This is a genomic window from Gluconacetobacter johannae, assembly GCF_014174305.1.
GTDB lineage: Bacteria > Pseudomonadota > Alphaproteobacteria > Acetobacterales > Acetobacteraceae > Gluconacetobacter > Gluconacetobacter johannae.
The window spans coordinates 1-50,512 of the sequence record NZ_JABEQH010000024.1; the positions used below are offsets into that span (position 1 = coordinate 1).

36 protein-coding genes, 1 tRNA gene and 3 pseudogenes are annotated in these 50,512 nt (G+C 62.5%); 11 read left to right on the plus strand and 29 right to left on the minus strand.

From position 1 onward, the window contains the following. Both HLH21_RS14975 and HLH21_RS14980 read right to left on the minus strand, forming a co-directional pair. A pseudogene (locus HLH21_RS14975) lies at positions 1-188 on the minus strand (Zn-dependent hydrolase); the annotation flags it as partial. A 165-nt stretch (positions 189-353) separates the two neighbouring features. Next, positions 354-1,052: a GntR family transcriptional regulator gene (locus HLH21_RS14980; protein ID WP_182944564.1), complete on the minus strand. Its 699-nt coding sequence runs from the start codon at positions 1,050-1,052 to the stop codon at positions 354-356. Between the two features lie 479 nt (positions 1,053-1,531). Here HLH21_RS14980 and HLH21_RS14985 point away from each other — a divergent pair, with 479 nt between their 5' ends. Genes HLH21_RS14985 through HLH21_RS14995 form a run of 3 tightly spaced genes read left to right on the plus strand, consistent with a single transcriptional unit; the run spans position 1,532 to position 6,196 of the window. Then, complete coding sequence (locus HLH21_RS14985; protein ID WP_182944565.1) at positions 1,532-3,817, plus strand: TonB-dependent receptor; 2,286 nt, start codon at positions 1,532-1,534, stop codon at positions 3,815-3,817. Positions 3,818-3,875: 58 nt separating this feature from the next. Then, positions 3,876-5,168, plus strand: a complete 1,293-nt coding sequence (locus tag HLH21_RS14990; RefSeq protein WP_246379836.1) for a cation:dicarboxylate symporter family transporter — start codon at positions 3,876-3,878, stop codon at positions 5,166-5,168. After that, on the plus strand, positions 5,165-6,196 hold the full coding sequence (locus tag HLH21_RS14995) for an Ldh family oxidoreductase (protein WP_182944566.1): 1,032 nt from the start codon (positions 5,165-5,167) through the stop codon (positions 6,194-6,196). Before HLH21_RS14990 ends, HLH21_RS14995 begins: the two co-directional genes overlap by 4 nt. Positions 6,197-6,363: 167 nt before the next feature. On the opposite strand, the gene HLH21_RS17250 is transcribed toward HLH21_RS14995, so the two are convergent. Continuing rightward, the gene (locus HLH21_RS17250; RefSeq protein ID WP_182944567.1) at positions 6,364-9,300 is read right to left on the minus strand and encodes a two-component regulator propeller domain-containing protein; all 2,937 of its coding nucleotides are present in this window, start codon (positions 9,298-9,300) and stop codon (positions 6,364-6,366) included. A 402-nt stretch (positions 9,301-9,702) separates the two neighbouring features. On the opposite strand from HLH21_RS17250, the gene HLH21_RS15005 reads away from it, so the two are divergent. Further along, positions 9,703-10,137 carry a c-type cytochrome gene (locus HLH21_RS15005; RefSeq protein WP_182944568.1) on the plus strand — a complete coding sequence of 145 codons (435 nt, stop codon included), beginning with the start codon at positions 9,703-9,705 and terminating at the stop codon, positions 10,135-10,137. 21 nt (positions 10,138-10,158) lie between these two features. Here the strand turns inward: HLH21_RS15005 and HLH21_RS15010 are convergent, their stop codons facing one another. From HLH21_RS15010 to HLH21_RS15060, 11 genes are all read right to left on the minus strand, one after another. Beyond that, the gene (locus HLH21_RS15010) at positions 10,159-10,722 is read right to left on the minus strand and encodes a cytochrome b (protein WP_182944569.1); all 564 of its coding nucleotides are present in this window, start codon (positions 10,720-10,722) and stop codon (positions 10,159-10,161) included. Continuing rightward, positions 10,723-11,934 (minus strand): cytochrome-c peroxidase, encoded by a 1,212-nt coding sequence (locus HLH21_RS15015; protein ID WP_182944570.1) that lies wholly within the window; start codon positions 11,932-11,934, stop codon positions 10,723-10,725. 22 nt (positions 11,935-11,956) lie between these two features. Further along, entirely contained in the window at positions 11,957-13,240 is a 1,284-nt protein-coding gene (locus HLH21_RS15020) for an alkaline phosphatase family protein (RefSeq protein WP_182944571.1), read from the minus strand. 147 nt (positions 13,241-13,387) lie between these two features. Beyond that, positions 13,388-16,135 (minus strand): TonB-dependent receptor, encoded by a 2,748-nt coding sequence (locus tag HLH21_RS15025; protein WP_182944572.1) that lies wholly within the window; start codon positions 16,133-16,135, stop codon positions 13,388-13,390. A 113-nt stretch (positions 16,136-16,248) separates the two neighbouring features. After that, positions 16,249-17,268 carry a YncE family protein gene (locus HLH21_RS15030; protein ID WP_182944573.1) on the minus strand — a complete coding sequence of 340 codons (1,020 nt, stop codon included), beginning with the start codon at positions 17,266-17,268 and terminating at the stop codon, positions 16,249-16,251. Between the two features lie 294 nt (positions 17,269-17,562). Continuing rightward, positions 17,563-19,830 (minus strand): TonB-dependent receptor, encoded by a 2,268-nt coding sequence (locus HLH21_RS15035; RefSeq protein ID WP_182944574.1) that lies wholly within the window; start codon positions 19,828-19,830, stop codon positions 17,563-17,565. Positions 19,831-20,099: 269 nt separating this feature from the next. After that, positions 20,100-20,894 (minus strand): ABC transporter permease, encoded by a 795-nt coding sequence (locus HLH21_RS15040; RefSeq protein WP_182944575.1) that lies wholly within the window; start codon positions 20,892-20,894, stop codon positions 20,100-20,102. Beyond that, positions 20,891-21,526, minus strand: a complete 636-nt coding sequence (locus HLH21_RS15045; RefSeq protein ID WP_264811647.1) for an ABC transporter ATP-binding protein — start codon at positions 21,524-21,526, stop codon at positions 20,891-20,893. The genes HLH21_RS15040 and HLH21_RS15045 overlap by 4 nt, the downstream gene beginning before the upstream one ends. 49 nt (positions 21,527-21,575) lie before the next feature. Then, on the minus strand, positions 21,576-22,670 hold the full coding sequence (locus HLH21_RS15050; RefSeq protein WP_182944577.1) for an ABC transporter ATP-binding protein: 1,095 nt from the start codon (positions 22,668-22,670) through the stop codon (positions 21,576-21,578). Beyond that, positions 22,667-24,355, minus strand: coding sequence for an ABC transporter permease (locus HLH21_RS15055; RefSeq protein WP_182944578.1), 1,689 nt, complete (start codon positions 24,353-24,355; stop codon positions 22,667-22,669). The genes HLH21_RS15050 and HLH21_RS15055 overlap by 4 nt, the downstream gene beginning before the upstream one ends. Next, positions 24,352-25,350: an ABC transporter substrate-binding protein gene (locus tag HLH21_RS15060; protein WP_182944579.1), complete on the minus strand. Its 999-nt coding sequence runs from the start codon at positions 25,348-25,350 to the stop codon at positions 24,352-24,354. Before HLH21_RS15060 ends, HLH21_RS15055 begins: the two co-directional genes overlap by 4 nt. A 219-nt stretch (positions 25,351-25,569) precedes the next feature. Between HLH21_RS15060 and HLH21_RS15065 the strand changes: the two genes are divergently transcribed. Then, the gene (locus HLH21_RS15065) at positions 25,570-26,421 is read left to right on the plus strand and encodes a MurR/RpiR family transcriptional regulator (protein ID WP_182944580.1); all 852 of its coding nucleotides are present in this window, start codon (positions 25,570-25,572) and stop codon (positions 26,419-26,421) included. A gap of 142 nt (positions 26,422-26,563) precedes the next feature. Here the strand turns inward: HLH21_RS15065 and HLH21_RS15070 are convergent, their stop codons facing one another. The 5 genes and pseudogenes from HLH21_RS15070 to HLH21_RS15085 all read right to left on the minus strand — a co-directional run bounded on the left by HLH21_RS15070 (position 26,564) and on the right by HLH21_RS15085 (position 31,706). Beyond that, positions 26,564-27,511, minus strand: a complete 948-nt coding sequence (locus HLH21_RS15070; protein WP_182944581.1) for a metallophosphoesterase family protein — start codon at positions 27,509-27,511, stop codon at positions 26,564-26,566. A 38-nt stretch (positions 27,512-27,549) separates the two neighbouring features. Continuing rightward, positions 27,550-30,090 (minus strand): TonB-dependent receptor domain-containing protein, encoded by a 2,541-nt coding sequence (locus tag HLH21_RS15075; protein WP_264811648.1) that lies wholly within the window; start codon positions 30,088-30,090, stop codon positions 27,550-27,552. 115 nt (positions 30,091-30,205) lie between these two features. Then, complete coding sequence (locus HLH21_RS17080) at positions 30,206-30,652, minus strand: hypothetical protein (protein ID WP_246379838.1); 447 nt, start codon at positions 30,650-30,652, stop codon at positions 30,206-30,208. A gap of 351 nt (positions 30,653-31,003) precedes the next feature. Then, positions 31,004-31,189 (minus strand): annotated as a pseudogene (locus HLH21_RS17275) (FecR/PupR family sigma factor regulator); the annotation flags it as partial. Then, the gene (locus HLH21_RS15085; protein ID WP_182944583.1) at positions 31,125-31,706 is read right to left on the minus strand and encodes an RNA polymerase sigma factor; all 582 of its coding nucleotides are present in this window, start codon (positions 31,704-31,706) and stop codon (positions 31,125-31,127) included. The gene HLH21_RS15085 and the pseudogene HLH21_RS17275, both read right to left, overlap by 65 nt. 496 nt (positions 31,707-32,202) lie before the next feature. Here HLH21_RS15085 and HLH21_RS16925 point away from each other — a divergent pair. Then, positions 32,203-32,325, plus strand: a pseudogene (locus tag HLH21_RS16925) (ATP-binding protein); the annotation flags it as partial. 18 nt (positions 32,326-32,343) lie between these two features. Here HLH21_RS16925 and HLH21_RS15090 read toward each other — a convergent pair. From HLH21_RS15090 to HLH21_RS15110, 5 genes are all read right to left on the minus strand, one after another. After that, the gene (locus HLH21_RS15090) at positions 32,344-33,156 is read right to left on the minus strand and encodes an ABC transporter permease (protein ID WP_182944584.1); all 813 of its coding nucleotides are present in this window, start codon (positions 33,154-33,156) and stop codon (positions 32,344-32,346) included. After that, positions 33,150-33,878 (minus strand): ABC transporter ATP-binding protein, encoded by a 729-nt coding sequence (locus tag HLH21_RS15095; RefSeq protein WP_220789848.1) that lies wholly within the window; start codon positions 33,876-33,878, stop codon positions 33,150-33,152. The genes HLH21_RS15090 and HLH21_RS15095 overlap by 7 nt, the downstream gene beginning before the upstream one ends. A gap of 80 nt (positions 33,879-33,958) precedes the next feature. Beyond that, entirely contained in the window at positions 33,959-34,999 is a 1,041-nt protein-coding gene (locus tag HLH21_RS15100; protein ID WP_220789849.1) for an ABC transporter substrate-binding protein, read from the minus strand. 34 nt (positions 35,000-35,033) lie between these two features. Then, entirely contained in the window at positions 35,034-35,972 is a 939-nt protein-coding gene (locus HLH21_RS15105; protein ID WP_182944586.1) for a TauD/TfdA dioxygenase family protein, read from the minus strand. A 259-nt stretch (positions 35,973-36,231) separates the two neighbouring features. Continuing rightward, positions 36,232-36,579, minus strand: a complete 348-nt coding sequence (locus tag HLH21_RS15110) for a hypothetical protein (protein WP_182944587.1) — start codon at positions 36,577-36,579, stop codon at positions 36,232-36,234. 26 nt (positions 36,580-36,605) lie between these two features. Between HLH21_RS15110 and HLH21_RS15115 the strand changes: the two genes are divergently transcribed. From HLH21_RS15115 to HLH21_RS15120, 3 genes are all read left to right on the plus strand, one after another. Beyond that, positions 36,606-36,845, plus strand: a complete 240-nt coding sequence (locus HLH21_RS15115) for a hypothetical protein (protein WP_182944588.1) — start codon at positions 36,606-36,608, stop codon at positions 36,843-36,845. A 136-nt stretch (positions 36,846-36,981) separates the two neighbouring features. Continuing rightward, positions 36,982-37,113 carry a hypothetical protein gene (locus HLH21_RS17195; protein ID WP_264811649.1) on the plus strand — a complete coding sequence of 44 codons (132 nt, stop codon included), beginning with the start codon at positions 36,982-36,984 and terminating at the stop codon, positions 37,111-37,113. Positions 37,114-37,246: 133 nt separating this feature from the next. Further along, a protein-coding gene (locus HLH21_RS15120) for an IS3 family transposase (RefSeq protein WP_182944589.1) occupies positions 37,247-38,364 on the plus strand; the annotation gives its coding sequence in 2 pieces (ribosomal slippage) (positions 37,247-37,499 and positions 37,499-38,364; 1,119 coding nt in all). A gap of 550 nt (positions 38,365-38,914) precedes the next feature. Here the strand turns inward: HLH21_RS15120 and HLH21_RS15125 are convergent. The 4 genes from HLH21_RS15125 to HLH21_RS15140 all read right to left on the minus strand — a co-directional run bounded on the left by HLH21_RS15125 (position 38,915) and on the right by HLH21_RS15140 (position 45,220). Continuing rightward, positions 38,915-39,427 carry a hypothetical protein gene (locus HLH21_RS15125; protein WP_220789850.1) on the minus strand — a complete coding sequence of 171 codons (513 nt, stop codon included), beginning with the start codon at positions 39,425-39,427 and terminating at the stop codon, positions 38,915-38,917. Positions 39,428-39,430: 3 nt separating this feature from the next. Continuing rightward, positions 39,431-40,759: a hypothetical protein gene (locus HLH21_RS15130; RefSeq protein WP_182944590.1), complete on the minus strand. Its 1,329-nt coding sequence runs from the start codon at positions 40,757-40,759 to the stop codon at positions 39,431-39,433. A gap of 527 nt (positions 40,760-41,286) precedes the next feature. Next, on the minus strand, positions 41,287-42,000 hold the full coding sequence (locus tag HLH21_RS15135; protein WP_182944591.1) for a hypothetical protein: 714 nt from the start codon (positions 41,998-42,000) through the stop codon (positions 41,287-41,289). 1 nt (position 42,001) lies between these two features. Beyond that, positions 42,002-45,220, minus strand: a complete 3,219-nt coding sequence (locus HLH21_RS15140) for a hypothetical protein (protein WP_456305465.1) — start codon at positions 45,218-45,220, stop codon at positions 42,002-42,004. A 596-nt stretch (positions 45,221-45,816) separates the two neighbouring features. Between HLH21_RS15140 and HLH21_RS15145 the strand changes: the two genes are divergently transcribed. After that, positions 45,817-45,975 (plus strand): hypothetical protein, encoded by a 159-nt coding sequence (locus tag HLH21_RS15145; RefSeq protein WP_182944593.1) that lies wholly within the window; start codon positions 45,817-45,819, stop codon positions 45,973-45,975. Positions 45,976-45,985: 10 nt separating this feature from the next. Continuing rightward, positions 45,986-49,783 (plus strand): SIR2 family protein, encoded by a 3,798-nt coding sequence (locus HLH21_RS15150; RefSeq protein WP_182944594.1) that lies wholly within the window; start codon positions 45,986-45,988, stop codon positions 49,781-49,783. A gap of 618 nt (positions 49,784-50,401) precedes the next feature. On the opposite strand, the gene HLH21_RS15155 is transcribed toward HLH21_RS15150, so the two are convergent. Further along, positions 50,402-50,478 (minus strand) — tRNA-Met (locus tag HLH21_RS15155). Between the last annotated feature and the right edge of the window lie 34 nt (positions 50,479-50,512).

The window sequence follows — 50,512 nt, forward strand, 5'->3', positions numbered from 1 at the left end:
TTGCCCGCCGCGTCGATCCGCGCCGACATCCCGGCCTCGCGCATCCATGCCGCCAGCCGGTCCAGCGTCGCGCCATGGCCCGCGCCCAGATAGGGCCGGAACAGCAGCCCCAGCTCGTCCGAATAGGGCGCCGCGCCCAGTTCGTCGCACCGCGCCACCGCGCGCGCCCCCGATGGCGACGTCACCATGCCGCCACCGCCTCATGTTCAGGACGATCCGAAGAACATCTCACGACGACATCGACTCCTCAGACGGCGATGCGGGATTCTTGTATACAAGATAATTTTTGTATACAAGATGACACGGAAAACAACCGCAATCCGCGCGCCAGGCCGCGCGCCAAGGGCGGCGGGTCAATCGGCCGATCCCTGGAGGGCCGCCTTCAGATGGTTCAGCCGGCTGGACACGCTGCGATAGTTCAAGGCCTTCTCGACATGCCGCAGGTGGACGTCCATCAGGCGCGCGGCCTCGGTCGTATCCCCTGTCTCCAGCGCGTCGATGATCCCGCCATGCTCGCCACAGGATTCGTGCGCGTCGTGCGAGGACTGATACAGGGCCGCGATCAGCACCGTCCGCGTCGTGAGGTCCTGCAACAGGGACGCCAGAACCGGGTTGCCCAGCGTTTCCGCAAGGCAGACGTGGAAATGGCCCAGGAGATAGCTGCGCTCCGCCCGGTCGCCACCGGCGATGGCCTTCTGCTCGGCACGCACATGCTCGCGCAATGCCCGGATCATTCCGGCGTCCGCCCTGCCGATGGTGACCAGCATGCCGACTTCCAGCGCGCGCCGGGCGTCGATCGTGTGGCGCGCCTCCTCGACCGACGGCTCCACCACGAACCAGCCGCGACGCGCGGACACTTCCACGATCCCGCGCGCCTGAAGACGCATCATCGCCTCCCGCACCAGGGTACGAGACACCCCGAATATCTCGGCCAGTTCCTTTTCGCCCAGGCGTTCCCCCGGCGCGATACGCCCCGAGAGCGCCGCATGGATGATGCGGTCCTCGATCAGGTGAGGATTCTTGTGTGCATCGTTGGCATCGGGGTCTCGCATACAAGGAATATGAGCAAGCGCGCCGCGTTCCGCAATGACCATCACATCCGGCGGCAAACGTCTCTTTGGCCGATGGTGGGCTATTTTTTGTTCGTTTGCACAACATGGTGCCCACAACTTAGGCCACCCTGTCAGGAATCCGGTCCGGATGGGGTGCTGCGACCTCCATTTAGTCCATATTTATCAATATATTATGATGTCGTTATAAATTTTTTGTAATTTTATCGGAAGACTGCACTTTTCAAGAGCGATTCGATCTATCTTGTCTTATATCTTGTATGCAACAAGACGACGAATATCGCGGCCGATTTGTAGACCATTCTGAACCATCACTCACCGGGACCGTGCCGGCCTGCCAGCATCGCCCGACAGGATACGGCGCTGCAAAGTCGTTCTTTGTGATATTACGCAATAGACAAGGTGAAACAGACATGTTCCGTCCACGGCGCCCCGGGCCTTCATTCCGGCAACAGGCTGTCATGACCAGTATTCTGGCAAGCGTTCTTTTGCCATTACCTGCCCTGGCGGACGCCGGAGGGACGTCGTTACAGTCCGCACAGGCCGGCGCGCCGTCACGCCCCGCGCACGCGGCACCCCACCCTGCCCGCTCGTCGGAAGGCGAAGCCGTCATGGTCTCGGCGCGGCGCGGCGCGACCGGCGCGGGCCAGCACAACGCCCATTCGGAAACGGTGATTACCCGCCAGGACCTGGTCAACCGCAACATTCGCACCATGACCGACATCCAGCGCGTCGCACCGAACCTCAGCATCCAGCCCTCCTTCGGCTCGGGCGCCCTGAACTTCACCCTGCGCGGCGTGGGCCTGATGGACTTCACGCAGAACAACACCCCCTCGACCATGCCCTATCTCGACGGCGTGGCCCTGCCCGTCTCGATCATGACGACCGGCATGATGTTCGACCTGGACGATATCTCCATCGCCCCCGGACCGTCCGGCTATACGCATGGCCAGGCGACGACGGGCGGCGAAATCGACTTCCACACCGCCGACCCGACGCCCCAGTTCCATGCCGGCCTGACCGAGGACATCGCCAGCTACGGCCGCAACCGCGTCGAAGGCTATGTCTCGGGGCCGCTGTCGAAATCCGTCTCGTTCCGTATTGCCGGCCAGTCCATGACCGGCGGCGGGTACCAGCATAATGCGGCCGGCCAGGGCTTCGGCAACGCCGACCTGGGCGCCTTGCGCGCCAAGCTGAAATGGGACATCGACAACACGTCCAACCTCGTCATCGGCGGCCACTGGACAACCGACCAGTCCGAATATGCCTCGGGCCACAATCTCTACAATTCGTATCATGTACCGGTGACGCAGGACCTCTACCAGACCGAATGGGGCCTCGACCCGCGGTTTGCGAAAATTCTCGGCATTGATGGCAGCAACACCAAGCCGCGCGAGGACAATCTGTTCTGGGGCGCCAACGTACGGTACACGAAGAATTTCGACTGGGGGCGGCTGTCGACGATCAGCGCCTACGAAATGGCCGACGAGCACGAACTGACGAACCAGACGGACTCGGTCGCGGCCTATGGCAACATGTTCCGCAACAACCAGACGAACGTGTTCTCGCAGGAAGTGAAGCTGGAATCCATCGACCCCAACGCACGCTTCCATTGGGAAGCCGGCATGTATTACAGCCGTTCGCGCATGGCGCAGAATTTCTGGTACGATTCCTCCGATCGTCCCGGCACGACCCCGCTGAACGAGACGCGCTACCGCCAGAACCAGCAGGATTTCAACCAGTACGTGCAGCTTTCCTACCGGATCCTGCCCAAGCTACGCATCATCGGCGCGATCGAACATGAATCCGACGACCGCCAGATGCTGAACGTCACCAGCGCGAACTACAATCTGAACACCGGCGCCGTCATCGGCACGCCGACGAATTTCGGCAACAGCGGCGCGCTGACCAACCAGTTCGGCGGCCGTGTCGGCGCGCAGTACCAGTTCACGCACAACATCATGGGCTATGTGATGTTCAGCCGCGGCTTCAAGCCGGGCGGGTTCTCGGCCAACATCACCCAGCAGGCCGTGCAGCTTCGTCCGTTCAAGCCGGAACAGATCCTCACCTACGAGGGCGGCTTCAAGACCATGCTGTTCGACCGCCGTCTGCGCTTCAATGCCGCGGGGTTCTACTACGATTATCGCGACCAGCAGATTCTGGGCACGATCCTGGTCCCCCCCTTCGGCGTTCTGGGCGGTTATGTGAACGCCCCGCGCTCCTATATCTACGGTGCGGAATTCGACGCCGAGGCCCATCCGTTCCGCGGCATGGTCCTGACGCAGAATTTCGGCTACCAGAACGGCGTCTACTCGCAGTTCCAGAGCCTCAACCGCTCGGCGACGACGGCGAATTTCGCGGCGACCGGCAACTGGCAGGCGATCAACACGAATTATAACGGCGTGAACATGGGCCTTGCCAACCTGACGCTGTCGGGGGCGGCGGCCTACACGTGGAACGTCTTCCGCGACTACCGGATGACCTTCGACGTGGATTACTCCTATCGCGGCCGCCAGACCCAGCCCCAATATATCGGCCAGACGGGCATCTATCGTTCGCCGGCCTATTTCCTGGTCAACTCCTTCCTGACCTTCGCGGCGCCCCGGCAGCACTGGTCCGTCACCGTCTATGGCCAGAACCTGGCCGACCGCCGCTACTGGCTTTCGTCCGGGACGCAGGCCACATTCTACGGCGTGATCCCCGGCCTGCCGCGCTTCGTCGGCGCGCGCATGAACTTCACCTATTGATCGCGGACGGGTCGGGGGCGGAAGCCCTCGACCATGACACCCCTGCAAGGAGCCCCGGATGAGTGAGTCGACCGTTTCCATGGTGCATGTCGGCAGGCCGAACCGCCCCGGCATGTTCCTGCAAGTCGTCATCGCCAGTCTCCTGGGCGTCGCGCTGGGGCTTTTCGCGCCGGATCTGGCCGTGGAAACGCGCTGGACCACCGACCTCTTTCTGCGCCTGATCGTCATGGCGGTCGGGCCGCTGCTGTTCTGCATCGTCGTGATGGGGATCGTCGGCGCCGGGTCGCTGCGTACCGTCGGCCGGCTCGGCGCCAAGGCGCTGCTTTATTTCGAGGCGATGACCACGCTGGTGCTCGTCCTCTCGGTGGTCATCGCGCTGGTCGTCAGGCCGGGCAGCGGCATCGTGTTCGTGGCGGCGCCCGACGATGCGCGCATGATCTCGTCATACGCCCACGACGCCCATCTGCTGCATCAGGGGGGGGTCATGTCCTTCCTTCTGTCGCTCATTCCCCGCTCGCCGGCTGACGCCTTTGCCCAGGGCAATGTGTTGCAGATCCTGTTCTTCGCGATCCTGTTCGGCTGCTGCATGAGCCAGATCGGCGAGGCCGGCGCGCCGATCGTCCGGCTGGTCGACGCCTTGTCCACGCTGTTCTCGCGCATGATGCGATTCATCATCGCGCTGGCGCCGCTCGGCGTCTTCGGCGCCATGGCCACGACCACGGCGCGCTACGGCCTGAACGCGATCGGGCATCTGGCTGCCTTCGTCGCCCTGTATTTCCTGGTGATCGCCCTGTTCATGATCGGCGGCCTGGGGGCGTGCCTGCGTCTGTCCGGCGTCAGCCCCCTGGGGTTCCTGCGCTACTTCCGCGAGGAACTGGCGATCACGTTCGCGACCACCGCCTCCGACTCCGTGCTGCCCAGCGTCATGGCCAAGCTGGAGCATATGGGGGTGGACCGCCAGGTGGTGGGGCTGGTGGTGCCGGCGGGCTATTCCTTCAACCTGGACGCCCTGTCGATCTATCTCGGCCTGGCCGTCATCTTCCTTGCCCAGGCCACAGGCACGCATCTGAGCGTCTGGCAGATCTTCATCATGCTGGCGACCGCCCTGGTGACCTCGAAGGGCGCGCATGGCGTGCCGGGCATCGCCATCGTCGTGCTCGCGGCCACGCTCGCCGCCATTCCCTCGATCCCGGCGGCCAGCCTCGTGATGCTGCTGGCGGTGGACTGGTTCGTCGGCATCGCGCGCGCGGTCGGCAACCTGGCGGGGAATTGCGTGGCGCCGGTGGTGATCGGCGCATGGGAAGGGCGGCTGGACCGGAAGCGGGCGGCGGACGTGCTGGGTGGGTCATGACAGGGATGTTTTTGGTCGATGCCGACACCCTGGCGGCGCGCGTGACGGCGGCGTTGCGGGCGGCTGGCGCCTCGGCCGAGTCCACCGCCGCCACGACCGAGGCGCTGATGCATGCCTCGCGGACCGGGATCGACAGCCATGGGGTCAGGCTGGCCGCGCATTACGCCACGATGCTGCGGCATGGCCGGCTGAACCCTGATCCCGCCCTGACCGTCCGGCGCACGGCGGCGGCCACCGCCGTCCTGGATGCCGATGACGGGCTGGGCCATTACGCGTGCGACCGGGCCATGGACCTGGCCATCGACATGGCGTCGGAGGCGGGACTGGGCGCGGTCGGCATCCTCCGCTCGTCGCATTGCGGGGCGGCGGGCGCCTATGCCCTGAAGGCCGCCGAGGCCGGGATGATCGGCATCGTGACAAGCAATTCCGACGCCAACGTGGCGCCCTTCGCGGGGGCCGTTCCGTTCCACGGCACCAACCCCATCGCCATGGCGGCCCCCGTCGTCGGGCAGCAGCCCTGGCTGCTGGACCTCGCGACCTCGTCGATTCCCTTCAACCGCGTCCGGCTCTACCGGTCATTGGACCGCCCGCTGCCCGCCGGGGTGGCGGCGGACGCGCAGGGCCGCGCGACGACGGACGCGCACGCCGCGGAGATGCTGCTGCCGCTGGGCGGCCTGGACTACGGATTCAAGGGGGCGGGCCTTGCCGGGTTGGTGACCATCCTCTCGGCCGTCCTGACCGGGGCGACGACCGACCCGCACATGATCCCCATGACCGAAACGGACGACCGCGGCACGGCGCGCAATGTGGGGCAGTTCTGCCTGGCCATCGACCCGGCGCGCTTCGTGGGCAAGCCCGCCTACGATGCGGCGATGGCCGGTTATCTGGGCCGGCTCCGCCAGGTCCCGCCCACGCCCGGCGGCGGCCCCGTCATGGCCCCAGGCGACCGCGAATGGGAGACAGCCCGGCGCCGGGCCGGGGACGGGATTCCGATCGACCCCGACACGCGCCGTTTCCTCGGACTTTAATGCCAACTTTCCGCAAGACTGACGCATGAGATGTCCCCGCCAAGGGCGTTGCCCTTTGGAAACCCATTCGTTATCAAATGATTGGGGTGCAGGGCCCCAGGCCCTGTCGGGTCCAGGGCAGAGCCCTGGTTAGACGTCAATCTCAAGACAGGTTGGTATAACCCGCGTCAATCCTCCGCACACACCTTGTCCCGCCCGGTGTTCTTGGCCTGATAAAGCGCGGCGTCCGCCCGTTGCAGGAGCACCGCCGCCGTCGTCTCGCCGGGGCGCGGGGTGACGAGCCCGGCGCTGAATGTCACCGGCAGGGCAAGCGCCCCACCCCAATCCGCTTTCGCATGGAAGGCGGCGCGCAGGCGCCGGCAGGTCTCCTCGCCTTCCGGCAGCGACGTTGCGGGCATCAGGATCGCGAATTCCTCGCCCCCGATGCGCGCCACGGTGTCGGACGCGCGCACGCCCTCGCGCAGGACCGCCCCGACCTCGCGCAGCACCTGGTCGCCCGCGGCGTGGGAATGACGATCGTTGATCGCCTTGAAATGATCGACGTCGATCAGCGCCAGACAGAAGCCCGGGCCCCCGGCCGCCGTCGCGTCCACGGCAAGGGCAAGGGCAAGCGCGAGCCGTTCATCGAAGGCCCGGCGATTGAGCAGACTGGTCAGGGAATCTTCCCTGGCCTGCCGTGTCGCGACATCCGCCTGCTGGCGCAGGCGTTCGAGCAGAAGGGTCTTGTCATGATCGGCGGCCTGCAGTTGCTCGGCCGTCCGCCTGAGCTCGCGCGTGCGCTCCCCGATAATGCGCGAGAGGCGCCGGGACTGGCGGCGATAATAATGGGCGATGCCGAGGTAGATCGCGACCAGCATCAGGCCGGCCACCGCGGCCGCGCCGATCCAGACGTCCCGGCGCTGCCACCAGCGGGGATCCACGACCAGCGGCAAGGCGACATCGCGCGTGGACCACGCGCCCCCCGGATGCGCGGCGGATACGCGCAATGTGTATCGGCCGGGCGGCAGGCCCACGAGATGGATGTTGCGCGTGTTTCCCTGGAGGCTCCATCCGGCGCTCAGCCCGTCGAGTTTCGTCCGGTAGACGATCCGGTCGGGAAACAGGTAGCTCAGGGCGACATATCGGACCGACAGGCCATGGCCCGCCGGGACGTGGATGGCCGAGCCGTCGAAAGGCTGGCGGATCTCGGCCCCGTCGCGTTCGATCGAACTGACCGCGACGGGCGGCGGCGGCGGCCGCGTGACGAAGGCATCGAACTGCGCGGGATCGACATGCGCGACCCCGATTGCGGTGGCGATCCAGATGGTGCCGTCACGGCGCATGATCGCCGAAGGCGACGCGCTTCCGTTCGCCTGGCTGCTGAGGAGGCCGTCGGCTTCGTCGAAATGCAGCACGGACAGGCGTTGCGACCGCCCGTCCGCCACGGCCTCAAGCTCGGACAGCGCCACGCGCAGCACGCCGCGATTGCTCGTCAGCCAGACATGGTCCTGCCGGTCGGGGATCATGGCGAAGATCGAATCGACGGGCAGGCCCTGCTCGCGCGCGACCTGCGTGATCGTCCCGTCGCGATCCCGGTAGATGCCCCGGTCGCTGGCCATCCAGATATCCCGGCCGATGGGCGTGAAGCCGAAGATGGTGTGCGCCCCTTGCGCGGAGCCGAAGCGGATGGCCTGGATGTGCGATCCGTGCCGCCGGCGCACGCCGTCGAGCGTGCCGATCCACAGGTCGTCGCCACGCGCCATCAGCGTGGTGATGAGGCCGTGCGGTGCATCGGGGCCGTCGAGCGGATGCAGAACGCCATCCTCGACGCGGAAGACGCCGTGCTGCGTGCCGATCCAGACCTGGCCGTCCTCCCCGGCGCTGAGCGCCCGGATATTGCCGGCCGGCAACCCGTTCGCCGTGCCGAAGTGGCGGAAGGACCCGTCGGGCAGGCGTTCGTATAGCCCGTCCGAGTAGGTGCCGATCCAGAGCGTGCCGCCCGTGTCCTCCACAAGGCTGAGAACAGCGGGCTGGCGATCGTGCTCGGTGGAGAGGGGAACGGGAACGACGGCGCCATCGCGCTCCACCCGCGACAGGCCGGCATCCGTTCCCACCCACAGCCGGCTGTCGCGGTCTTCCAGTGTGACCCGCGTGAAATCGTCGGGGAGGCCGTCCCGGCGGCTCAGCGTGGTGAACAGGGCCTCGCGCAGGCGGTACAGCCCCCCGTTGGAACCGATCCAGATGCTGCCCTCGGTATCCTCCATGAGGCAGAGAATGCGGCCGGAGGCGGGCGCCATGTAGTCGGGCAGGCGCTCGATGCCCGAGGCGGTGAGCCGGATCAGCCCATGGTCCTCGGTGCCGGCCCACAGCGCGCCATGGCGGTCCTGCACCAGCGCGGTGATCCGGCCGATGCCGTGCAGGTCGTACTGCAGGGCCGCGCCTGCCTCTCCGATACGGTAGATACGGCTGCCCGCGACGATCCAGAACGTCCCGTCCGGTCCCCGGTAGGGCCACGCCAGCCCGTGCGGCAATTGCCAGGCGGCCGGGGCGGTGTGGACCTGGCCATGGGCGTCCTGGACGACGATACCGTCATATGTCCCGAGCCAGAGCGCGCCGGTGCTGTCGAGCACCATCTGGCGATACAGGTTCAGAAGCGGCGATTTCGGGGGCGGCGCCACGTAATGGAAGGCGCCATCGGCGGTCATGGTGCCCAGGCCGTTGCCCTCGTAGAGCAGCCACAGTCGCCCGGTCGGGTCGATCCGCAGCGACTGGACGATGATGGAGGGGGCGTTCGCGGGGTGCGGCCACAGGCGCCAGCTTCCGTCGGCGGCGCGTCGGCCGATGTTGCCGCGTGAATCGCTGAACCACAGGGTGCCCGCCTGGTCCGCGACGATCGTGCCGATCCCGTTATCAAGCAGGGCCGGGCGGCTGCCACGGTCATGGACGGTGAATTCCATCCCGTCGTAGGACACGAGCCCTTCCCAGGTGGCGAACCAGAGCCGGCCATCCGGTGTCTGGGCAATGTCGCGGATCGAATTCTGCGGCAGGCCGTCACGGGTGGACCAATGGTCGATGACGTAATTGGCCAGCGGCGGCGGCGGCGAACCTGCCTGCGCGCCCGGCACGCAGGCGACCAGGCCGCAGAGGGTGACGACCGCCAGGCGAAGGAGCAGGGCCGGGCGACAGCCTCGGACCTTCCCGGCGCAGGCGGGTCGATCGCTTGCTTCGACGACGGACCGGGTCAGATGCTCTTTCCTTCGAACATTCCCATTTCCCGTGATAATGTTGAACAAGTTCACCCTCGACCACCCCGGGATTGCCGGAGACCCGTTGCTCCAATTACGCGGCCCTGGGGAGTTGGTCCAGCATGGCAGTCGTTCTGCCTGGCTTCGAGCCGGGCGTCGGGGGCGGCCTCAACCGGTCATCGCAACCCTGCGAATGACGAATCCAGTTCATTTCCGGGTAGGATCTGCATGTACACAAGGCGGTCAGGGGCGTTATCCACAGGGATGAGGGCCTGTATAGCCATGGTGGCGGCCCTTGCCGCAACCGGGGCCGCGCGTTCCTCCGCCGTGACGCCGGCGGCCTTCACCAATCTTGTACTGCATGGGGACGTGCCGCGGGGACAGGCCCTGGCGGATGCCATGTGTTCCGATTGCCACGTCTTCGAGCGGGATGGCGTGGCGACGATCGGCCCGAGCCTCTATGGCCTGATGGGCACCCATGTCGCCATGGTGCCCGACTACAATTTCTCGCCTGCCCTGCTTGCCCGAAAGCGGGACGTCTGGTCGATCGAAACCCTTTCGGCGTGGCTGAAAAACCCGGCCGCCTTCGCCCCCGGCACCCGCATGGGGTTCGACGGCGTGGACTCCGATCGCGATCGGGCGGATATCATCGCCTATCTCCGCAGCCTGTCCCCCGGCCCAGAAAGTGCTCCCGCCTCCGCTACGCCCGCGCGGTAGCGCGCCCGCTCGCCCGCCGGGTCAGGAAACGAATGGCGCCATGCGGCGCAACGTACCGTCCCGGCGGACGTAATGGCGCCACAACGCAACGACGGCATGCCCGAACGCCAGCACCATGATCGTCCAGGCGCCGTAGGAATGGAGCGTGGCCACGATATGGTGGCCGGCTTTGTCCAGGCGGCACACCGCACAGGACAGATAGGCCCCCAGCACATAAAGCGGCCTGTTGCCGCTCCACCGCCATTCGAAACCCAGGGCGGCTTCCATCAGCAGAAGCCCATACAGCACCGCATGCATCCCGCCCGCCAGAGTGGCGCGCGCCCTCGTCCCCTGCGGCGCCCCGCGCATGCGCCAGCGCCAGCGCCAGAACAGCCGGAACAGCAGCAACGCCGTAAAGATGACCCCGATGGTAGTATGGATGTTTCGTGCGGCGGCCTTGGCGGGCGCGTCGTAATACGCCCACGTGATCCCCATCGAAAACTGCACCAGGACAATCCCCGCCGTCGCCCAATGGAGCAACCGCGTTACGGAATCATGGCACGTATCGCCGGCCCGCAGGCCGAAATCGTCAGGGTCGGTCATCATTTATTTCGCTTTCGAGGCAGCAGGGTCGTAGCCGTCCGTCAGGGTCTCCAGAAACGCCACGAGGTCGGTCACCTCCTGCTCGTTCAGGATGGGCCTGGCATTCGGGCCCTGTCCGGCGAAGGGCATGTCTTCGCGGTCCACCTGCGTACGCAGGTCCGGCGGAAGGCCGTCATAGGGCAACGGGGCGGCATCACGGTGGTACCAGCGTTCCGGCGTGATGTCCCGGGTCACGTAGAACTCCACGACATCGCGCAGCGATCGCAGCGATCCGTTATGAAAAAACACTTTCCGCGTCGCCACATTACGTAATGTCGGCGCCATGAACAGGCCGCAATAGTGTCGGTTCGTCAGGTCCGTACGGGCGGGGCCGCACAGTCCCATGTCATATGACCCCGCAGCCGGGTAGGTCACTGACCGATTCGCCGGAACGCCGATATCCTTGAAGAAAAAATCGGTAAATTGGGCGACGGACGTCGATCCATCCTTCCCCGGCCCCTCTCCGGCGGTGTGGCACGACGCGCAATTGGCCCGGTCCGCGTCGTTGAACAGCGCCATGCCGCGTGCCTCCTGCGGCGTCAGGGCCGCCAGGCCACGCGTATAATAATCATATTTGCTGCTATAGGGATGGAAGGCCGGATCTTCATGCTGATAGGCGGCCAGCGCCGTGCCCATGGCGCGAAACGCCCTGTCGACGGACGACAGGACATCGTCGCCAAAAATGGCGCGGAAGGCGCGGACGTATTCGCCCCGTCGCATGATCCGCGCCACGGCCGCCCCCTTGTCGGGATTTGCCATCTCGAACGATGTAATCAGCGGCGCAACCGATTGGGCCGCGATGCTCGGCATCCGTCCGTCCCAGTCGTGGCCGCCGCCGGGGCCGCTGTTCGATCCGTCCGGATTTTCCAGTTGGGTTGAAAATTCCGGCGCCTCGTCCTTGTAGGTCAGGGTGGGCACCGCCCGGATGCCGGGTCGATCCAGCCGCGCGCCGCCGCGTTGTACGGCCTTGTCGTTCGCCGGCGCGAAATGGTTGGACGGGTCGTGGCAGCTGGCGCAGGACTGCCGCCCCGACGCGGACAGGCCGGGATCGTAGAACAGCGCCTTGCCCAGCCGGGCGGCCGGCGACAGCGCCGGAACCGCCCGCCCGGCGGCGGGCGCGGCCAGGGCGGCCGCCAGCATCAGGCCCCCGGCCATGGCCTGCATGAAACGGCCCATGCCGGCTGCCCCGCCCCGGACCTCAGTTGACGACCGAGGCATCCTTGATGGCGAACATCCGGACCATCGGCACGACCGGGGTCTGGACGAAGGAACCGTCGGCCGGTTGCACGGCCTTGCCGTCGGCGGCATGGCCGATATGCGTCTTGATGCCGTACGCATCTTCCAGCGTGCGGAGCAACGAATAATGGTTGTAGGGGGTATCGTCCTGCACGCCGGTGACGCCATGGTTGGTCATCACCAGCGTGGGAATACGGCCGCCGCCCTGGTTGGCCACGCCCTTGTGCGGCGCCCCCGGGGCCACCGGATGATATCCGCAGCATCCCTGCACGCCCGCGCCGCCGCTGTCGTCCTCGTCATACGTCACGACGATGGCGACATTTTTCCGCGACTTCCACAGGCCCGATGCCTGAACGTGATCCACCAATGTCTGGACGTAATCGTCACCGGTCGTCAGCAACGGCGACGGGCCATAGCCATGGCTCCTGCATTGCGGATGCGCCTTCATCGGGCCGGACGGCCCATGGTCGTCATGGCACTGGTCCGGCACGACATAGGCGAAGCGCGGCAGGGTTCCGTCGGCCAGTTCGTCGAAGAACGCCTGTTCGGTCCGGTTATGGGCATGGAAATCCGGCGCCGCGCGGATATCGTCGAAATTGACCGACGGGTTGTGCTTCGACGCATAGAGGCCGCGCACATCCGCGCTTTCATCGGTCGGCAACGGATAGACAGGCGTTTCCGGCATGCTTTCCCCGGTTGTGGGATCGACAGGCATGCTCTGGTTGAACATCGACCAGGAAATACCAGCCTTGTTCAGTTGCGCGAAGAAATTCGGAACCGTGAAATGATGCGCGACATAGGCCTTGGTCTTCTTGATGCCGTTGCAGGGGCGGCCCATGTCACCGGCATTGGCCTTGCCCGCCACGATCGCCTGGTCGCGGGGCCACATGCCGCCGTCGGCCTGGCAGTACCACGCATCGTCGTCCAGAACGCCTTCCTGGTCGCCGGCCATCATGGCGATATAGTTCGGCTCGCTGGGGTGGGTGATGCCGTAGTAATTGGTGGCGGAATTGTATTTGGCGGCCAGCGCCGTCATGTGGGGCGAAGTTGCGGGGTTCGCGCCGATGATTTCGCCGTACTGACGGTTTTCCATCTCGATGACGATGATGTTGTCATAATGCGGCACGCCTTCCAGGCCGGCCGCCGCATGGGCGGTGCGATGGGCCGCATGGGCGCAGCCCAGCCCCAGGGTGGATGCCGAAAGCAGAAGCGCCCCAGCCCGGGCAAATGTCGATCGGATTGTCATGACCAGTCTGTTTCCTGTATGCGACGGACCGCGATGAACCCCGCCCGGGCGCGGTCCTGCGCCGCATGATAGACGCCCCCGGCGGCCCCTGATAAGGGATGGAATTTGTCGGTTCCGTGAAGATTTCAAGAAATTATTGCCCGTCTTTCAGAATTTCGCATCCACGCCGAACATGTAGGCCGATCCGAAATCCTGAAGTTCCACCATGCGCGTGGCGCTGCTGCCCTGGGTTGCGTTCTGCATCGTGTGCGTGAAGTTTCGTGCCTGGAAATAGGCGGTGACGTTCCTGGTCACGGCGTATCGCGCCCCGATGTCGAAATTCAGATAGGGCTGGACCCAACTGTCCAGCGTCGGGTCGGTTCCCAGACCGGTCATCGTCAGCCCGGTATAATTGCCGTCAAACTGGATGCTGACCGGCCCGCGATTGTAGAACGCCTCGAAATTGTAGATGTGCGAGGCCGTATTGGGCAGTGTCTCGACGGCCCCCATGCGTCCGCGCCCGCGCGTCTGGACGAACGTCATGTTGCCGCCGATGCCGAACCCTTTCCAGAAGCCGGGCAGGAACGTGAACTGCTGGCGATAATTCAGTTCGAACCCGCGCGCGAAGGCGTAGGGGATGTTGGTGAAGGTGGTAATCGTCGTGACCCCGGCGGGCATGCCGGGATAGTTTGCCACGTAGTCGGTGAAGTTCACGACATAGTTCTTGAATTCCTTGTCGAAGGCCCCGGCCGAGATGATGCCCCCCTTCGGCAGGTAATATTCCATGTCCACATCGAAATTCGTCCCGGTGGTGGGCTTCAGGCCGGGATTGCCGACCGTGATCGTATTGCTGGTGTAGTTCAGGGTTCGGGTGGCCGTCACGGCATTGAGGCCGGGGCGGCCGATGGCGGTGGAATAATTGGCCCGCGCGATCAGGTTATCGGTAATGTTGTAGCGCAGTTGAACGGTCGGAAAGAAATTGGCGTATTCCTGTCCCACTGCGCGGGGGGTCAGGATCTGCTGTCCGCCGATCGTCGCGGTCTGCGTCCCGCGATAAGTCGCATCCGTTTTCTCGTACCGAAAGCCGATCATGGCGCCCAGGCGACGCCAGGTGGCGTTATATTGCAGATACAGATTGTAGACGTTTTCATCGTCGACGATGTGCGACTGCTGGGTGGTGATCGCGTCCTTGGCGGTATTCTGCGTGATCGGATAGGTCCGGTTGTCGATCAACTGCCGGATATGCTGTGTGCCCACCGGGTTACCGATGTCATACATGCCGTCGAAGAAGCGGTAGCTATTGTTCCCCGCCCAGTCGCCGGCATTTGCCGCCGGCAGGTTTCCATACGTCATCTGCGGGTCGTCATGCACGATATGCGCCATGCGCGCGCCGCCACCGAAGCTCAGGAAACCCTTGACCTCGGGGATGAAGTTCAGCGGCGTCTTCGCGCCGATGTGGCCCGTCCATTCGCTGTCCATGTCGTTCTGCCGTCCGTTCGACAAGGATGACAGCGTATAGGGCTTGTAGTTGGTGAGATTGACGCCGTTTGTGGTCACGGCCGTCGGCCGCAACGGATTCGTGACGTTGTCGTAGCGCACGGACTGCAGGGTCGGATTGGTGAAGGTGGCGTTGTAGGCATAGGGCGCATAGACGAAATTGCTGGCCCAGGCGCCGTAATAATCCAGCGTCAACGGGCCGGCGTCGCTCAGCCCTCCGAATTTGTACAGACGCTCCTCATTGCGGGTCCAGCCATCCAGCACGGCCTGCTGGACCGACGTCGCCGTGTTCGTGAACACGCCGGGGTGCGCGGGGTCCATGACATACCCCTTGGATCCGAAATTATAGGTCAACTGGTTGCGTACCGACGGCGCATCCAGGACCGTATCGAACACCTTCAGATAGACCTTGTTGTGACGGTCGATATCCCAGCCCAACGTCCCGCCGTAACCGTAGCGCACCTTGTGCCCTGCATACATAAGCTGCGATGCCGTGGTCACCGTATTCGCGGGCAGGCCCGCCTTGTTCGCGAATTTCTGCTGCAGGTCGCCCATGTTCAGCCAGTCGGTCAACGCGCTGGCGAAGAAGGTGACGCTGAACGGCTTTTCGGCCGAGGAATGTCTGGAAAACGGATTGCTGTCCAGGCCGAAGCGCATGCCGCCCGTCAGCGTGCCCTGGAAGATCTGCGTCATGCTCGGGTCACGGTACCCACCGGCGGCGATGACCTCCAGGAAGGGCTTTTCGTCCACGCCGATGTCACGCGACACCACATTCAACTGTCCGCCCAGCGCCGTTGCGTCCTGTTGCGGCTGGTTGGTCTTGATGAGTTCCAGCCCGCCCGCCAACGTGGCCGGCATGGCGTCCAGCGGCACCGCGCGTCCCGATCCGTTGATCGAGCCGGCCGGCAGCAGGACGCCTTCGTACGTGACGCCATTCAGGTTGGGGTCCAGCCCGCGGATCTGGATCGAGCGCGCCTCGCCGCTCTTATTGATGACGGACGCACCGGGCATGCGTCGCGCGGCGTCGCCCAGGACGAAATCGGGAATTTTCTTGATTTCCTCCTGAGACACCACCGTCATGATGTTCGGCGCGTTTTTCTGCACCAGGCGCGTCTGTTCGATCGTCCCGATCGGGCTTTCACGTTTCATGCCGAAAACCTCGACATTTTCCGGCGCCGTGGAATGATGCGGCTGCATGCCATGCGCCTTCGGAGCCGGCGCGGCCGCGACCTCCGCATTGCCTGCGTGTTCGACCTTTTGCAGGGGCCGCTTCTTCTGGTCGTGGCGTGATTTGTGATGGGCGTGCCGAGGCTGGGGATCCTGCGCGTATGCGTCGATCGCCATGGAAACGGGAAACAGGGCGGTCGCCAGGCAGAGCATCGCTCGGGCGTGCGTCGTCGTCCGCAAGCGCGTACGCATCGGAAGATATCTCCAGAAAGGTCGATGGTCGGGATGGGGGATGATGATCGTTCCGGCGCGCGGGCGCCGGGGGCATGCCGGGCGTGTGTCGCACGCCCGGCATGCGGGCGCGGTCAGGGCGCCTTCGCCGGAGCAGGCTCCTGCGCCACGGTATAGATATCGAGCGCGGCGGGCGCGCCCGGCGTCCTGGCGCGTGCGATATACAGCTGCTTCAGGCCGCCGACATAGGCCGACACCTTGCCGGTCCTGGTGTCGATACGCTGGATTTCGGAAAAATGGTCCGCATCGTCGCGGTGAAAGACACTCAGCCCTTCCGCCCCGCTGACATACAGGCGCTTGTTCTTGTCGTCATAGATCGCGCCGTCGGCGGTATCCACGCTGTCGGCGGTCGACAGCAGGGCGCCGTTGGTCGCATCCACCACGAACAGCTTGCCCGGCTTGCGGCCGACGGAGAACAGGCGCTGGGTCTTCGAATCATAGGCCAGCGGCGTATTCATGTTCAGGCCGGGAATGTTCCACACTGTCTTCAGGCGACCGGCCCGCAGATCCACGACGGCGATCTGCCGGGTGTCGCGCAGATTGGCGAACAGCAGCTTGCGGTCATGATCGACGACCATGCTTTCGACATTGTTCGACGGAATGGCGATCCGCGCGATTTCCTTGTGCGCCGCCACGTCGATGACACTGATGGACGAATTGTCCGAATTGTCGTGCTTGCCGCCGTTGCCCACGTAGAACAGGCCGGCCTTCTTGTCGAACACCGCCTCGTCCGGGCCTTTACGCAACGGGATCCTGCCGACGATTTTCAGCGACGGGACGTCCACCACCAGAACGGCGCCCAGCTTGTCATCGGCCACGAAAAGCTGATGCTGGGCCGCGACATAGGCCGGCGTATGCGGAAAGCCGAACCCGCCGGCCGACGCCAGGTGCGTTCCGTCGCTGAGGCGGAACATTTCCACCGAGGCATGTTTCTCGGCCATAATCAGCAGCAGATTGTCTTTCTTGTCGACCGCGAAATGGTCGAATCCGCCTTCGGTGATGTCGGGAAGCGGCGTGCTGTGCAGGAATTGCACGGGACCGGTGGCGGTATTCAACTCCACCGCCTTCAGCGGGGTAACACTCAGGGCACTCATGGCCACGGTGGTACACAGAAGAAACGAAGCAAATTTTCCAGACATGACGATCCTGCCTTCAGCATGTTTCTGTTGCGCGAACATCTCGGAGACCGCAGTCCGGGGCGGTGCCCGATGACGTCGGCCTACGAAATGAATGAAAGTATAGTAATCAAACTTTACGGTTTTTAGCGTGAATGTTGGGGTGATAAATTGAGATTGATTTGTGAAAACATTGGGAGTTTTTTATATTGGAAGGGCGTCGATTCTTCCCGGACGCTCTTTCCGTGTCGTCGTGACCGGATCCGGGCGAGGTTACAGCCCCACCGGAACGGACACCGAAAGGAAGAACCCGCGTCCCGCCTGGGTGTTGAACAGCGGCGTCTTGTCCGTCGCATAGCCGAAGAACAGATTGACCTTCTTGCTGTCGAGCAGGTTGGTGACGTTGGCCCGCACCTTGACCGGCGGCATCCAGCGGTTGACCTGATGGAGGGTATAGGCGAACGACAGATCCAGTTGGCTGAACGGGTCCAATCCCTGCTGCTGATTCGTGTCGCCGAACCGGCTGCCCACCCATTTTTCGACCAGCGAGGCATAGACCCCGTCACGTTCGTAGATGATGCCGCCGGCGGCGGTGGCGTCAGGCGCGTTGGCGACGCGCATCCCGGTCGATTTCACTTTCGCCTGGTTCAGGCTGCCATTGGCGAACAAGGTGAAACCCTGGCCCAGATAGACCGAGCCCTCGGCCTCGGCGCCGTAATAGTTCACGCCGCCCTGGTTGAAATACATCGTGTTCTGGCCGATCGCACGGCTGCCCACCATGTTGCTGAAATCGATGTAGTAGACGTCGCCCGACAGCGTGAAGCGGTGGCTCTGCCACGCGGTGCCGAGCTGGTAGTTCATGGTGTTTTCCGGGCTGACCTTGTTCAGCGACGGATCGCCGACATAGAAATAGGCCAGGTCGGGCGCCAGGAAGCCGCGGGCCACCTGCAGGTAGGCCGACCAGTTCTTCGCCGCCATATAGTGGATGTTGATCGACGGCATCGGCGCCGCGTAGCTCTGGCTGTAATTCAGCGGCGTGCCCGTCTTCTGGTTGACCGGGGCCTGGATCGCACGGTTGAGGATATTGTACTTGAAGCCGGGCGAAACGGTCAGGCGCGGCGTGACATGGAAGGCGAGCTGGACATAGGGCTGCATGCTCAGGTTCTGATCGTGCATGAAGCGGTCAAGGGCAATCGGCTGGCCATTGGCCTTCAGGCCGGGCGGGTTCAATGCACCGCCCTGCGTCCAGTCGACCTCGTATTGCTGGCGCCCGTTGCTCTGGTGCTCGATCCACAGTCCGACCTGCACCTTCGCCAGGCCGAAGTCCCGATGCACGCCGAACATGTCGCCCCAGGCGCGATAATCGTTATGCATCCGCTGGCCCGGCACATCGTTGCCCTGCGGGCTGTAATAGGTTGCGCTGTATTTCAGCGTGTTCGCCAGGTCGCCGTTCACGTCGGCGCCGTTGTCGCCATGATGCACGTAGGCGTAGGTATAGACCTTGTTGTCCAGCTCCCACCGATTGCCCAGGTCGGAATGAAGGCCGATATATTCGATATCCGTCTGAAGGTGATCGACGTTGAAATCCTGGTAGTTCTGGCTGTGCGGGTTGTTGGACAAGCCGTGATTGGGCCCGAATTCCGCAATCTGCTTCAGGGATGAACCCGGCGGCACGTTCTGCACGACACGGTTGTGCATCGCCAGGAAGGTCAGGGTCGTGGACGCGCCGACCGGCTGGACCCATTTCCCCATGAAATTGGCGCGATGCTGGTTGGAATAGGTCAGGTAGCCGTCGCTGTCCAACGCCTCGGCATCGAAGAAGAAGGCCCCGCCATTCAGCGCCTTCAGCCGGCCGCTGTCGAATTCGCCGCCATAATTGTTGGTGTTCCACGACCCCATGCTGCCGTATCCCTCGGCCGTCATGTGATCCAGCGGATTCTTCGTGGTGACGCCGATCGTGCCGCCGAAGGTCGCATAGCCGATCGTCGAGGCGTCGCCCGGCCCGCGATCCACGTTCATGTCGCCCAGATCATGGGCCATGAAGTAATTCGTCGAATGGTGCGTGAAATTGTTGGTGTCGGCGAACGGGATGCCGTCCAGCGTCACATTGTACTGCCCGTCCTGGAACCCGCGCAGCGACAGGCCCTGGCTTTCCGACAGGCCCGGCCCGTTCGAGGAAATCGACATGACACTGGGGGAGATCGCGGCGATCGTGTCGTAATTGCCGCTGGGCGGGGTGTTGTTCTGGATATAATGCTGGCTGATGACCGATGTCGGCTGGAACGCCGTCAGCGGCGCCTTGGTCGGGGCCTGGAAGATCGCGGAATTGGTCTGCTGATGACCGATCGACGTGATCTGTTCACCCAAGTCCTGGCCCGCCGCCTTCTTCGCCGCGGGTGTCGCAGGCGGGGCCGCCGCGAAGGCGGATTGCCCGGCGAACAGCAGGCCGGCGCAGACCAGCGACGTCGATGCCAGCGCGCGCGCCATGTATCCGGCCGGGCTGGGAAACGATACCCGACGATGAACACTGATGTTGGTCATGCAACCCTCGATATTTCTCGCCGTCCGCGGCGGAGCGGACCGTAGCGATCGCAACATTCGAGGGGGGTTCTATCACGAGTCCTCGGGCATATAAGTGAAGTTGACGTTCCACTTATGTTACGGAAATATGATTATATGCCCTTCGTCTTGAAGATAATCCGCGCACACGGGGGCGAATGTCCCCATTCGCCACGTCCGCGCGCCCTGCTGCGGGGATACCGGCAAAAATGTAGCATAACCGACACATGACTATCCCGGACGGGGCCAGGTCAGTCGCGCAGGCGGTCCAGCCGCAGGCGCCCGCGCGCATCCGTCAGGCGCGCCGCCGTCAGCCCGGCGGACAGGGTGGCGCCGATCATGTTGCCGCTGACGATCAGGCTCATGAGCACGATCTGGTATTTGGAGGCGTCCAGAGGGTTCATCCCGGCCAGGATCTGCCCGGTCATGATCCCGGGCAGCGTGATGACGCCGGCCGCCGCCATCTGGTTCAGGGTCGGGATCAGGGCGGTGCGGATGGCCTGGCGGATCAGGCCGTTCATGGCCTCGGCCCGGGTGGCGCCCAGGATGATCCGCGCCTCGATGGCCGTGCGTTCGCGCGCGACGGCCGACAGCAGCGTGTTCATCGACAGGCTGGTCGCGTTCATGACGTTGCCCAGCAGCAGCCCGGTCATCGGGATGGCGATGCGCGCCTGGTACCAGGGATGTGGCTGCAACGCCGTCAGCAGCCCGACCAGCACGACGATCACCGTGCCGAAAATCGTGGCGAAGCCCCCGATCCCGAAATGCCATGACGGGGCCAGGCGCACCTGCTGGCGGGACCCGACCTCGTACGAGGCCGCCGCGAACATGAAGGCCAGGACCAGCAGCGTCAGCCACACCGACGATCTGCCGAACACGAACAGCAGGACGCTGCCGGTCAGCACCAGCTGGGCGGCCATCCGCACCGCCGCGATCGCCAGCGTGCGATGGATATCCAGCGACAGCACGACGGACAGCAGCGCGCAGACGCCGATCAGGCCACCGGCCAGCAGCAGGTCGGACGTCGTCAGCAGGATCGGGTTCATGCCGCGTCCTCGGTGAAATGACCGGACATCATGTGGCGGCGGCGGTCCGCCATGCGGTCGGCCTGCGCCTGATCGTGCGAAACCAGGACGATCGCCACCCCCCTTGCCTTCAGGTGGCGCAGCAGGGCTTCGACCTTCAGGGTGGTCGCCGTGTCCAGCGCGGAACAGGGCTCGTCCAGCAACAGCACGCGCGGATCGGGCAGCAACGCGCGGACCAGCGCCAGGCGCTGCCGCTCGCCGGTCGACAGGCGATGCACCGGGGTCCGCAACACGCCCTCGCGCAGGCCGACCTGCGCCAGCAGCGCATGGGTCGCGGCGTCGTCGGGCAGATGGTCCAGCACGATGTCCGACCACCAGCCCGGTTCGGCGGGCAGGTACAGCACCTGCCGCCGCCACTGATGTGCCGGCATGTCGGCGCAGGCGACGCCATCCAGCGCGACGACACCCTGATGCGGGTCGAGGTCGGCGATCATCCGCAGCAGGACCGACTTGCCGGTGCCCGACATGCCGGTGACGACCAGGCATTCCCCCGGCGGCACGTCGACATCGAACGGCCCGGCATGCGGGTTTCGCAGCCCCCGCACCGACAGGCCGGCGGGGGACAGGGGACGGGAAAGGGCTCGATCCGACACGCGGCTGTAACCACCTGAATCCATGCTGGGGAATTGTGTCACCGGCACATCAGGAGACCGGCTGGGCGACGTCGGAAGCAGGATAGACGAAAAGATGCCGCCCATCGAATGCCAGGAACGACTGCTCCGGCGGGGATGCATCCTCGAGGCTGTAGACCGACCAGTCGAGGTGCGGAAGATGCCATAATGTCCGCCATCGCCCGGCCTCGAACGTCACGTCCATCCGGCGCGCGGCATGACCGTCGCTGGCCTGGGTGACGCCCTCGGGACGCAGATAGGCCGTCGCCGGACCTTCCCGCCCCACGCCCATGGGCGTGACGGGCTGGAAGCGCTCGCCGTGGACGATGCCCCACTGGGCGTCGCGACGCGACAGATGGACGGGAAACGCCCCCTCGGCCCCGGTCATGCGGGCGACACGGGGCGACAGGGGGCGGCTGTACAAACCATCGGGGGCGGCATCCTGGACGATGCGGCCGCCATCCAGCACCAGCACCCGGTCCGCCAGGCGCCAGACATCGACCGGATCATGCGTGACGAACAGGGCCGAACAGCCCGATCCGCGCACCAGCCGGCGGATCTGGTCGCGCATGCGGGCCCGGACCTCGACATCCAGGCCCGACAGGGGTTCGTCCAGCAGCAGCAGGTCCGGGCGCGCCGCCATCGCGCGCGCCAGCCCGATCCGTTGCTGCTGCCCGCCCGACAATTGCGCGGGATAGCGCGCTTCCAGCCCCTCCATCGCCACGTCGCGCAGCAGGGCGCGGGCACGCTCCGGCCGGTCGCGCCCCCGGCCGGGCATCGCCGCCATGATGTTTTCAAGGCAGGTCAGATGCGGCCACAGGGCATAATCCTGGAAGACCATGCCCAGGCCCCGCCGTTCCGGCGGGACGAATCGTCCCGTCGCACGGCACTCGACCCGATCGCCGCGCAGGGCGATGGTGCCGGTATCCGGCCGCTCCAGTCCGGCGATGGTGCGGACCAGGGTCGTCTTGCCCGATCCCGATCCGCCCATCAGCAACACGAACTGGCCGCGCGGCACCTCCAGCGTGATGTCATGCAGGACGCGGTTGCGGCCGTGGGACTTTCCGACCCCGGCCATGGACAGGAGGGACCCGTCGGGGGGCGTGGCTTGATCGGGATATGTCATCTCTCCGCAGTCCTCGCGATAGGGTGTTCGCAGGCCCCGTCCGGGTCCAGAAAACGCGGAACCAGCAACCGGGGCACCAGGACGGTCGCGGTCCCGACCACGGCCAGGCACGCCGCCATCGCGACCAGCGCCAGCCGGGCCTCGGCCCCGTAATGCAGGCTGTCATCCAAAGACAGCAGCCGCACGCCCAGCGGCGCGGCGCCGGCGGGGTACAGGATCTGGGACAAGGGCAGTTCGAAGAACAGCGTGACGAACACCATGCCCCATGCCCAGACCAGCGCGCGCAGCAGCAGCGGCGCATAGATCCCCTCCACCCGGCCGAGGGGCGACATGCCATGCACGCGCGCGGCCTCGCCCAGGCTGCGATGCAGGCGGGCGAACGGGGTGTCCAGAAACCGGATGGCGATCGGAAGATGGCTGGCGGCGTAGGCCATGATGAGCAGCGTCGCCGTCCCGTACAGCGGCAGCACCGCCCCGTTGAAGCCGATCACATACGCCGCCCCCAGGATCACGCCCGGCACGGCCATGTTGCCCACGGTCAGCCAGACCAGCAGCCGCGACATCAGCCGGCCCGACCCGTCCGGTCGCAGGCGCCCGCCCAGCACCACCGCCGCCAGCAGGACGGCCAGGACCGACGCCACGAAGGCATAGCGCAGCGACAGCCCGATGCTGCGCCAATCCTCGGCGTCCATGGCCGGAACCGCGTGACCGGCCCCCTCGCCTGTCATGCCCTGCGCCAGCAGCGCCAGCGCGGGCACTGCGAAACCCGCCAGCATGATCCCACCCGTCAGCAGCCACGCCATCGCCCGCATCCCCCATCCGCAGGGACGCGGCGCATAGCGGCGCTGGCGGCCGCTGACGGTCGCGACCGACCGCCGGCCGAGCACGGCCTGCACGCCCAGCGCCGACACCGCCAGCAGCACCAGGTCCCAACTGAGGGCCGCGGCATGCGTGAAATCGACCGGCACGGTCGAAAGATCCTGATAGATGGCATAGATGACCAGCGGCATGTGCGCCTGCGCGCCCAGGGTGGCGGCAATGCCGAAATCCTGCGACGCGGCGACGAGCTGGACCATGAAGATGGTTCCCGCCACCGGCATCAGCAGGCGCAGCGTCAACCACAGCCGCCGCGCGGCCGAAGGCACGTGGACATGGAAGGCGGCGTCCATGTCCGCCCCCAGCGTGCTCCAGCCGGCGCGGGCGGTCATCGCGGAAAAGGCCAGCCCCTTGACGGTCAGCAGGAAGACGATCCCGGCCTCGCCATAGAACAGGCGATCCGCGATCCCGGCACGCAGGATCGGCGCCGCCATCAGGATCTGCCAGCCCATGGTCAGCAGATAGCTGGGCATCAGGAACACGACCCACAGCGTCAGGCCCAGAAGCCGATTGCCCGCCCAGCGCCGCCGTTCCAGCAGGAAGCCCGCGGCCAGCCCCGGCGGAACCACCAGCAGCCCGGCCTCGGCGCTGAGCCGCACGGTGTTCCAGACGGCCTGCCAGGACACGCCGGGCGCGGGCTGGGACGCGCCCAGCGCCGTCAGCGGCGCCCATCCGGGGACCAGCGGCAGCAGCAGGAAGCGGACAAGCGGATAGACGAAGCACAGGACAAGCACGATAACGATCGCGCCCATCGACACCCCCACCATGGAGATGCGGGTCGCGCCGGCAGGATGGGGGGCCCTGTTCATCGGACGATCGTCCGTTCGAACCAGGTCGTGACCTCGGCCTGGCGCAGGCCCCATGTCGTGGGGTCGGGATGGATCAGGCGCAGGGTCGCGATGTCGGGAAGGTCCGGCTGGGCCGGGGCGGTCGTCACGGGCCAGAACAGATGGTCATGCGACGACTGGTGCATCCGGATCGCCTGGATGTCGGGGCGCATGACGAAACGCAGGAACCCGGTCGCCACGCGCCGCCGGTCGGCGGGACGATCCGCGGCGACGGCCGCCACCGCCGGCAGGATGATGGCCGGGCGGGGAATGCGGACGGCATAACGCGAATCCTGCCGCGACAGGGTGATGGCGGCGGAGCTCTGCACCAGCCCGACATCAATCCGGCCCGCGCGCAACGCCAGCAGGACCGACGGATTTGACGGCGCGACCAGCAGGCCCGCGGCCCCCATGCGCCGCAGCACGGCCTGCCCCGCCGGCCAGCCGCCGCCTTGTTCCATCATCCCCGCCAGCAGCGGATAGGCCGGTCCCGACAAGGCGGGGTTGGGCATGCCGACCCGTACGGCCGATAGGTCGCTCGGGCCGGGGGACGACGCCGGCCCGCGTCCGGTCCGGGACAGGAACACGCCGGCCAGGGTGAAGCTGGTGACGACATAGGCCCCATCGGCCGGCAGCAGGCCCCGCCCGACCGGCGTCCAGTCCAGGTCGGGGGTCAGGCCGCGCGCCAGCAGGCCGGACCGGTCCAGCGCCGCCGCCCCGCCATCGCCTTCGAACCAGAGCACATCCCAGCGCGGATGATGGGCCTCGGCCGACACGCGCGCCAGCAACCCGCCGGTGGACATGACGACGACCGTGGCGGGAATGCCCGTTTCGCGCGTAAAGGCCGACGCGACCGCCGGCGACGCCCCGACCGAACTGTAGATGACCAGTCCGGGCCGGCGCGCCCCCGACAGACCCGTCAGGCACCACAGGACCAGCATTCCCAGCACCGCTGCCGCCACGCGCATGCGTATCATGCGATTCCTCTGACCTGCCCCTTGGAAACGGGTCCACCGATCCGGCCCCGACCTTTCGATCGGACCACCGAACTGTAGCCAACACAACGCGGGGGTTATATGTCTGTCGCAGACACTACAGGATGAAGGTTTCATGAAGTTGCCCCACGCCGGGCGCGTGTCGCGGCGCGTCTGCTACATCGGGGCTGGCGACATGATGAATGCAAAGGTGAACACGACATGGAACGGGATCTGATCGCCGAAAGCCTGCACCCCGATTCCGGCCTGTCCCAGACGGCGCAGCGGGTGGCGCGTTTCATCCACGCCAACCGCGCCCTGGCGCTGGCCAGTTCGGCCGCAGACCTGGCGCAGAGATTGGGCACATCGGACGCCACGGTGATCCGGTCGGTTCAGGCCATGGGTTTCGACAGCCTGTCCGACCTGCGCCGTACCCTGATCGCCAGCCTCAGCCAGGTGACGACGCCCGCATCCGCCCTGTGCCGCACGATGGAGGAAGTCGGCCCCGACCTGGATGACGCGGTATCCGCCATCCTGCGGACCAATGCCGATGCCATTCATGCGCTGCAGACCTCGACCACCCGCGCCCAGGTCGCCGCCGCCGTCCGGCACCTGCATCCCTGCACGCGGATCGCGATTTTCGGCATCGGTCCGTCCGGCGGACTGGCCGATTATGTCTGCCGCGTCCTGAACCGCAACGGCAGGACCAGCTTCGTGATCGGCACGACGGGGCGCGCCTTTGCCGACGACCTGGTCCAGTTGCGCCCGGGCGACGGCGTCGCCGTCATGGCGTACGGCACCCTGTATCGCGAGATCGCGGTCCTGTTCCAGGAGGCGACGAGACTATCCTTGCCGATCGTGCTGATTACCGACCGGATCAGCGAAGACGACGTGCCCCCCGCCACCGTCATCGTGTCGGCCATGCGTGGCAAGGAAGCACATGTCGCCCTGCACGCGGCCACCGTCGCGGTCATGGAGGCCATCGCCTTCGCCCTGTCGATCGGCCATCGCGACGGGACGATCGAGGCGCTTGACCGCCTCAATCAGTTCCGACGCGACCTGGAACGTTTCTGAACGCGGCGGCGGCACGTCAGCTCGTCCGGACCGCCGCCGCCAATCCGGCGATATCGAGCGCGATCACCCCGAGCCTGCCTTCCCTCGCCGCGTCACAGGGCCGGTCGAACCCGAAACGCAATGGCCGAACTGGCACACGCCTTCACGTATTCTTGGGATCTATGCTGCGGAAGCCATAGGTCCTGTACTCGGTCGAAAGGCGGTTGCCATCCACATGGACGACCATATATCCCTCGGGTGTTCCCAGATGCGTGCCGTGCCACCAGTTGCCGCTCACCGCGCCTCCGGTAATGAAGGGAATGCCGCCGTGCTCCACCCGCTCCAGAACATGCGTATGACCCTGGAAGACCGCCAGCACATTATGTGAGGCGATGAGCTGCAGGATTTCGCGCGTGTTGACCGTGCTCAACGCCTGATGCTTGAAGAGAGAGGGACTTTCATCGGCGTAGGTGTAGAAGGCCGTCACGATCGGAATATGCGTCGATATGATGAGCGGCGTTCCGGGTAGGACGGTCGAGAGATAGGCCCTGAGCCAGGCGAACTGTTCCGCGCTGATCCGTCCCTCATAATCCCGGTCAGGGGTGATGGTGACCGAGTCGAGAACAATGAAATGCACCCCTTTGTGAACGAAGGCATAATACGTCTCACCAAAGGCCTTGCGGAAATAGTTCTTGCCGAACTCGGGATCGCCCGTCGAGCAACCGCTGCTGGCATAGACACCGAAGCAATCGTGATTGCCGACCGTGTGATAGACCTTCTTGCCAAGCATCTGCTCGGTCATCTCATACAGGTCGAGGAGCTTTCCAGCCCTTTCATGCGAGACGTCCATGGCGTCAAAGACATGGTCGCCCCCTTGAAGGACAAAATCGGCTACCTCACCCGCCGCCTGCCGGAAGCACATCCTGCAGCCATGCTGTGCATCGAGCTCGGGCTGCAAGTGCGTATCTGTGATGAAAAGAAACGAAAAATTCTCACGCTTCTCCGTATCTGCGCCACCTGCGAATGCAGGCAACGTTCCCAGCAATGACGTTCCGAGCGCGGCCGAAGCCGAGATCAATGCGTCGCGCCTGCGAATGATCGTATTTCCCATGTCAGATCCTTCCGGAAACATAAGGCAGCTTCGGACGACTAGAAGAAATGCTTGCTGAGTGTGAAGAAGACCTGCCGGGGAGGGGCGCCCTGCAACGTCTGGTAGGTCCCGGCCGGGTCGGAATTGACAAACCCCGTCGTGCCGACGCTCGAGATATAGCGCTTGTCGAAAAGGTTTACGACGTTTACCTGCGCCTCCAGGTTATTCAACCAGCCCTGACGGTGGAAACGGTATCCGGCGGCGAGGTTGAAGATGACTCTCCCTTTGATGGGCGAATCATTGAGGTAGGTATAGAAGCGGCGACTCTGATACTGCCCACTGACCTGCCCCCAGACCGTGCCGTCGTCGTAAGCCAGCTTTACATTGCCGATGTTGCGCGGCGCTGCCACGACCTGCTTGCCTTTGATCGGCACGACGGCGGTACTTCCCGGCACGGCCACATTGTCATCGTAATGGGCATCGTTATACGACCAGGTCCCATACAACGACCAATTGCGAGCGAAGCGCCAGTTTGCAGCACCTTCGACACCGCGCGAGGTTACTCCGCCGACGTTTTCAAGTACGTTCTGGTTTCCAACGATCACGGAACTGATCGACGAGGCAAGCAGACGATTGGCAAAATTGACGTAATATCCGGTCAGCGAGAGCTGTAGCGCCGCATTGTGAAACCGGTAACCCACTTCTTCCGTGTTTGTCGTCTCCGGCTTCAAGGTCCCGCGCACGTAGTCGAAGCCTGCCTGCGTGGTCGAGAATGGCCCGGTCGACGCCGATGCGGTGTAGGCCGCCATGTTCCGCGTAAAATCGGCAAAGACTTCGTTATGGCTGTCGAACGTGTAGAGAGCGCCGGCCTGCGGGAGAAAGCCGTTGGACGCCGATATCGACGCGTTGATCGGGTTTTTGCTTGAGACGGTGCGGGCCGAACTGTCGGAAACGAGAGATTTGAAGCCCGCGTTCAGACGCAATTTCGGCGTCACGCGCCAGGTATCACCAATATGGAACTGGTAGACCTTGGTGCGGAACACATATTGCCACTGCACGTCGAACGGATTTTCGTAGAATCTTTCGAAATTGCCGGGTTCGACACCCGCCTGAAGCGGGTAGAGCTTCGCCGCCTGACTGAACAGATTATGCTCGAACCAGAACCCCGCTTCGATGCGGTGACGACGAAACCTGTAAGCCAGACTCGTCGTGACACCCTCACGATGCATATTGTATTCGGTCGTGGACACAGAGAGTGGCGAGCCGCCGAACTGAGCGGGCGTGGGGTCATAGGGATCCGTCCACGTCCCGGGACCACGATCGTGATGTCCATACACCGTGGTCGCCCCGCTGAGACGGGATGAAATGTCGTAGTCCAGTCGACCGTACCCCAGCACGTCCTGCCTGACACCGCCGCCCCGGTAATAGGTATCGTCCGCGGTCTGATAGGGGGCGGGAATGGGCGTTCCGTTCTGGACCGCCCGGGCGATATCCTCGGCCAGACCGTAATTTCTGCTGATATCGTCGTGATTATAGCCAAATCGGCTAATCAGGGACTTCGACAGGTCAAGATAGTCGTCCTCTCGTCTGTCATCCAGGTCGAGATAGGTCGTCATCCTCACCGAACTTCCCAGCGGCTGGATATACTTGATGTTGAGCTGTTGCTGTTTTTGCTGGCCCCAACCCTTCCATTTGTCCGCGAACTGGTAATCATAGCTGACGAATGCCTTGCCGCCACCCGGCAGAATGCCCGTGTTTACGCGAACAAAGGTCCGCCACATGTCCGAACTGCCGACTGAACCGGCAACGTCCACTCCATAGTGATCCGAGGGGTCGATCGAGGTGAACTGGATCGTTCCGCCCAGATTGCTGGTCGAGGCCGTACCCAGCGCACCGGCCCCCTGAGCCAGCGTGACGGGGCCGTTGTTCTCGTTTTCGAGCGCGCGCCCGATGCTCAGGCCGTTGTTGTTGCGATATTGCATATTGCCAAGGGGCACACCATCGAGCGTGTAGCCCAACTGATCCGTAATAAATCCGCGGACCGTTATCTGCTGGGCCCACTCATAGGCGCCCAGCGGGTCGGACGACTGGAAGTTCACGCCCGGCAACTCCGACAGTGTCGCCAAAGGTGACGTCCCTGGCACGGATTTACGCAACTCCGCCCGCGACAGGATCTGAACCTGGCGGGAATGTCCGGCGCCCAGCACGATGACGCTCTCGGCGGCGCCGGCATCCGCCCGGCGTTGCCCCCCGCCCTTGTGGGGATTGCCGGCCGCATCGGGTGAATGTGCGGCGCTTTCGATCAAGATGGTTCCGTCAGGTTCATGCAGACTCTGCAACCCGGTACCGAGCAGCAATGCCGAGAGCGCCGCCTCGGGCTCCAGCACACCTTTTACCGGATGAGCAATCACGCCATTGGCTGTATCCGCTTTCAATACGATCCTGACATTGGCCTGACGGCCATAGGCAAGAATCGCATCCGCAACAGGCTGACGTGGCAGATCGAACCCGATAGGACGGGCCTGCGCTGCGGAGAGAAACGGCAGGGAAGTGCCGAGACATGAACAGAGAACGAGGACCTGGCGATATGTCGGTTTCACGGCTATTCGCTTCCTGGCTGAATGAGCGTTTCAGCGGAAGGATGCGCGGAGAAACGGAATCCGCCACACCGGTCATCAGGAAGATTGTGAAAGATTTATGACACAGCTAATGATTTCAAAATATGTCTATTTTGTCCGGTGATTCGACGTGCTCCGCCCCCAGGATCGAGCAGACCGCACGCACGAACGCCGACGGGTCGCTCAGGCGAAACACCCCGACCAGACGTTGTGCGGACAACGCGGCGCCGTGCACGACGATGCGACGATGATTGTAGAGATTGAGAATTGCGACAGCCTCGGCCAATGTTTCCGTTCGCAATTCGAGTGTATCGCGGCTCCAGGCCGTCCGGCGATACATCTCATCGGCGGACAGCGTCCCTGACCGGGGCGGCATGCCGTCGCCCATACGCATCCATTGACCCGTTCCGAGAGACCATACCTGCGATCCGGCATCGGCGCGCACCGCGCCGGCCAGGACAAGTATTTCGGTAACGCGGGCCGACTGCCGAACCACCAAAGACGCGGCCGCGGGGAAAATCGACGTCTGCCCTGCCTTCATCATGGGCGCGTTCGATCGAACCGCAGTCCAGTCACCTCGAACCCGCCCGCACAGCAGTCGTGTCTCAAGCGGACGCCCATCCGCCACGTATCCCATCAATAAGGTGTCGCGATCGAGGATAAGCCGTCCGCCAGCCATAGGCACTGGCTCGGAGGCCCCGACAGTGGTACGCCAGACATGTTCATGCCCCTGCGAACGGCCTGGCACGACCAGGGCAGCACACGCCGCGGCGGCGGCAAAGCGCATCACATGCCGACGCCCTTGGGATAGGGGGGCGGTAGACATGATGGTGGGTGGTCGTGGCGTGTGAAGGGCGCGGGCGCGACCCAGCGACAGCCAGATTGCCTGCGCCCTGACGAACGCACCCCGATGCCGCGTGTCCGAAGCCAGCCACGCGTCAAGCGCTGCCTGCTCTTCCGCAGGCAGCGCCCCCCGATCGAGGCGCGCGACCCAATCGAACGCAATATCGTCCGGATTATCCGGGGCGATGGCGTCGCTGGATGGATCGGTGTCCCGCCTTCTCACGACCGGCCACCTCATTTTGATCCGGCCCGCTCCGGCCGAACGCGCGTCCCAGCAGTCTCAGCGCGCGGGCAAGCTGCTTTTCCACCACGTTTTCTGAAACGCCCAAATGATGCGCGACCTGTTTCTGCGACCATCCTTCGACCCTCCTCAACACCAGGACTTCGCGGCATTTTGTCGGCAACTCCGCCATCGTCGCCTGGAGCCGCACCAGTTCCTGCCGGGCGCCGACGATCTCCTCGACCGACGGTGCATCTTCCATGATGCTTTGGGTGTCGAAATCCGCCAGTGCGACAATCGAAATAATTTTGGCGCGGCGATAATGCTGCAGGACCAGGTTGCGCGCGACCGTGAAGAGATAGGCCCGCGGTGACTGGATATGTGCGACATCGGCGTCGATCAGGATCGCGTAGGTTTCCTGGACAATATCGTCGACCTCGATGCCGGAGAGACCACGAAGCCACACGCGCAAATGAGGTTCGTGCGGGAGAATGTGCCTTACAATCCATTCCAGCCGATCCGCCTGCACGACCATGTCCACCGTACCTCAATGCCCATGCGATCCCGGCGGCGTGCGTAGCAGCTTCGCCGGCTCAAAAATGTGACATCTTGATGACGAGAGAGGATTCAGATCGCCTCTCGCTACGGGGGGCATCCCGGTTTGCCACGAGAAGCAAAGATTCCGATCGATCACCCCGCGACCTGCAGCCAAACGAAAAACCCCAGCCCGTTTCCGGACTGGGGTTTTTTGAAGCTGTGGTCGCGGGGAGCCGCACACCACGAGCCCGGCGAAATGAGGCGAACAGGGATTCGCAAGCATCGTTGGTTACGGGGTCCGGCCTTGAGCGGGCTGGGCCCAGCAGGGCTTTGCCTGGTACCGGTCGCAGCCCCTGTCCTCCTTCGGTGATCAGACCGCCGAAGCGCTCTTCGGGAGGACGTGCCGATGCCGTCCGGCGTGAGCGGGACCGGATTGCGACCGGCGGCTACGCGTGAGGTTACCGGACTGGTATTCAGGGCTCACTCGCCCTCGACAGGAAAAGGCTGCAGGCGAGACAGGACAGATCCCAGAACGTCTGATCCACGCAGATCTGGTGATCCTCGACGAGCTCGGATACCTGCCATTCGGCACGTCTGGCGGCGCCCCGCCGTGGCATTCAACAATCTGGCGCGCCCTAGTTGAGGGGAGCCCAGCGTGTGAGACGCCGTTCGACGACGGCCACGACGACAAACAGAACAAGGGCAAGGAACGAACAGGCAAACACCGCGGCATAAAGCAGGGGTGAGCGAAAATTATAGGTCGCTTCGAGGATCATGGAACCCAACCCATAGGACGCGCCGATCCATTCACCAATAACCGCCCCGATCACACTGGCTGGGGCCGTGACTTTCAGAGCGGAAAATATGAAGGGCAAGGAGGATGGAACCCGGACCTTCACCAGTGTCTCAATGTCGCTGGCGTATAATATTTTCATGAGTTCGATTGTTTGCGGACTGACCGACTTAAGACCTCGCACCGTATTCACCAGCATGGGAAAGAAACAGACCAGGACAACAATGGCGATTCTGGGTGTGTACCCGGTTCCGAGGATCAAGACCAGAATGGGCGCGACGGCGAGGACCGGAATGGTATGGACAACGACCGCAAGTGGATACACGCAACGCTCCGCCAGCGGATGATGCGTAAGCCAGATCGCCACGCAAACAGCAAGCCCGTTACCTAGTAAAAAACCGGAAAGGGCTTCGATGCAGGTCGGCCACAGATTGGCCAGAAGCAGATGATGTTGGGATATCAGTTGTCCCGCAATGACCGCTGGAGCCGGCGCGACATAAGCTGGAATATGAAAGAAGAAAATCACGCACTGCCATAGGGCGAGAAGGCAGATCGCTGTCATGACAGGTGGAAACAGAAAATATATACCCTGCTTCACTCTCTGCCGCAGACGGGCCATGGATGCGCGTTCGGTTGCCATTTGCAACATCAGCATGTCTCCAGAAGCCGGCGGAGCATCGATACATACGCCATGAATGTCTGGGTTTCACAATCGTCGGCCGTGGCACGCCGGGGAAGATCGATATCGACAATCCGCTCGATTCGTCCAGGATTCGCCCGCAGGACCAGGACCCTCTCCCCGAGCCTGACAGCCTCGCTGATGCTGTGGGTCACGAAGATGATCGTCGCGCCGGTTTCCTGCCAGATCCGCAGCACTTCACCGTTCAGCTTGTCGCGCGTGATCTCATCGAGCGCACCGAACGGTTCATCCATGAGAATAATATCAGGCTTGCAGACCAATGCCCGGGCAATGGCCACCCGCTGTCGCATACCGCCAGAAAGCTCATGAGGCATGGCGTTCTGCCTGCCCTGCAAGCCCACGAGTTCGAGGAGCTCCACCGGGCTGTAATGGGCGGTCGTCCTGGGAGACGACGTACGGATTTCGAGCGGAAGGCGTACATTCTCAAGCACCGATCGCCATGGCAGCAATGTCGGATCCTGGAAAACGAAGCCGATCTGCCGATTCCGCCTCGCCTCGGCCGGAGTCCCCCCAAGAATGCCGACGGTTCCCGCCTGTGGTTGAAGCAACCCCGCGATGACGCGCAAGAGCGTGGACTTTCCAGATCCCGACGGTCCGATGATCGTCGTAAAGCTGGAAACAGGCAGAGAAAGCGAAATATCCTCCAATATGTTGGGACGTGAAATATCATCGGACATTCTGGCCGAAACATGCTCCAGCCTGACGGCGGACCCGCGGATGACAGTTCCATCAGATCGTAAGGACGGAAGAGGATGTGTCATCCGATTTTTGGCCGCTGATCTGCTGTGGCATTCAGCATGGATAACGTCATGACATCGTCGACGGTCGGTACGTCCTGACCCGAAAATTGTCCGATGGAGTCAAACAGGCGAATTTGATCCGCCCACGTATCCTTCCTCATGGTCCCCCAGCCTTCCATTTTCGTTTGCTCATCGAACACGAACGACAGGGCGGCACGCAGCGCAAGCAATTCACCGTTCCGATCCAGCATTGGATAGGATCTTACGAGGATATCAACGGCCTGTTCCGGATTACCCCTGGCATATGCCCAGCCCCGAGCCGTTCCCCGCAGGAATGCCGCGATCACCTCGGGTCTTTCCTGCAACATGGTATCGGTCGTGTAATACGGATTGGCGTAAAGCTGTACGCCAGAATCCCATAGGGACAGGGCGACCCGATCCGGTCCCAGAGGCTTGAGTTTGGTCGCATCGGTCGCCCAGGCGCTGATGGCATCAACCTGACCGTTGAAAAGCGGAGCGATATCTCCCCCCAGGGCAACGATCTGCACCTCATCTTCGGCGATGCCGTTTTTGCTCATCACGGCCTGTACCAGATTGAATCCGGGCCGGGCAATGCCGATGCGTTTGCCCCGCATATCCTGTGGGGTGCGAATCGGATTGTCCGGCAGGGAATAAAACGTCAGCGGATGACGCTGAAAGCCCGCCGCGATACATTTAAGGGGGATATCGCCCGCGCGTGCCGCCATAAGCGTGGGACTCGACGAGAGAAGCCCCAGCGTGGCATAGCCCGAAGCGACGCTGGCAACGCCGGTATTGTGAGGACCACCCAAGGCGATACTGAATCGAATCCCTTCATCCTCATAATATCCGAGATCCCGAGCAACCACTTCCCCCAATATCCGACTATTCGCGATCCAGTCGAACTGTTCCACGACGCTCGTCATCGTCGTAGAAACCGGTGTCGCGGCATCGGCCATACCGGCACCAAACGCCAGAGATCCAGTTCCGATTCCGGCGATCTTCAGAAATACGCGTCTTTCCATCGCAAGATCGTCCATGCGCTCTCCTCTCGGCAGGAACAGGGAAGAGTCCTTATAGGCTCACCGGCGACGGAACGATCGGCGTGAAATGACCAATCCGTTGATATCCTGTCCGGCCATCCATACTGACCGGGGGCTCACCAACCAGAGAAATACGATGCATGACCCGACGGTGGTGATAATCGGCGACAGCCAGGTGCTGCGTCGCCTCGTTATCCCACACCGCGATGTCACCGGGCGCCCAGCGCCAGCGAACAGTGTTTTCCGCGACCGTAATATATTGTTGTATTATGGAAAGCATCTCGAATGATGCTGCGGCACCAAGCCCAAGTATATGGCGCAGATGATTGCCCGCTATGATCGTCGGACGCTTTGTATGGGGGTGAATACGGATCAGGGGATGAATGGCCTCGAAGGGATTGCCCGAAAATCCCGTGGCGCCGAAGGACGATTCCTCACTGGTCGGCGGCAGATCACCGTCGATGGTACGGGCGTGCGCATAACCCCATCGGTTGCTATGCACAGCCCAGGCCTTTTCAAGGAAAGCCTTGAGATGCTCGGGCATATCCATATAAGCCTTTTCGGTATTGGCCCACATGGTATCACCACCATAAGGCGGCAATGTTATAGCCCGCAATACCGCACCGGCCGGGATCGTATCCACGAAGGTGGTATCCGTGTGCCACCGATTTGTCTTGGTAATCCTGTCTTCCGAATCCAATGCGGAAATCATTGGATGGCCTTCCTTGCCGCCATGGGTCGGATGCGCGGCTGAAATAACCTTACCCATACGCGAGGCAAAGATAATCTGGGACTCATCCGTCATGTCGTGCTGATCGCGCAGGAAAATGACCTTATATTCCCATAAGGCCTCTCGAAGCTTTGCGGCGAGCCCATCACTGATGGGTGCCGCCGCATTCACCCCGTGAATGATAGCACCGATATTGCCAGTCACCCGCTCCACACGGAATTCATTGTTTGTACCAGGCATATCTTGACATCCTTATAGGTAAAAACACGATCTTTTTGTAAAATACTTCCATTCCTAATTATTTATTAAAGTGCCCAGAAAAGACGTTCAGAGAAATCCCATTTCAAATGAATATGTAATTTCAACTCTGCGGTTATGACAGCAGCTTTGAACTTCCCATCTCCCTCCGTACTATACATGAGTTTCTCCCGACGCAATGAAGGCATAACGCAGGCGCATGAAGCTGAAACATCAGATTAACAGACTGAATATTCATGACTTATTCGGCATATCTCCACGCAGCCATCTTGTTTTCATTACGAAATGATATAGTGTATCCAATATAATAATAGAACACGCCAACCTCCTGCACCAATGTCCGGACGATCCGTTTTTTGAGCCGGACGTCCGCCGCCGGCGCCTGCCAGACGGATTTGAGATCGTGCGCCAGTTCCAGAAACGAGAGCGGTTCGCATGCGGGTTTCTGCCCTCGTGCCGCGTCGTGGTCGACAATCCTCTGCTCGATCGTAGGCCCGGCGGCATTTCCCCAGCACGACGCCATCCTCGCCCAGCAGCCTCGCCGCGTGGATCCCCCGAAACCCTTGATGACGTCCATCACCTCGTTCATCAGCGCGTTACCGTCTGGTACCGCAGGTGCTGGCGGGGCCGCATGTCGTGGCCCGGCAGGGCGACCGGCGTCTGCTGCTGCTGCATCATGACGGGCGGCTATATCGCGCGGCGGTGAAGGCGACGACGGATGGGTCGGAGAATTACCTGCTGTCATTCCATCGCACGACGAAGGAGAAGGCGCGCAATGCGCTTCGCGGCGTGCAGATCCTGTCGGGCAATCTGGAGGTGCTGCCCGATGGCGGAGAGGCTGATGACGATGAATGAGGGATACGGCGTGCAGATGGGGCCAGCCAGAACCCCACAAACGATCCCGCCCGAGGGCGGTCCTATGGTCGGCTGAATATCACCGGTGTCGCTGCACGCCACACTCTTCATATAGGGCAGCAGAGGAGGCTTTTCCATGACAATCGGTATCAGCATGGACTGGGGCGGCATCCATGTCGCGCTGGAACGGATCGCCGCGATCGGCGCGCAGCCGGCGCCCCTCTCCAAACCGCGTGCTGGTCCGCTCCGCGCGGAATCTACCAGATGAATATCGCAATTGGTTGCGGGTACTGCGGTGCCGATTTGAACCTGTGAAACCAAGTGATTGATTTTGTTGAGATTGACCTTGCCCCCTGAAATGCCCTCGATTTGAAGTAAGGTCTGTCCATTGGAGACGGACGATGAAGAAAGCGCGTTTCACCCAGGACCAGATCATTGGGATCCTGAAGGAGCATCAGGCGGGCGCAACGGCTGCGGATCTGTGTCGCAAGCACGGGATCAGCGATGCGACATTTTACACCTGGCGGTCGAAATACGGCGGGATGGAGGTGTCGGAAGCGCGGCGGCTCAAGGCTCTGGAAGAAGAGAATGCAAAGCTGAAGCGGCTCCTGGCGGAGAGCGTGATGGACGTCTCGATGCTGAAGGAACTGCTGGCAAAAAACTCGTGACGCCCGGTTTGCGGCGGGACGCCGTGGCCTGGGCGATCCGGGCGAAAGACTATTCGCAGCGACGGGCCTGCCGGCTCATTGGCATGGACCCGAAGACGTGGCGCTATGCGTCACGCCGCCCGGATGATGCCGCAGTGCGGGGGCGGCTGCGCGAACTGGCTGCGGAGCGACGGCGATTTGGCTATCGGCGCCTGCATATCCTGCTCGACCGGGAGGGGCTGGCAATGAACCACAAGAAGCTGTTCCGGCTGTATCGCGAGGAAGGGCTGTCGGTCCGCAAGCGTGGCGGCCGGAAACGGGCGCTGGGCACGCGCTCGCCGATGATGCTGCCCGACGGGCCGAACCAGCGCTGGAGCCTGGATTTCGTCTCGGACGCGCTGAACAACGGACGGCGGTTCCGCGTGCTGACGGTGGTGGACGACTACACGCGCGAATGCCTCGCGCTGGTGGCGGATACGTCGTTGTCAGGCGAACGGCTCGGCCGCGAACTCGACCGGATCGGGGAACATCGCGGCTGGCCGCTGATGATCGTCAGTGACAACGGTACCGAGATGACTTCGAATGCGATCCTGGCCTGGCAGGAAAAGCGGTCGGTGCTGTGGCACTATATCGCACCGGGAAAGCCGCAGCAGAACGGGTTCGTCGAGAGTTTCAACGGGCGGTTCCGGGACGAATGCCTCAACGAGCATCTGTTCCGCAACATCAGCCATGCTCGGACGGTCATCGACGACTGGCGAGCCGACTACAACGCCGTCAGGCCCCACACCAGCCTCAATGGCATGACACCAGAGGCTTTCGCTCAACAGGCCGGCACGGCATACAGCAACCCACAGACCCTAACTCAAAACTGAGGGCACGTTCGGGGCAGGGTCACGTGGCTTGCAACAAAAAACCCTGCCAAGTCACTGACTTGGCAGGGTTTTGAATGGAATATATGGTTGCGGGGGCACGCAAGCACCGATTCCCACATTCACTTCAGGTAGAAATATAATTTATCAATATCAGAACATTAACGTTTCAACTCTCAACAGATGCTCGGTTTATCTCCGCTGGAGCGGTGCCGCCCAGTTGAGGAAGCGGCCGCTCATAGGACACTTCCTCCGCATTCGGACCGTTCCTCCAGGTCGGAATATCGTTGCAGGCATGCAGCACGCGTCAGACATCAATGTAATCCTCAGGAGGGCACATTGGCCGCTGGCCAAGAAGCAGACGTTGAACGTCGTTAGACTTTAAGGAGGTCGGCTTTGTTGATGTGCGCCAGAGCTTCACGGAACCAAGTGCGGTACTCGGCTGACGCGGCGCCAAGCTCCTCATTGAGGTCAATCTCGGTTACGGCAAAATCTTCGGGAAGCGAAAAGCGCAGCTCATGCCTGAGCAAACAAGCCACAACATAATCATAGCTTATGCTATGGTCTTCGTGGTGCTCGATTGCGTAGATGCCGACCGGTCCGCGATTAAGGGATCGAGGATTGTGTAGATAAATTCCAACGACAGCTCGCTAAGGTCGCGATCATTCGGTGGGCAAAAGTGTTGGATCGCGTTTCGGGCTTGGCGTAGGCGCTCATAGCACTTGGGATTGGGAATCCTAAGGCCGGTGGTGGCCCATAGAACTTGCGGCAGCTTTTCGAAGTCGTGTGTCCGCCCACGCATCAATAGCCGCTCAAGGTCAAGCTCGTCGAGGTTCTTGTCGTCCAAAGTGACGAGGTCCTTGAAGATCAACAGCGGGTGTTCGGTGGCGATGATCGCTTTGAGAAACAGTTCCCCAGCATGGGCGGTATTGAGCACCGACATCAACGGCCAATGCTCGTTTCCAGGGTCCATGAACACCGCGTGATGGTTCGCCTGGGTCAGAGCGGCTCTACCTAGACCGAGGATGCGATCCGGGATGCTGCGAAGCTCTCCGTTCATCGGCATCGGCTAGGCATTCAGGCAGATTACGACGAGCTGCGACACCTGATCCCACAGCGCGGTGAGGTGGCTCGGCGAGGGCGCGAAGTCCGGTGAATGAACGTATCGGTTCATCGTGTCGATGGAAAAAATGCCGTCAGCGCTCTCTAGCTTTCGGATTATGCCAGCATATTTCCCATCAATTCTCCGTTTTGCCTCAAGGTCGGCGCCGACCTTCTTGACCTTGTTTTTCAGGCTGTCGTTCGGATAGACACTGGGGAGGCTAGTACGGGCGATGTAGTTGTCGACCGACAACTCGAAGAGCACACGGAAGAGCACTGAGATGGCGTTGGGATGATCGTCGAGCTTCAGCTTGAACTGGAGTTCGTCCCATATTTGCCGCTGGCGCTGCACATGAGCCTGCCAGACCACCGCGTGGCTCACCTGCGGAACCAAGGTCGTGCGCTTGATCGGCTTGGCGGGTGGCGGCAGCGGTGGGCTCGGCGAAGCGCCTGGACCGGGACCAGTGCCAGGACCCGGCCTCGGTCCCCTTGGCGCGGACGGCGACGGCAATGGCGGCAACGGGAGGACGCCTTCGATCTCTAGGCGATCAAGGTAGGCGACCTTGCCTTCGTTGTCCCACAGGTCGCCCAGCACGACATTACGGTTAGCCAGATCCTCGGAGATGCGTCGGAAGATGGGTAGCACCAAAGGCTCAGGGTGGGTGAGCTGGAACTTGCTTCGGCTAACGCTGATGCCGACGCGATTGCGTAGTCCTTCGGAAGAGAGAAGCCGGTTGGCCGTCGACCAAGGTATCTTTTTCCCCGGCAACATACTGGCGGCCTCCAGGCGCTTCTCGATCTCATCGGCGATGTTCACGCCGCTGCCCTTGCCGGTTCGTTCGACGAATGTCGCCGTCATCCGGTCTGTCCAAGGGTTGCGGCCAACACCGCCCCGCGTGCCGGTGTGTCGCCTCAGGAGGATTTCGTCGATCCGCTCGCGATCGGTTTCAATCTGGCAGTCTAGCCGGTCGGGAAAGACGCCTTTCCAGCTCGCCTTCAACCCCTTGAAGAAGGCTTGCAGCTCGAGGCTAGGCGCGCGCTTCGGCTGCGAAATGAGCTTGAGGCAGGTAACACGGCGGTTGCCGTCGAAGACGACGTAATTCACGCCGTCGGGCCAAACCAGTGGCGGCTCGTAAATCTCGCCTGTCTCAGCGAGGTCCTTTGCCAGCTTTCGCATAGCGCTTTCGTGATGCGTGAAGAGCCAAGCGATGGCGGCCGTTTCGTTCTCCAACTCGCCGTGCCGATCGTTTGCACTGTTCACCAAGAGCGCTTTGAGCGTCAATTTCTTATAGGCCATACCTCATCCCCCGGAGCTTGACCTTAGCAGTAGTAGATGGACCGGGATACGGATCTCGTTGCATGCCCTCAATGCTCACGTTGAGCGACGCATTTGCAGCCAAGAGTCTTAGCAGAACCATAGGACGTCCTCCAAAGTGACACCGGGTCAATGTACCCCAAGTTCGTCGTGAAGTGGCGCTTGTGGACCAGCGCGCCACGGCGTACGAGCGGCTGTTCTGATGTTCATTCATTGGTGGAAATCCACTGCTCCCCGAATGCGGCGATCGGCGGTCGCAGCAGATGAAATCGTACAATCGACGGTGTTCGGCGGGCCGGGAACGATGAAGATAGGCACTATGTCTGCGCTATAGGCACCTATGGTTCGCTATAGCTCTCCTCTCGTGAGGCCGCTTTGTCGGACCGGATAGAATCGGATGGCGATGCGGTTCAGCTTCAATCTTCGATGTGGGAAATAGGCAGTTAGCCGTCTGGCGATTTAGGACGCATTGCGCCAGATCGAGCCAAATGACTTTCGTTAGATTATTGTCAGGCCAATGTCGGCAATACGAGATAATGTCTGATGGCATGCATGGTCGTCACCAGATCATTGAGGTTTGCCAAATCAGCATGGATTTGGCAGAATCTCACCAATCGACTTTTTCCATCGCGGGTCAGCTCCCGATGCGTGCGGTCGAACATGACATGCTCCCGCATCAAGGCTGTCGGGTGCTCATCAAGGAAGAGTTCCATCAGTGCTGGGCCAATTAAGTCCTCCAGCTCCCAGCTCAGCCCCTTGTAGGCTTCATTCTGCTCCTCGAAACTTCGCTTCAATGCCACATGATCTAAATTTCCTCTCAAGGGCATCTTCGGCCGCAATCGGAAGACATCACGATACTCGATGATGCTGGCATCCACGTTCCGGGCGCCTTTCACCGCCTTCTGCCCAGCGACATCGTTATCGAACAAACCAATCACCCGATAAACAGGGCGGCCGGCTGGCGACAGATAAGCTCGCGAGAGATTACGCATGGTGACGAGTTCACGAACCACACCATGAGTTCCCCCCCGATCGCCCTCGCCAGCGGCGAGGATCGCAAGATCACCTAGAAGATCCTTTCCGGTCGAACGACAGAATAGTCGAGCGGCGAGGCCGAAAAGTGCCACATCGGACGTCCCTTCGACCAGAATCGTTCTAGGCTTCAGACTCCAACCCTGAGACAGCGCATAGCGGGCAACAAAATCCATCTCGGCGGCTGCCATGTCAGCGCGGTTGCGCAGTCACGGGACGCAGAAAGGCGCCGTTATGCCCAAATGAAACATGAGCGGCAAATACTGTCCCTGGGATGTGCTCCCGTACGCCGAATTCCTGTGGACGATAGGGCACATCAAACCGCGCGAACTCTCGAACGCGAGCCATAGCGCGGTGACCATGGTCATAAGCCGCAACGCCAGTAACGACGCGTAGCCGTCGTTCGCCGGGCTGCAAGAGCCAGCGGAGCCGCTCCGGAACCTGACCGAAGATGTCGGTTTCCCGCCACAGGGCCCTGAGTCCGCGAAATTGTCGATCAGCCTCGTCTGTTCGCATGCTCTGGAATAGAAGGAGCGCATACTCCAGCCGCAATTGCGGAGATAACCGGTAGTCGGTTGCAATCAGTTGATCCAACACCTCTGTCTGGCGTCCGAAATCAAAGGGGGAGATCGTCACCAGCACTTGGTATTTGAACCGCAATACTTGTGGGTTTCCTTCGCCGGCGGGGTGATCTAGCTCCGCAAGAACGGCTTCCAGCACATCGGTCGGAACTTCCTCCAACGACGATGGCGCTCGCCCTCCGAGCGGCGCTGCAAGAGCCAGCCATCCACGAACGAGAACGTCCGCAGGCCCGTCAGGCTCGTCCCGCCGATTGGCAACAACGCTACCGGCAAGAAGAATGCTGACAGCACGGTCGGCCAAGGTCGTGAGTGCGTAATGCCGAAGATCGTTCTGATCATTCCGGATAGCCGCGTAAACGATCTCCAATGCCTCGATACAGTAGGCGGCGGCACCAGCACCGGCTTCTTCCGCAGAAACGATGAGGCTCTTGACGTGCGTCTCGATTACATAGGGGCTTGAGGGACTTTCCTCATACGCATGCCGCGTCGCATCCGAAGCAAGTCTCCTCAGTTCCGCCAGTTCTTCGGGCGCGGCGTCCTGCATGGCTCGCACTCGGGCGAGATCAAAATACGCGTTCGCGAGAGAGTTATAGAGATTGACGTCGGGTTCACCGCCTGGAGAACGTTCGATGGATTGCAACGCGTAGAGAATATCATCCACCGCGCGCTTAAGCAGCGAAACCCGGTCAACAGCGAGCACGCCGTATGCAGCTTCATCAAGCCAAGCGATGCGACGCCTAGAGATGGCCGTATGATGACGGAAAACACGGCTGCCGTTGCGAAGCGACTGCGGCATGCCGTCTAGTGCTGAGAGCACGTCGCGCCAGATATGGACCCAGCTAGCACGTCCATGATCGGGATCGACCTTGAACACCGTGGTCGCGAACTCTTCTCCGTAGCTAATCCCGTCAACCTCGCCGAGTGACGGCTTGCTAGAAACTTCCCGTAATATAAGAAATCGCAGATGCTCTGCGTCCTTCGCTTCGTCGAACCCAAGCGCAGTGCGTGCGCCGTGATCGTAGAAGATGGCATTGATGAGAAACCGGCCGAGGATATCGTGGGTTAGCGCCCAATATTTGTCGCCCCCATCTGAAAGCCGGATGAGTCCAAGCGGGGAAAGGTTCGATCTGCGGTCGTCAAGGAGAAGCGGGAGCGGCCAGCCATTGATGCTCTGTTCGAACAACATTTCGGGCATAGGTAACCGTTCGGAACTCAGTGCCGCAATCTGGAGCACAGCCTTCTTCAATGCGAGTGTATCAACCCGGTCATTGAATACACGGTAAACCCACTCTTGGATGGACTCGGTCAGATCATATTGCGTCTGAAGCCAAAAGCTTAGGGTGATCCAGAATGCCGCCAACCCTTCGAGCAGACGGACCGAATGTGCCTCCTGAAAACTCCGCCACTGCCAATCCGGTCGCTCTTTTCCGTAGCGACGGAGGAAACGATTCAGATGGTGTCCAAGCTGGATCGCTTCATCCTGGTCAAGCATATGATGAAGCTCGGCTAGTAGCTTGAAACGTGAAGTGTCGTAGAAGCCTGCCTCTCTGATCGGGCCGGAGACGACCAGGATGCATACTGGGCGCCCGGCCTGTTCGATCTGATGAAGAAATCGGCGCAGCTCCGTGTCCCGGAACTCCCAGTGCATACGATCGAAAACTATCAGCCAAGGCGTCTCGTAGATGCGAGACGACGCATCACTATCTTGCACATCGACAGCATTCTGATTCGCAAGCCCGTCTTCGCTGCGTTGCTTCGCACGGGTGAGGAAGTTTATGACCGGGAGCGAGTCCGGTGTGAACGGCAAATCCTTCGCCACCAGGGTAGGATAGCCCGCGCGAGCCGCGCTAAAAGCAAGATGACGGGCAAGCGTAGTTCCGCCTGCGCCCGGCTCCGACATAATATACGCGACGCGATTCTCTGGAGAGCCGATGGCATCAAGGCGACGGAGCTGGCCGCAGAGCCGTCGCCACGCCTCGTCGCTCCTGACCCAAGGCAGACCCGCCGCGAAAGCACGCCAGTCCTGAGCCTCTCCGCAAAAGAAAGCGTTGAACGCGTCCTCAGGCAGTTCGTCCGGGTCGGTAACGGCAAGATCACGGGCAAGGATTATGTCATAATTACTCAACAGCGGCCGTTCCGGGTCATCTACACGGGAAAGGTCCAGCTCGCTAATTGCATCACTTCCGTCACGCCGGCGGACCGTGAGCCGCTCGTCGCGATAGGCCGCATCGAACGCATCGACGAGCGACGTAGCGAAAGCCATGCCGGGCATCGAGACGACCAAAGGCGTCGGTCCCGAGCCGTTTTCTTCCAGCCAGACGCCCAACTGCTCCGCAACTCCGGGCGAAGCGTCGATTAGCGTAAGGCGCGTCCTGAAATCGGCCGCCCATAATTCGGTCACTCCGAGGGGCGGTCCATCGCCTCCGCTAGAGATTACTACGAGCTGTCTAATGCTGGAGCGGCGCAACTCCTCCAACATGGTCATACGCCGGAGCTGCTGCTCGAACGTAGATCCCCGTCCGTCCTGACCGCCAAGAAGGAAGATCGGCAGCGATCGCGGAGGCAGCTCGATACGCGACGGGTCGCTGTCCACGACGTGTAAGAACCCGCGCCGGCCAACGTACGGATCATCGTCCGTGTTCTCGAGTTCGGCCGTCAGGAGGGAGTCCGCCTCATCAAGAAACGCCTGCTTCCACGGGAGCTTGAGCATGCGCGCGAGCGCGTGTCGTTCCGCCTCGCTGGAAGCTACGCCGTGAACCCAGACCGAGATTTCCCGCTCCGCCAAACTCGCAATCAGCCCATTGGGCAAATCGTTGACAGTAGGGACCATAGGCACTGAGAACTCCAAACGTTGCGCATCGCTCCGAATGGAACCAAACGTGAAGATGCGTGCATTCGAAATGACTATAGCCGACGCAGCGCCCCCTGCAAGCTGGCTGCGGCGTATACTACAGGAGATGCTCGCGGCCTTCGGCCGGGTGAACGCTCCACTTTGAGCGCATTGGTGCCGGGCGTTTTGTTGGAAAGCAACATAGAGAACACCGATTCTACAGTCCAGCCTCCTAGAACGCGCTATACTACTACTCTACATTTTGATAGCGAGACATGCGAGATAGTGATGAGAACTATACCTACTCCATAGCCCTCTATACCCCTCCCAAATAGACGTAAGGGGACGGCAGAGCTGGCTGACATCCATCAGACGTCTGCTTCGCGCCCTCATGTCGGCCATTCGAGCCCATTCACTGATTTCTCAGAAGCGGACGTCAGATTGATTTCGCTTCGACGGTTATCATGTCGGACGCTTGCATGCTTCTCTACTACATAAGGTGGGTCCGCATCGAACAACAGACGGGCAAGGCTGCCACTCCGCGTTAACGACGTCGTCGACATGCAACTCGCCCCGATGGGCACGTTCTTCAACGCGTGCTGAGCGTTGACGAAAACCTTCAGATGGTCTCAAATGCCGCACGCAACGTGCTACATAGCTTCGGCGTCTATGTCGGCGAGGGCTGGCGCGTGCCGCAGCCGACACCAGAGAGCGACGGCGGCATCGGCGATGCAAGCCCAGCCGATCCGGGTTAGACATTCGCCTATGCGCTTCCTCGCCAACGGCCCCTCGATCCCAGATGATCTTCTGATCGCGCGCGACGCGGGCGACGTCATCTTCTTCTGCGGCGCAGGCGTCTCCCGCCACTGCGCCGGCCTGCCCGACTTTCTCAAGCTGGGCGGCGATGTCATCGATCTCCTCGGAGCTGGCGAGAAAAGCCTCGCCCGCAAGCTGTTCCGCCGAATCAAGGAGCTCGACCCGATCGACGGCGTCGGCGGGCTCATTGCCACCGATCGCATCTTCAGCCTGCTCGAACGCGAGTTCGAGCAGCGCGATGTCCAGAACGCCGTCGCGCGTTCCATCAAGCCCTCGGACGATCCCGACCTCAGCGCGCACCGGACCCTGATCGACCTGTCCCGCGGACGCGACGGCACGATCCGCCTGGTCACCACCAATTTCGACCTGCTGTTCGAGGCGGGGGCCCCCGGCATAGCCTCCTCCGGACCGCCGGTGCTGCCCGATCCCCGCAGTGCCGGCTTCGACGGGATCGTGCATCTCCACGGCCGCGTGAATGCCGATTATTCAGCCCCGGGCGACGAGGAGTTCATTGTCTCCAGCGCCGACTTCGGCCGCGCCTATCTGTCCGATGGCTGGGCGACCCGTTTCATGCAGTCGCTGCTTGCGCGCTTCCAGATCGTCTTCGTCGGCTACGGCGCCGACGATCCGCCCGTCCAGTACTTACTCGAAGCGCTCAATCTCCACGCCGGCAATCGCAGCCGGCTGTTCGCATTCCAGCCAGGTAGCAACGCCGACGATGCCGCACTTTGGGAGCATCGCGGCGTGCGAGCGATTCCTTTCGACAACAGCCAAGGCTATGATCCACTGTGGGATAGTCTTGCAGCTTGGGCCGAACGCGCACGCGACGTCGATGGCTGGTACGCCGGTCTACTCGAATCCGCGTCTGCGGGACCCGCTGCACTCGACTCGCATGTGCGCGGTCAAATCGCCCATGTGCTCTCGACCCGAGAGGGCACCCGACGCGTCAGCATCGCCGACACACCGCTGCCGGCATCATGGCTGCTCGCGCTCGATCCGTGCCAGCGCTTCGACAAACCGGGCCCTATCGATCCCTATGGAGAATCCAGCGAGCGGATCGATCCCTATGAGAGCCTGTCGCTCGACTTCGACACACCGCCGCAGCCGGTCGACGAGGACGATGCCTTTCGAGAGCGGAAGGTGCCCGAAGGCTCGTGGAGCGTCTTCGCGCCGACCCGCTTCGATCAGGAGGATTGGCAGGAAACCGGGTTCGGCGACTTCTGCGGCGACCGAGCCAACCTTACCGGACCGCTCAGCACGCGCCTCGGCCACCTCGGCATCTGGTTCCACCGCGTCGCTCATCAGCCGGTCGCCCTGTGGTGGGCGGCGGCTCGTGGTCCCCTCCATCCGCGCATCGTCGAGATGATCGAAGCCTGGCTCCGCCAAGACCCGGACCGCTGGCCCGACGACATTCAGCGCGGCTGGCGCTTCCTAATCGCGAGCTGGTCCGATCGCCGGGTGGAACCCAACCCGGGCTATTTCGAGCTCAATCAGCGGGTCGCACGAGAGGGCTGGTCGGAAGCGCGGGTGCGCGATTATGCGGCGCTGTTCCGGCCCCGGCTGAAGGTCGACCGCAAGTTCGGCGCGCCGCATCCGCTCTCCTGGACCGACAGCAACCGGCCGAATCCGCTGGTCTCCTACGATGTCGACTATCCGCATCCCTACGAGCTGTTGCCGATACCCGACGAGCAGCTCGCTTATGCGGTCACACGCTTTCGCGAGAACCTCGACTTGGCACGTTCGCTGGAAGCCGAAATCTCCGGCCACGACTATGTCTATATGCAGACGACACGGCCGGACGACGGTGCCCCTCCGATCGCCTACGATAGCTACGGCCTCACGGGCCCGATCGCGCTATTCCTCCAGCTGATGGAACGGTTGGTGGAGGTCGCGCCCGAGCGCGCGCGTGGCGAGATCGCCCAATGGCGGGGAGACGACCATTACATCTTCGGCCGCCTGCGCATCTGGGCGGCGAGTAAGAGGATCGTTCCGGCTGCGGAGGCGGCGAACATCTTGTTCGGCTTCCCCGATGATATGTTCTGGGGCTCGGAGCAGCAGCGCGACCTTCTCTATGCAATCCGCGACCGTTGGCCCGACTTCTCGGCCGAGGATCGAGCTCGATTCGAGCAGCGCATCCTCACCACGACCTTCCCCTGGTCGGACAACACGCGCGGCGGGAAGGCACGCGCCGAGGCCCATTATCGGCTCGATCGCCTGCATTGGCTGTCCCGCCAGGGGCTAGCCTTCTCGTTCGACATCGAGGCGGAAATGGCGGCGCTTCGTCCGATCGCGGAAGGGTGGTCAGAGCGCTCTGGCGAGGAAGCCGCGGACTCAAACGCGCCGGTCGTCCGCAGCATCGACACAGATGCCAATCCGTGCGTGCTCGACCATGTGCCGATCAGCGAGATCCTTGAGCGCGCCCGGCAGGCGGGCCAGTCTGAATTCTTCGACTATGTCGAGCGGCGTCCATTCATTGGTCTCGCCGAGGAGAAGCCCGCGCGTGCGCTCGCAGCCCTCACCGACGCCGCGCGCCGGGGCGACGTCCCGCTCTCCTTCTGGTCGGCCTTCCTCTATGCCGAGAAGCGCAAGACCGATCCTGCGCGGCTCGCACGGGCGATCGGCGGTCGCCTCGCATCCTTGCCGCCGGCGGCGCTCAGCACCATCGCCTATCCGGCGGCCGAATGGTTGCATGCCTTGGGCGAGCGCCTTTTCGGCGAGCTCGCAACTGTGCTGGACCGCTTGTGGGATCCGCTGATGGCCGCGCTGCCTCTGCGCGACGACCACCGCAGGCACCGCGTCGACAGCAGCTGGGCGAACGACGCGCTGAACGCGCCCGTCGGCAAGCTCGTCAGCCTGCTCATGAAGGACCCGTCGACTAAGGGCCGCGAGCTGGGCCAGGGCTTCCCCGAAGACTGGACGCGCCGTCACGAGCAGCTGCTTGCGCTGCCAGGCGACATGCGCCGCCACGCACTCGTAATGCTCGGGTTCCAAATCAACTGGCTGTTCGCAATCGCACCCGCCTGGACCACGGCAAACCTGCTGACCGTAGTGGATGACGAGGGCGACGACGGCGACGCGCTGTGGGATGGCATTCTCTGGGCGGCACGGGCGCCGAGCCGAGTGCTGTACGAGCGCCTGAAACCGGGGCTTCTCGCGCGGGCCATGTCGCCCAGGCGCCGTCGCGCCGAAGCCAGTGTCATCGGCGGCTTCCTGCTGATCGGCTGGGGCGGAGATCCCGAGGCCGATCCACCCGAGCAGCTCGTTACGAGCGCCGAGCTTCGCGAGATCCTCGTCGAGAGTGACGACGACCTACGCGGGCAGATTCTGTGGCATCTTGAGCATTGGTCGGCGGATCCTGAGGCCAAGTGGCGCGCGCGCCTAGTCTCGTTCGTCACAGACGTCTGGCCGAACCACCGGGCGGTGCGGACCCCGAAAATGTCGACCCGCCTCGTCGACCTCGCCTTGGCGAGCGGCGACCTATTCCCGCAGGTTGTGCAAGCGGTTCTGCCGCGTTTGGTGCCGGTCCGGGGCGGAATGCTGCACCGATTCATGCTCCGCTCGGAGGCCGAAAATCATCCAGCGCTGATCTATCCCGCCGCCATGCTCGACCTTCTCTGGGCGATCCTCGCCGAGGACACGACGCTCTGGCCGTACAAAATCGAGGAGGTTCTCGACGTCCTCTCCGAGGCGCGTGAAACCCGGGCTGATCCCCGTTTGTCAGAGCTGCGGCGCCGGCGTGCCAGCTGAGCGAACGGGCGGAAACGCATTGTCAGCGTTTCAAAGCGGTCGAATCGTAATCACTAATATCGACCGCCGATTCTACCCATGTTGATGATGAATGCACGGCAGCTTCCAGAAGACTCAATCGAGAGCTCTTATAGCTGTAACGTCGGCGGAGGTGCGCAAACGGCAGCTATCTCCCGATCATTCTCCGAAACCTGCTAGTCAGCAAACGGCCCCAATCCGGTCATGCCCGACCAGATGCGAAACGGGCTATGGCGTATGAGCGGCGGTTGTGACGAAGGGCAAGCGTAGAATCGACGGCCTTTATCCCGCTTGGTGTCGTGTGGCAATCAGCGAGAATATCGGGTCATAGCTGGAAATCGGCGGGGCTGGCAGATCGAGAGGGATTCGAATTTCTACGTTGAGACCGCTTCGCCGTCGTAGCGCTCGTTGTACTGACAACCACCGTCTCCACGACCTGCATGTATCTGGTTGCGAGTGTTCAACCCCGATTTGAACCTGTCCCGATTTGAACCTGTTTATGTTAAACGATTGAAATCGTGTAGTTTCTTCGACCGTACGGGATACGCCATTGATGGATGATCCACAACACACTGATTTAATTGATAATTTTTATGTGTATGGTTGCGGGGATAGGATTTGAACCTATGACCTTCAGGTTATGAGCCTGACGAGCTACCGGGCTGCTCCACCCCGCGGTGGTAAAGGTGGACTGGAAGACCTGGCGGCGAC

Excerpts from the sequence above, each read along its gene's own strand:
- HLH21_RS14980 (WP_182944564.1), bottom strand. The coding sequence starts at position 1,052 with ATGCGAGACCCCGATGCCAACGATGCACACAAGAATCCTCACCTGATC.
- HLH21_RS14985 (WP_182944565.1), top strand. The coding sequence starts at position 1,532 with ATGACCAGTATTCTGGCAAGCGTTCTTTTGCCATTACCTGCCCTGGCG.
- HLH21_RS14990 (WP_246379836.1), top strand. The coding sequence starts at position 3,876 with ATGAGTGAGTCGACCGTTTCCATGGTGCATGTCGGCAGGCCGAACCGC.
- HLH21_RS14995 (WP_182944566.1), top strand. The coding sequence starts at position 5,165 with ATGACAGGGATGTTTTTGGTCGATGCCGACACCCTGGCGGCGCGCGTG.
- HLH21_RS15005 (WP_182944568.1), top strand. The coding sequence starts at position 9,703 with ATGGTGGCGGCCCTTGCCGCAACCGGGGCCGCGCGTTCCTCCGCCGTG.
- HLH21_RS15010 (WP_182944569.1), bottom strand. The coding sequence starts at position 10,722 with ATGATGACCGACCCTGACGATTTCGGCCTGCGGGCCGGCGATACGTGC.
- HLH21_RS15015 (WP_182944570.1), bottom strand. The coding sequence starts at position 11,934 with ATGGGCCGTTTCATGCAGGCCATGGCCGGGGGCCTGATGCTGGCGGCC.
- HLH21_RS15020 (WP_182944571.1), bottom strand. The coding sequence starts at position 13,240 with ATGACAATCCGATCGACATTTGCCCGGGCTGGGGCGCTTCTGCTTTCG.
- HLH21_RS15025 (WP_182944572.1), bottom strand. The coding sequence starts at position 16,135 with ATGCGTACGCGCTTGCGGACGACGACGCACGCCCGAGCGATGCTCTGC.
- HLH21_RS15030 (WP_182944573.1), bottom strand. The coding sequence starts at position 17,268 with ATGAGTGCCCTGAGTGTTACCCCGCTGAAGGCGGTGGAGTTGAATACC.
- HLH21_RS15035 (WP_182944574.1), bottom strand. The coding sequence starts at position 19,830 with ATGACCAACATCAGTGTTCATCGTCGGGTATCGTTTCCCAGCCCGGCC.
- HLH21_RS15040 (WP_182944575.1), bottom strand. The coding sequence starts at position 20,894 with ATGAACCCGATCCTGCTGACGACGTCCGACCTGCTGCTGGCCGGTGGC.
- HLH21_RS15050 (WP_182944577.1), bottom strand. The coding sequence starts at position 22,670 with ATGACATATCCCGATCAAGCCACGCCCCCCGACGGGTCCCTCCTGTCC.
- HLH21_RS15055 (WP_182944578.1), bottom strand. The coding sequence starts at position 24,355 with ATGAACAGGGCCCCCCATCCTGCCGGCGCGACCCGCATCTCCATGGTG.
- HLH21_RS15060 (WP_182944579.1), bottom strand. The coding sequence starts at position 25,350 with ATGATACGCATGCGCGTGGCGGCAGCGGTGCTGGGAATGCTGGTCCTG.
- HLH21_RS15065 (WP_182944580.1), top strand. The coding sequence starts at position 25,570 with ATGGAACGGGATCTGATCGCCGAAAGCCTGCACCCCGATTCCGGCCTG.
- HLH21_RS15070 (WP_182944581.1), bottom strand. The coding sequence starts at position 27,511 with ATGGGAAATACGATCATTCGCAGGCGCGACGCATTGATCTCGGCTTCG.
- HLH21_RS17080 (WP_246379838.1), bottom strand. The coding sequence starts at position 30,652 with ATGATGAAGGCAGGGCAGACGTCGATTTTCCCCGCGGCCGCGTCTTTG.
- HLH21_RS15085 (WP_182944583.1), bottom strand. The coding sequence starts at position 31,706 with ATGGTCGTGCAGGCGGATCGGCTGGAATGGATTGTAAGGCACATTCTC.
- HLH21_RS15090 (WP_182944584.1), bottom strand. The coding sequence starts at position 33,156 with ATGCTGATGTTGCAAATGGCAACCGAACGCGCATCCATGGCCCGTCTG.
- HLH21_RS15095 (WP_220789848.1), bottom strand. The coding sequence starts at position 33,878 with ATGTCCGATGATATTTCACGTCCCAACATATTGGAGGATATTTCGCTT.
- HLH21_RS15100 (WP_220789849.1), bottom strand. The coding sequence starts at position 34,999 with ATGGACGATCTTGCGATGGAAAGACGCGTATTTCTGAAGATCGCCGGA.
- HLH21_RS15105 (WP_182944586.1), bottom strand. The coding sequence starts at position 35,972 with ATGCCTGGTACAAACAATGAATTCCGTGTGGAGCGGGTGACTGGCAAT.
- HLH21_RS15110 (WP_182944587.1), bottom strand. The coding sequence starts at position 36,579 with ATGAACGAGGTGATGGACGTCATCAAGGGTTTCGGGGGATCCACGCGG.
- HLH21_RS17195 (WP_264811649.1), top strand. The coding sequence starts at position 36,982 with ATGACAATCGGTATCAGCATGGACTGGGGCGGCATCCATGTCGCGCTG.
- HLH21_RS15125 (WP_220789850.1), bottom strand. The coding sequence starts at position 39,427 with ATGCCGATGAACGGAGAGCTTCGCAGCATCCCGGATCGCATCCTCGGT.
- HLH21_RS15130 (WP_182944590.1), bottom strand. The coding sequence starts at position 40,759 with ATGGCCTATAAGAAATTGACGCTCAAAGCGCTCTTGGTGAACAGTGCA.
- HLH21_RS15135 (WP_182944591.1), bottom strand. The coding sequence starts at position 42,000 with ATGGCAGCCGCCGAGATGGATTTTGTTGCCCGCTATGCGCTGTCTCAG.
- HLH21_RS15140 (WP_456305465.1), bottom strand. The coding sequence starts at position 45,220 with ATGGTCCCTACTGTCAACGATTTGCCCAATGGGCTGATTGCGAGTTTG.
- HLH21_RS15150 (WP_182944594.1), top strand. The coding sequence starts at position 45,986 with ATGCGCTTCCTCGCCAACGGCCCCTCGATCCCAGATGATCTTCTGATC.